Source organism: Pseudomonas quasicaspiana, from assembly GCF_021147825.1.
In the GTDB taxonomy this organism is placed as follows: Bacteria; Pseudomonadota; Gammaproteobacteria; order Pseudomonadales; family Pseudomonadaceae; genus Aquipseudomonas; species Aquipseudomonas quasicaspiana.
Genome location: NZ_JAGTPI010000054.1, coordinates 1 through 41,750, shown reverse-complemented (window position 1 = coordinate 41,750; position 41,750 = coordinate 1). Strand labels below are relative to the sequence as shown.

Annotated in this window: 46 protein-coding genes, 3 tRNA genes and 2 pseudogenes; 32 read left to right on the top strand and 19 right to left on the bottom strand. The window is 56.2% G+C overall.

Annotated features, from left to right (window positions below):
• Nucleotides 1–161: 161 nt before the first annotated feature.
• Nucleotides 162–1,145: an acrylyl-CoA reductase (NADPH) gene (acuI, locus tag KDX30_RS23470; protein WP_231677627.1), complete on the bottom strand. Its 984-nt coding sequence runs from the start codon at nt 1,143–1,145 to the stop codon at nt 162–164.
• A 46-nt stretch (nt 1,146–1,191) separates the two neighbouring features.
• Nucleotides 1,192–1,824, bottom strand: coding sequence for an acrylate utilization transcriptional regulator AcuR (gene acuR / locus KDX30_RS23465; protein ID WP_231677626.1), 633 nt, complete (start codon nt 1,822–1,824; stop codon nt 1,192–1,194).
• 137 nt (nt 1,825–1,961) lie between these two features.
• Between acuR and KDX30_RS23460 the strand changes: the two genes are divergently transcribed.
• The 5 genes from KDX30_RS23460 to KDX30_RS23440 all read left to right on the top strand — a co-directional run bounded on the left by KDX30_RS23460 (nt 1,962) and on the right by KDX30_RS23440 (nt 6,802).
• Complete coding sequence (locus KDX30_RS23460; protein ID WP_231677625.1) at nt 1,962–3,038, top strand: NAD(P)H-dependent flavin oxidoreductase; 1,077 nt, start codon at nt 1,962–1,964, stop codon at nt 3,036–3,038.
• A 164-nt stretch (nt 3,039–3,202) separates the two neighbouring features.
• Nucleotides 3,203–3,907: a molybdate ABC transporter substrate-binding protein gene (gene modA / locus KDX30_RS23455; protein WP_231667487.1), complete on the top strand. Its 705-nt coding sequence runs from the start codon at nt 3,203–3,205 to the stop codon at nt 3,905–3,907.
• 1 nt (nt 3,908) lies between these two features.
• Nucleotides 3,909–4,589 (top strand): molybdate ABC transporter permease subunit, encoded by a 681-nt coding sequence (gene modB / locus KDX30_RS23450; RefSeq protein ID WP_231667467.1) that lies wholly within the window; start codon nt 3,909–3,911, stop codon nt 4,587–4,589.
• A 3-nt stretch (nt 4,590–4,592) separates the two neighbouring features.
• The gene (modC, locus tag KDX30_RS23445) at nt 4,593–5,681 is read left to right on the top strand and encodes a molybdenum ABC transporter ATP-binding protein (protein ID WP_231667469.1); all 1,089 of its coding nucleotides are present in this window, start codon (nt 4,593–4,595) and stop codon (nt 5,679–5,681) included.
• Between the two features lie 68 nt (nt 5,682–5,749).
• Entirely contained in the window at nt 5,750–6,802 is a 1,053-nt protein-coding gene (locus KDX30_RS23440; protein WP_027898562.1) for a DNA topoisomerase IB, read from the top strand.
• A 54-nt stretch (nt 6,803–6,856) separates the two neighbouring features.
• Here KDX30_RS23440 and KDX30_RS23435 read toward each other — a convergent pair whose 3' ends face one another.
• Entirely contained in the window at nt 6,857–7,246 is a 390-nt protein-coding gene (locus tag KDX30_RS23435) for a helix-turn-helix domain-containing protein (protein ID WP_231677624.1), read from the bottom strand.
• Between the two features lie 428 nt (nt 7,247–7,674).
• Here KDX30_RS23435 and KDX30_RS23430 point away from each other — a divergent pair, with 428 nt between their 5' ends.
• From KDX30_RS23430 to KDX30_RS23415, 4 genes are all read left to right on the top strand, one after another.
• On the top strand, nt 7,675–7,872 hold the full coding sequence (locus KDX30_RS23430) for a hypothetical protein (protein WP_027898564.1): 198 nt from the start codon (nt 7,675–7,677) through the stop codon (nt 7,870–7,872).
• 60 nt (nt 7,873–7,932) lie between these two features.
• Nucleotides 7,933–10,488 carry an excinuclease ABC subunit UvrA gene (locus tag KDX30_RS23425; protein WP_231677623.1) on the top strand — a complete coding sequence of 852 codons (2,556 nt, stop codon included), beginning with the start codon at nt 7,933–7,935 and terminating at the stop codon, nt 10,486–10,488.
• 161 nt (nt 10,489–10,649) lie between these two features.
• Nucleotides 10,650–10,735 (top strand) — tRNA-Leu (locus tag KDX30_RS23420).
• A 213-nt stretch (nt 10,736–10,948) separates the two neighbouring features.
• A complete protein-coding gene (locus KDX30_RS23415) occupies nt 10,949–11,707 on the top strand; it encodes a hypothetical protein (RefSeq protein WP_231667473.1) in 759 nt (252 codons plus the stop codon).
• A 280-nt stretch (nt 11,708–11,987) separates the two neighbouring features.
• On the opposite strand, the pseudogene KDX30_RS23410 reads toward KDX30_RS23415, so the two are convergent.
• A pseudogene (locus KDX30_RS23410) lies at nt 11,988–12,528 on the bottom strand (putative metallopeptidase).
• Nucleotides 12,529–12,605: 77 nt separating this feature from the next.
• Here KDX30_RS23410 and KDX30_RS23405 point away from each other — a divergent pair.
• Nucleotides 12,606–13,052 carry a hypothetical protein gene (locus KDX30_RS23405; protein ID WP_231667474.1) on the top strand — a complete coding sequence of 149 codons (447 nt, stop codon included), beginning with the start codon at nt 12,606–12,608 and terminating at the stop codon, nt 13,050–13,052.
• Between the two features lie 281 nt (nt 13,053–13,333).
• Here the strand turns inward: KDX30_RS23405 and KDX30_RS23400 are convergent, their stop codons facing one another.
• Nucleotides 13,334–13,687 (bottom strand): hypothetical protein, encoded by a 354-nt coding sequence (locus KDX30_RS23400; RefSeq protein ID WP_231677622.1) that lies wholly within the window; start codon nt 13,685–13,687, stop codon nt 13,334–13,336.
• 260 nt (nt 13,688–13,947) lie between these two features.
• Nucleotides 13,948–14,055 (bottom strand): annotated as a pseudogene (locus KDX30_RS23395) (tyrosine-type recombinase/integrase); the annotation flags it as partial.
• Nucleotides 14,056–14,070: 15 nt separating this feature from the next.
• Between KDX30_RS23395 and KDX30_RS29910 the strand changes: the two are divergent.
• Together KDX30_RS29910 and KDX30_RS23390 are read left to right on the top strand one after the other, a co-directional pair.
• Nucleotides 14,071–14,541: a PhzF family phenazine biosynthesis protein gene (locus KDX30_RS29910; RefSeq protein WP_406643972.1), complete on the top strand. Its 471-nt coding sequence runs from the start codon at nt 14,071–14,073 to the stop codon at nt 14,539–14,541.
• 500 nt (nt 14,542–15,041) lie between these two features.
• Nucleotides 15,042–15,338: a DUF2388 domain-containing protein gene (locus tag KDX30_RS23390; RefSeq protein WP_122398336.1), complete on the top strand. Its 297-nt coding sequence runs from the start codon at nt 15,042–15,044 to the stop codon at nt 15,336–15,338.
• A gap of 31 nt (nt 15,339–15,369) precedes the next feature.
• On the opposite strand, the gene KDX30_RS23385 is transcribed toward KDX30_RS23390, so the two are convergent.
• Nucleotides 15,370–15,627 (bottom strand): DUF1652 domain-containing protein, encoded by a 258-nt coding sequence (locus tag KDX30_RS23385; RefSeq protein ID WP_231677621.1) that lies wholly within the window; start codon nt 15,625–15,627, stop codon nt 15,370–15,372.
• A 215-nt stretch (nt 15,628–15,842) separates the two neighbouring features.
• Here KDX30_RS23385 and KDX30_RS23380 point away from each other — a divergent pair, with 215 nt between their 5' ends.
• Nucleotides 15,843–16,112 (top strand): superinfection immunity protein, encoded by a 270-nt coding sequence (locus tag KDX30_RS23380; RefSeq protein ID WP_027898576.1) that lies wholly within the window; start codon nt 15,843–15,845, stop codon nt 16,110–16,112.
• A 141-nt stretch (nt 16,113–16,253) separates the two neighbouring features.
• Here KDX30_RS23380 and KDX30_RS23375 read toward each other — a convergent pair whose 3' ends face one another.
• Entirely contained in the window at nt 16,254–16,436 is a 183-nt protein-coding gene (locus KDX30_RS23375; protein ID WP_027898577.1) for a hypothetical protein, read from the bottom strand.
• A gap of 355 nt (nt 16,437–16,791) precedes the next feature.
• Here KDX30_RS23375 and KDX30_RS23370 point away from each other — a divergent pair, with 355 nt between their 5' ends.
• The 4 genes from KDX30_RS23370 to KDX30_RS23355 all read left to right on the top strand — a co-directional run bounded on the left by KDX30_RS23370 (nt 16,792) and on the right by KDX30_RS23355 (nt 19,125).
• On the top strand, nt 16,792–17,055 hold the full coding sequence (locus tag KDX30_RS23370; protein ID WP_099271264.1) for a hypothetical protein: 264 nt from the start codon (nt 16,792–16,794) through the stop codon (nt 17,053–17,055).
• A 351-nt stretch (nt 17,056–17,406) separates the two neighbouring features.
• Nucleotides 17,407–17,649 carry a hypothetical protein gene (locus KDX30_RS23365; RefSeq protein WP_231677620.1) on the top strand — a complete coding sequence of 81 codons (243 nt, stop codon included), beginning with the start codon at nt 17,407–17,409 and terminating at the stop codon, nt 17,647–17,649.
• Nucleotides 17,650–18,077: 428 nt separating this feature from the next.
• Nucleotides 18,078–18,545: a hypothetical protein gene (locus tag KDX30_RS23360; RefSeq protein ID WP_231677619.1), complete on the top strand. Its 468-nt coding sequence runs from the start codon at nt 18,078–18,080 to the stop codon at nt 18,543–18,545.
• Between the two features lie 106 nt (nt 18,546–18,651).
• Nucleotides 18,652–19,125 (top strand): hypothetical protein, encoded by a 474-nt coding sequence (locus KDX30_RS23355; RefSeq protein ID WP_231677618.1) that lies wholly within the window; start codon nt 18,652–18,654, stop codon nt 19,123–19,125.
• Nucleotides 19,126–19,235: 110 nt separating this feature from the next.
• Here the strand turns inward: KDX30_RS23355 and KDX30_RS23350 are convergent, their stop codons facing one another.
• Nucleotides 19,236–20,069, bottom strand: coding sequence for a helix-turn-helix transcriptional regulator (locus KDX30_RS23350; protein ID WP_231677617.1), 834 nt, complete (start codon nt 20,067–20,069; stop codon nt 19,236–19,238).
• Nucleotides 20,070–20,166: 97 nt separating this feature from the next.
• On the opposite strand from KDX30_RS23350, the gene KDX30_RS23345 reads away from it, so the two are divergent.
• Nucleotides 20,167–21,066 carry an SDR family oxidoreductase gene (locus KDX30_RS23345; RefSeq protein ID WP_231677616.1) on the top strand — a complete coding sequence of 300 codons (900 nt, stop codon included), beginning with the start codon at nt 20,167–20,169 and terminating at the stop codon, nt 21,064–21,066.
• A gap of 49 nt (nt 21,067–21,115) precedes the next feature.
• Here KDX30_RS23345 and KDX30_RS23340 read toward each other — a convergent pair whose 3' ends face one another.
• Nucleotides 21,116–21,748: a LysE family translocator gene (locus KDX30_RS23340; protein WP_027898582.1), complete on the bottom strand. Its 633-nt coding sequence runs from the start codon at nt 21,746–21,748 to the stop codon at nt 21,116–21,118.
• Between the two features lie 219 nt (nt 21,749–21,967).
• Between KDX30_RS23340 and KDX30_RS23335 the strand changes: the two genes are divergently transcribed.
• Nucleotides 21,968–22,402 carry an Sbal_3080 family lipoprotein gene (locus KDX30_RS23335; RefSeq protein ID WP_231677615.1) on the top strand — a complete coding sequence of 145 codons (435 nt, stop codon included), beginning with the start codon at nt 21,968–21,970 and terminating at the stop codon, nt 22,400–22,402.
• A 31-nt stretch (nt 22,403–22,433) separates the two neighbouring features.
• Here KDX30_RS23335 and KDX30_RS23330 read toward each other — a convergent pair whose 3' ends face one another.
• Together KDX30_RS23330 and KDX30_RS23325 are read right to left on the bottom strand one after the other, a co-directional pair.
• On the bottom strand, nt 22,434–23,147 hold the full coding sequence (locus KDX30_RS23330) for a hypothetical protein (RefSeq protein ID WP_406643973.1): 714 nt from the start codon (nt 23,145–23,147) through the stop codon (nt 22,434–22,436).
• Nucleotides 23,148–23,513: 366 nt separating this feature from the next.
• Entirely contained in the window at nt 23,514–23,828 is a 315-nt protein-coding gene (locus KDX30_RS23325) for a hypothetical protein (RefSeq protein WP_141562250.1), read from the bottom strand.
• Between the two features lie 131 nt (nt 23,829–23,959).
• Here KDX30_RS23325 and KDX30_RS23320 point away from each other — a divergent pair, with 131 nt between their 5' ends.
• Both KDX30_RS23320 and KDX30_RS23315 read left to right on the top strand, forming a co-directional pair.
• Nucleotides 23,960–24,250 (top strand): hypothetical protein, encoded by a 291-nt coding sequence (locus KDX30_RS23320; RefSeq protein ID WP_099271259.1) that lies wholly within the window; start codon nt 23,960–23,962, stop codon nt 24,248–24,250.
• Between the two features lie 85 nt (nt 24,251–24,335).
• Complete coding sequence (locus tag KDX30_RS23315) at nt 24,336–24,638, top strand: hypothetical protein (RefSeq protein ID WP_164581908.1); 303 nt, start codon at nt 24,336–24,338, stop codon at nt 24,636–24,638.
• Between the two features lie 154 nt (nt 24,639–24,792).
• Here the strand turns inward: KDX30_RS23315 and KDX30_RS23310 are convergent.
• From KDX30_RS23310 to KDX30_RS23285, 6 genes are all read right to left on the bottom strand, one after another.
• Nucleotides 24,793–24,866 (bottom strand) — tRNA-Cys (locus tag KDX30_RS23310).
• Between the two features lie 46 nt (nt 24,867–24,912).
• Nucleotides 24,913–24,988 (bottom strand) — tRNA-Gly (locus tag KDX30_RS23305).
• A gap of 63 nt (nt 24,989–25,051) precedes the next feature.
• The gene (pgsA, locus tag KDX30_RS23300) at nt 25,052–25,612 is read right to left on the bottom strand and encodes a CDP-diacylglycerol--glycerol-3-phosphate 3-phosphatidyltransferase (protein WP_027898587.1); all 561 of its coding nucleotides are present in this window, start codon (nt 25,610–25,612) and stop codon (nt 25,052–25,054) included.
• 32 nt (nt 25,613–25,644) lie between these two features.
• A complete protein-coding gene (uvrC, locus tag KDX30_RS23295) occupies nt 25,645–27,468 on the bottom strand; it encodes an excinuclease ABC subunit UvrC (RefSeq protein ID WP_231667482.1) in 1,824 nt (607 codons plus the stop codon).
• A gap of 1 nt (nt 27,469) precedes the next feature.
• The gene (gene gacA / locus KDX30_RS23290) at nt 27,470–28,114 is read right to left on the bottom strand and encodes a response regulator transcription factor GacA (RefSeq protein ID WP_027898589.1); all 645 of its coding nucleotides are present in this window, start codon (nt 28,112–28,114) and stop codon (nt 27,470–27,472) included.
• A 198-nt stretch (nt 28,115–28,312) separates the two neighbouring features.
• Complete coding sequence (locus tag KDX30_RS23285) at nt 28,313–28,666, bottom strand: helix-turn-helix domain-containing protein (RefSeq protein ID WP_027898590.1); 354 nt, start codon at nt 28,664–28,666, stop codon at nt 28,313–28,315.
• An 81-nt stretch (nt 28,667–28,747) separates the two neighbouring features.
• On the opposite strand from KDX30_RS23285, the gene KDX30_RS23280 reads away from it, so the two are divergent.
• From KDX30_RS23280 to KDX30_RS23230, 11 genes are all read left to right on the top strand, one after another.
• Nucleotides 28,748–28,981 carry a DNA-binding protein gene (locus tag KDX30_RS23280; protein WP_027898591.1) on the top strand — a complete coding sequence of 78 codons (234 nt, stop codon included), beginning with the start codon at nt 28,748–28,750 and terminating at the stop codon, nt 28,979–28,981.
• Between the two features lie 236 nt (nt 28,982–29,217).
• A complete protein-coding gene (locus KDX30_RS23275) occupies nt 29,218–29,361 on the top strand; it encodes a hypothetical protein (RefSeq protein WP_231677614.1) in 144 nt (47 codons plus the stop codon).
• A 318-nt stretch (nt 29,362–29,679) separates the two neighbouring features.
• Nucleotides 29,680–30,762 carry a 3-deoxy-7-phosphoheptulonate synthase gene (locus tag KDX30_RS23270; RefSeq protein WP_231677613.1) on the top strand — a complete coding sequence of 361 codons (1,083 nt, stop codon included), beginning with the start codon at nt 29,680–29,682 and terminating at the stop codon, nt 30,760–30,762.
• 125 nt (nt 30,763–30,887) lie between these two features.
• Nucleotides 30,888–31,169, top strand: coding sequence for a peptidylprolyl isomerase (locus tag KDX30_RS23265; protein WP_027898593.1), 282 nt, complete (start codon nt 30,888–30,890; stop codon nt 31,167–31,169).
• 301 nt (nt 31,170–31,470) lie between these two features.
• Nucleotides 31,471–33,339 carry an extracellular solute-binding protein gene (locus tag KDX30_RS23260; protein ID WP_231677612.1) on the top strand — a complete coding sequence of 623 codons (1,869 nt, stop codon included), beginning with the start codon at nt 31,471–31,473 and terminating at the stop codon, nt 33,337–33,339.
• Complete coding sequence (locus tag KDX30_RS23255; protein WP_099271255.1) at nt 33,340–34,410, top strand: microcin C ABC transporter permease YejB; 1,071 nt, start codon at nt 33,340–33,342, stop codon at nt 34,408–34,410. It begins immediately after the preceding gene.
• A complete protein-coding gene (locus KDX30_RS23250; RefSeq protein ID WP_231677611.1) occupies nt 34,410–35,432 on the top strand; it encodes an ABC transporter permease in 1,023 nt (340 codons plus the stop codon). Before KDX30_RS23255 ends, KDX30_RS23250 begins: the two co-directional genes overlap by 1 nt.
• Before the next feature lies 1 nt (nt 35,433).
• Nucleotides 35,434–37,017 (top strand): ABC transporter ATP-binding protein, encoded by a 1,584-nt coding sequence (locus tag KDX30_RS23245; RefSeq protein ID WP_231677628.1) that lies wholly within the window; start codon nt 35,434–35,436, stop codon nt 37,015–37,017.
• A 53-nt stretch (nt 37,018–37,070) separates the two neighbouring features.
• Complete coding sequence (locus KDX30_RS23240; protein ID WP_231677610.1) at nt 37,071–38,486, top strand: sigma-54 interaction domain-containing protein; 1,416 nt, start codon at nt 37,071–37,073, stop codon at nt 38,484–38,486.
• A 642-nt stretch (nt 38,487–39,128) separates the two neighbouring features.
• Nucleotides 39,129–40,520, top strand: coding sequence for a GntP family permease (locus KDX30_RS23235; RefSeq protein WP_122704763.1), 1,392 nt, complete (start codon nt 39,129–39,131; stop codon nt 40,518–40,520).
• Nucleotides 40,521–40,530: 10 nt separating this feature from the next.
• Nucleotides 40,531–41,301: a 3-hydroxybutyrate dehydrogenase gene (locus KDX30_RS23230; protein WP_122397072.1), complete on the top strand. Its 771-nt coding sequence runs from the start codon at nt 40,531–40,533 to the stop codon at nt 41,299–41,301.
• A 142-nt stretch (nt 41,302–41,443) separates the two neighbouring features.
• Here the strand turns inward: KDX30_RS23230 and KDX30_RS23225 are convergent.
• A partial coding sequence (locus KDX30_RS23225) for a hypothetical protein (RefSeq protein ID WP_231677609.1) occupies nt 41,444–41,750 on the bottom strand: 307 nt, incomplete at its 5' end.

Below are 41,750 nucleotides of genomic sequence, written 5' to 3'. Positions count from 1 at the left end.
CCTCTCTGCCCCCCACCCCCCCGCCCCCGGCGCCTGTGCGCTGGCTGCCTCTCGCGTTACCCCCTTTCAAAAAACCCCGCCTGGCCTGACGCTATCGCGAGCAAGCTCACTCCTACAGGGGATCATATTTGCTGAACGACAGCGCTGTGTCAGCATGCCCCCTACCGATTCACATCCACCACCACCCTGCCCCTGACCTCACCCGCCAGTAACTTCGGCGCAATATTGATCACCTCGCTCAAGCCGATTTCACGACTGATCAGTGGCAGCAACGATAGATCCAGGTCGGTCGCCAGCCTCTCCCACGCGGCGATCCGGTCAGCGCGGGGCCTTGTGACGCTGTCGATGCCCGCAAGGGTAATGCCGCGCAGAATGAATGGCGCCACAGACGCCGGAAAGTCCATGCCTTGGGCCAGCCCGCACGCAGCGACGGTGCCGCGATAGCGCGTGGCGGCGCAGATATTGGCAAGGGTGTGGCTGCCGATCGAATCAATGGCGCCTGCCCAACGCTCCTTGCTCAACGGACGACCCGGCCCGGACAGGGTCTTGCGATCAATCACCTCAGCCGCACCCAATTGTTCAAGGTAAGCGGTTTCGTTCAAACGCCCGGTGGATGCCACCACCCGATATCCCAGTCGGGACAGGATCGCCACCGCAAAGCTGCCCACGCCGCCGTTGGCCCCGGTGACCAGCACATCACCCTTGTCAGGGGTTACGCCGTTACTCTCCAGCGCCATCACTGCGAGCATTGCCGTGTAACCGGCGGTGCCGATGGCCATGGCTTGTGCAGCACTGAACGTGTCGGGCAGTTTGATCAGCCATTTGCCCTGCAAGCGGGCTTTCTGCGCCAGCCCGCCCCAATGCCCTTCACCGACTCCCCAGCCGTTGAGCACCACCTGGTCGCCCACCGCAAAATCAGGGTCACTGCTGGCAGTGACGGTGCCAGCCAGATCGACACCCGGCACCATCGGAAAACTGCGCACAATTGGCCCATCACCGGTAATTGCCAGCCCGTCTTTGTAATTGAGCGTGCTGTAGGCGACGTCCACTGTCACGTCGCCTTCGGGCAGCGAATCCTCGCTCAACTCAGCCAGCCTTGAACGATAGCCGTTGTCGTCTTTTTCGATGAGGATGCCTTTGAACATGGGTGCCTCCAATTTAGACCGATCGTCTTTTAATAGCCAAAAAGGTTCATTGCGGTAGCCCGCGCAGAAACCCCGTGATGAAGGTGTTGAGTGGCGCATCGCTGGCAACCAGACGCGCCCGCAACACCGCACCTTCCCAACCAATCCAGAAGAACGCCGCCAGCTCGTCGCAGTCAGCACCGCGAGCCAGTTCGCCATGGGCTTGAGCAGCCCGGAAACACGCGCTCAAGCGCGCTTGCCAGTCGAGAAAGATGCCTTCCAGGATGTCCCGGAAGCCTTCCGGCAACAGACAGACTTCCTGCCCCAGGTTGCCCACCAGACAGCCGCGGCGATAATCATGACGCGCCATACCGGTCTTGGCGTTTTGCACGAAGCCGACCAGTCGCTCAAGTGGAGTCAAGGTTTCATCCAGCAGCCAGCGATCAAGCCTTTGCGAGAAGTAACCGGCGTAGTTGTTCAGCACCGCATGGCCGAAGGCTTCTTTGCTGGGAAAGTAGTGATAGAACGAGCCCTTGGGCACGCCAACCCGCTTGAGGATGTAGTCGATGCCAGTGGCCGTGAAGCCCTGTTCGGTGAGCACTTCGGTGCCGCAGCGAATCAGCGCTTCACGGGTCTCGAAGTTCTCTCTGTCGACCTTGGGCGGGCGGCCTGGACGGCGTTTCAATTCAGGTGCATTCATGAGGCGCAATATTAGACCGATCGTCTTTTATGTCAATGCGCTTACCCCGGTGGTTGCCAAACGCCCCGCGCCGACGCTCAATAGCGCCTCGAATAGCTATTCAAAAAGCCCTTCAACCACATCGCATGGAGCCGTCTATGATCGCCTGGCCTGATTCCCGTATCCTCGACCTGTTTGGCATTCAACTGCCGATTCTTCTTGGGCCCATGGCGGGTGCTGGCGGTTCGGCACTAGCCATTGCGGTAGGCAACGCGGGCGGCCTGGCCTCCCTTGCCTGTGCGATGCTGGGCCCGCAGCAGATTCGCGATGAAGTGGCCCTCATCCGTCAGCACAGCACTGCCCCGCTGAACCTCAATTTCTTCTGCCACCAGCCACCGCAGGATGACCCGCAAAGCCACGTACGCTGGAAGGAAGCGCTGCAGCCTTACTACCAGGAGCTCGGCGCAGATTATGACGCACCGACACCTGTCTCCAGCCGAGCGCCTTTCGATGGTGTCAGTTGTGAGCTGGTCGAAGCATTGAAACCTGAAGTGGTCAGTTTTCACTTCGGCCTGCCCGAAACCGCCTTGCTTTTGCGGGTCAAGGCCACCGGAGCCAAGGTCATTGCGTGCGCCACCACTGTCGCAGAAGCCGTCTGGCTGGAGACCCAAGGCTGCGACGCAATCATTGCCATGGGCTACGAGGCTGGCGGGCACCGCGGGATGTTCCTCAGCACTGAATTGGACACACAGGTGGGGACCATGGCCCTGGTACCGCAGATCGTCGATGCGGTCAGCGTGCCGGTGATTGCCGCCGGGGGAATCGCTGACGGGCGAGGGATCGCCGCCGCCTTCATGTTGGGCGCATCAGCGGTACAGGTGGGTACTGCCTATCTGTTTTGCGCGGAAGCCAAGGTCAGCAAGCCTCACTATCGGGCGCTGCGGACCGCTGACGAAAGCCAGACCGCGCTGACCAATATTTTTACCGGCCGCCCGGCCCGGGGCATTGTCAATCGGATCATGTCGGAGCTGGGCCCGATGAGCCCTTTGGCACCGGCCTTTCCTCTGGCCGGAGGCGCTCTGATGCCGTTGCGAGCGATTGCTGAACCGCAGGGCAATGGCGATTTCATGAATCTCTGGGCTGGCCAGGCGGTCGGGATCAAGCATGAGCAGAGTGCAGAAGATCTGACCCGCACGATTGCCAATCAGGCGCTGCAAAAACTGACCCGTTTATAAACTTAGCTTCCATGGGGTCTGGCCTCGCTATATACTCCCCTATATAGCGAACGCCCGACATTGAGGTCGTTCGGATACCGACTACGCCATGGAGCTGTTCAATGCGCACGTTTCACAAAAGCCTCGCCTTCAAATCCCTGACGGGTGTCATTGCCGCACTGGCGATGGGCTCCGCCTTCGCTGACGAAGTCCAGGTCGCAGTTGCCGCAAACTTCACCGCGCCGATTCAGGCCATCGCCAAGGATTTCGAGGCTGACACCGGACATAAGCTGGTGGCGTCATTCGGCTCCACCGGCCAGATCTACACCCAGATCAAGAACGGCGCGCCGTTCGAAGTGTTCCTCTCCGCCGACGACAGCACCCCGGCCAAGCTGGAAAACGAGGGCGATATCGTCAAAGGCTCACGCTTCACCTACGCCGTTGGCACCCTTGCCTTGTGGTCCGCGAAGGAAGGCTACGTGGACGCCAAAGGCGACGTCCTCAAGAAAAATCAATACCAGCATCTGTCCATCGCCAACCCGAAAGCCGCGCCTTACGGCCTCGCTGCTACCCAGGTACTGGCCAAGCTGGGCCTGACTGATGCAACCAAACCGAAAATCGTTGAAGGCCAAAGCATCACTCAGGCCTATCAATTCGTTTCCACGGGCAATGCCGAGCTGGGTTTCGTGGCGCTGTCGCAGATCTACAAAGACGGTAAAGTGACCGGCGGTTCCGCGTGGATCGTACCGGCCGAGATGCACGATCCGATCAAACAGGACGCTGTGATCCTCAACAAAGGCAAAGACAACGCCGCTGCCAAGTCGCTGATTGAATACCTCAAAGGTCCTAAAGCGGCTGCCGTGATCAAGTCCTTCGGATACCAACTGTAAAATGCCGCTCGACAGTACCGACTATGCTGCAATCTGGTTGACCCTGAAACTGGCGTCCCTGACCACCTTGATTCTTCTGGTCATCGGCACGCCCATCGCCCTGTGGCTGGCACACACTCGCTCATGGCTCAAAGGCCCTGTCGGCGCCATTGTCGCCCTGCCTCTGGTGTTGCCGCCGACGGTGATCGGGTTTTACCTGCTGTTGCTGCTCGGCCCCAACGGTACTGTCGGTCAGTTGACTCAAAGTCTGGGCCTGGGAACGCTGACGTTCAGCTTTCCTGGTCTGGTCATCGGTTCGGTGCTGTACTCCATGCCCTTCGTTGTGCAGCCGCTGCACAACGCTTTTGCTGCCATCGGCACGCGTCCACTTGAAGTGGCCGCAACCTTGCGAGCCAATCCCTGGGACACCTTCTTCAGCGTGGTATTGCCCTTGGCAAAACCCGGTTTTATTACCGGTGCGATTCTTGGCTTCGCGCATACCGTGGGTGAATTTGGCGTGGTACTGATGATCGGCGGCAATATCCCCGAGAAAACCCGCGTCGTGTCAGTGCAGATTTTCGATCACGTAGAGTCCATGGAGTATCTGCAAGCCCACTGGCTCGCTGGCTCAATGGTGGTGTTCTCATTCCTGGTTCTTCTGGCGCTCTATTCCAGCGGCAAGACCAAAACGGCCTGGGGCTGATTCATGAGTTCAGAGATTCAGGTCCGTCTGCAGGTGAAGTATCCGCAATTCAGCGTGGACGTCGATCTGGTTTTACCTGGCCGCGGCGTGACAGCGCTTTACGGGCACTCGGGTTCCGGCAAGACCACCTGCCTGCGTTGTATCGCAGGCTTGGAAAAACCTGAACAGGGTTTTATCCAGATCAACGACGAGGTCTGGCAGGACACGGCCAAAGGTCTGTTCGTCCCGCCACACAAACGCGCCCTGGGCTATGTCTTTCAGGAAGCCAGCCTGTTCCCGCATTTGTCCGTGCGCGGCAATCTGGAGTTTGGCCTGCGGCGCATTCCCGCCGATCAGCGTCATGTGGATCTGCAGCATGCGACGCAGTTGCTGGGTATCGAGCACTTGCTCGAACGACGCCCCGACAAACTTTCCGGCGGTGAGCGGCAACGGATCGGTATTGCCCGGGCGCTGCTGACCAGCCCGCGCCTGCTGCTGCTCGATGAGCCGTTGGCAGCCTTGGACAGCAAGCGCAAAAGCGAAATCCTGCCTTATCTGGAACGCCTGCACGATGAGCTGGACATTCCCATGCTCTACGTCAGCCATTCTCAGGACGAAGTGGCGCGGCTGGCTGATCATCTGGTGCTGATGAGCGACGGCAAGGCGTTGGCCAGCGGCCCGATTGGTGAAACCCTGGCGCGGCTGGATCTGCCCATGGCCATGGGCGACGACGCGGGCGTAGTGATTGAAGGCACGGTGATTGCCCACAATGCCGAGTATCAATTACTCAGCGTCGCCCTGCCCCACAGCGACCTGCAAATGCGTCTTGCCCATACGCCACTGCCATCAGGTAAAGCGCTGCGCTTCAAGGTTCAAGCCCGGGACATCAGCCTCAGTCTGGAACCCGACCACCAAAGCAGCATTCTCAATCGCTTGCCGGTCACGGTTGTCAGCGAGATTCCCGCAGACAATGCCGCGCATGTGCTGGTCCGTCTCGACGCAGCCGGTACGCCGTTGCTGGCACGTATCACCCGTTATTCCCGCGATCAGTTGCAGCTCGTGCCGGGGCGACAGCTCTGGGCGCAGATCAAATCGGTAGCGGTGCTGGCCTGAGCGTAAATACTGGGCACCCTTTAGAAACAGCGCGGTCAATCCAATTACCTGCCCTGTGGATTGAACCCATGCCTGACTCGACCGTTATCGACCAACTGCCGCCGGACCTGCATTACGTTGAGGATACCCAGGCGGGTTTCAGCCGAAAGATCCTGCGGGGCAAGTTCGTTTACTTCGACAAAGACGGCCAACGGATTCGTGACGAAGCGGAAATCAAACGAATCAACGCACTGGTCATCCCCCCGGCTTATACCGATGTATGGATTTGTCCCGATCCGCGCGGGCACTTGCAGGCCACGGGTCGCGACGCGCGCGGACGCAAGCAATACCGCTATCACGCACGGTGGCGTGAAGTTCGCGATGAGAACAAATACTCACGCATGATCGAATTCGGTCTGGCCTTGCCCAAGGTCCGCAAGAAGATCGAAGCGCAGCTCGCCGAACCCGGGATTGGCCGGGACAAGGTCATGGCCACGGTTGTCTCGTTGCTTGATGCCACGCTGATCCGTATCGGTAACAGCCAGTACGCGCGGGATAACCGTTCCTACGGATTGACCACGCTGCGCAACAAACACGTCGAAGTACACGGCAACGACATCCTGTTCCAGTTTCGAGGCAAAAGCGGCGTCGAGCACCAGATCAATGTGACTGACCGACGCCTGGCCAAAGTCATCAAACGCTGCATGGAATTGCCCGGTCAGAACCTGTTCCAGTACCTGGATGACAATGGCGAGCGCCATACCGTGAGTTCTTCAGATATCAACGCGTACCTGCAAAAGCTCACGGGCTCGGATTTCACGGCGAAGGACTACCGAACCTGGGCAGGCAGCGCGCTGGCACTCGCCACTCTCCGCAAACTGCACTGGGAACCGGAGGCCGACGCAAAAAAACACATTGTCGATATGGTGAAGCAGGTCGCCAGGCAACTGGGCAATACCCCGGCGGTCTGCCGCAAGTGCTATATCCATCCCGCTGTACTGGAAGGCTTTTTGCTGGGAGAGCTTGCGCTGATACCGAAGTCCCGACAACGTAAAGGCTTGCGCCATGAAGAGGTAGCGCTGGCCATTTATCTCCAGAGCCTCGCGGAAAAAGTGCTGGCGGAGTCCTCAGGCAGCGCCTGACCCGTCAGTGCCTGCTGCCTCTCACGCTATTGAATGAACAAACTCAGTAGCGTGCTACTTTTCTTCCTCGACATTCGGGTCGCCGACGCTTCCTTCAGGGCTGATGGCAGCCGGGCTGCTGGATAGCTCCTCTATAGTCGACACAAAGTGCCGCACCGCTTGCTGGATTTCGACCAGCAGCAACTCAGAATTGATGGGCGCGGATTCAACTTTACTGAATGCGCTGTCAATCTGGACACGCGCTGAACGACGGCTGGTGAGCACGAACAAAACGTCTACTCCCGCCGCTGCCAGGGCAGCGAGATAGTCGGCTCTGGGCGCACGCTCTCCGCTTTCATACTTGCCCTGCGCATTGGCGGCGACCCCACCCAGCTCGCCCATTGATTTCTGGGACAGCCCCAGACGCTTGCGCTCCTGCCTTAGTCTTCTACCGATTTCGATCATGGATCTGCTTGCTCCCTGTCAAGCTCGTGAGTGGGTCAGGAAAAAACGGATTAAACAGCCAATCTCAAAACCCACACAATAGGCCTGGAGACCGTAGGACCATTCCTACGTGATTCACCGAAACGCCCTATCAAAAAGAAGGCATTGAATGCACTTTCTGTAGGATCTGCCGAAGGCTGCGAGGCGGACACTCTGAGATACAACCATCCATCGCAGCCTTCGGCAGCTCCTACAGATCAATCGTCTACCTGTTCGTGACATCGCACGACTTAAATGGAGGACCGTGAAAGCGGCCAGCGGGTTTGAACTGATTGATCATCAGCCGACGAAGCGCATGTATCGGCACATGGATGCATTGGATTGAACGATCAGCAGCGCTCCCTGATCGTAATCCTGTGACCTTTAGCCTCAAACTCTGGACGACCCAAATGCCTCAAGACAAACGCGACCTCCCAGGCAACAATCTCAACGACCCCGAGCAGCACCCGGCGGACATTGCTGACCATCAGGAGCGCACTGAAGAAACCCGCGAAGAACAGGCGCAGACCGGTGGTCAGCAGGACGATCAGGGGCATGCGCCAAAGGTCCCTGGCGCAAACGCCCACGCGCCGAAAGACACTGATTAATCAACTCAAGCAACAGGCGTGGGCCGTGCCGTCGCCTTTATTCAATGACAAGGCTGGACGATGACTTCACAGCACACCCCTCCCGACAAAAAGACCCTCTCCGTCGCTGCACCTCAGCAGCACAACGGTTTCGTGCGAGTACGCGGCGCACGCGAACACAACCTGAAAAACGTCGACGTGGATGTGCCCCGTGATGCGCTGGTGGTGTTCACTGGCGTCTCCGGCTCCGGCAAGTCTTCGCTGGCGTTCTCGACGCTGTATGCCGAGGCACAGCGTCGTTACTTCGAATCGGTCGCGCCTTATGCGAGAAGACTGATCGATCAGGTTGGCGTGCCCGATGTGGACTCCATCGAGGGCCTGCCACCGGCGGTAGCCCTGCAACAGCAACGTGGCACGCCAAGCACCCGCTCCTCGGTGGGCAGTGTAACGACGCTGTCGAGCCTGATCCGCATGCTGTACTCCCGCGCGGGGAGTTATCCCGCCGGACAGTCGATGCTCTATGCCGAGGACTTCTCACCCAATATGCCCCAGGGCGCGTGCCCGCAGTGTCATGGTTTGGGTCGGGTCTTTGAGGTGACTGAGCAATCGATGGTCCCCGATGATTCGCTGACCATTCGCCAGCGAGCCGTCGCCTCGTGGCCCACGGCATGGCAGGGCCAGAATCTGCGGGATATTCTCGTCACCCTTGGCTACGACGTGGACATTCCATGGCGCGATCTGCCGAAGAAGCAGCGTGACTGGATTCTGTTCACCGACGAACAGCCCACCGTGCCGGTGTACGGTGGGCTGACACCTGCGGAAACCCGCAAGGCTCTGAAACAGAAACTTGAACCCAGCTATCAAGGCACTTTCACCGGAGCGCGTCGCTACGTGCTGCACACCTTCACCCACTCGCAAAGCGCCCTGATGAAGAAGCGCGTCGCCCAATTCATGATCGGCAGCCCGTGTGCCCTGTGTGACGGCAAGCGGCTGACGCAGGCAGCGCTGTCAGTGAAGTTTGCCGGTTTCGATATCGGTGAACTGGGCCAGATGTCTCTGCTGCAACTGGCTGAGGTGCTACGTCCTGTGGCTGCCTCCGATGCGCCACTTGAAGACGACCTGTCCGTCGAGAAACGCATTGCTGCGCAACGGATCGCTCAGGACCTATTGGCGAGAGTCAGTACCCTGACCGACCTGGGTCTTGGCTATCTGGCGCTGGAACGCAGTACGCCCACCCTGTCGTCCGGGGAACTGCAACGACTGCGCCTGGCTACCCAGCTCGGCTCGCAATTGTTCGGCGTGATCTACGTGCTGGACGAACCCTCTGCCGGGCTGCACCCCGCTGACGGCGAAGCGCTATTCAGCGCCCTGCAACGCCTCAAAGCTGCTGGTAATTCGCTGTTTGTGGTCGAACACGATCTGGAAACCATGCGCCGCGCCGACTGGTTGATCGATGTCGGCCCGGCGGCAGGCGAGCACGGCGGGCGCGTTCTCTACAGCGGTCCGCCCGCCGGGCTCGCCAAAGTCAAAGAGTCGCAAACCCGGTTGCACCTGTTTGCCGAGCACAAAACAGGCAAGCCCAAGCGACGCAAAGCAACCGAATGGCTGAAGCTCGAAGGCGTCACCCGTAATAACCTGAACAGCCTCAACGCTGCATTTCCGCTGGGCTGTTTTACCTCGGTCACGGGTATTTCCGGCTCGGGCAAATCCAGTCTGGTCAGCCATGCGCTGCTGGAACTGGTCGGCTTGCATCTGGGGCATGCTACTGAAAATACCGAAAGCGACGCACCGAGCCTGGAGGATGACGCTCCGCAATCCGCCAGCGGCAAGGTTGCGAGCGGACTGGACGCCATTCGCAGACTCGTCAAGGTCGACCAGAAGCCCATCGGCCGAACCCCACGTTCCAACCTCGCCACTTACACGGGCCTCTTCGATCAGGTGCGCAAGCTGTTCGCGGCTACGCCAGCGTCCCGCAAGAAAGGCTACGACGCAGGTCAGTTTTCATTCAACGTCGCCAAAGGCCGATGCCCGGTCTGTGAAGGCGAAGGTTTTGTCAGTGTTGAATTGCTCTTCATGCCCAGCGTGTACGCGCCCTGCTCCACCTGCCAAGGTGCACGCTACAACCCTGAAACCCTGACCATCACCTGGCAAGGATTGAACATCGCCGAAGTACTTCGCCTCACCGTGGATGACGCAGTAGCGCTGTTCAAAGACGAAACCGCGGTACTAAGGCCTCTGACCGTGCTACGCGATATTGGCCTGGGTTATCTGCGGCTGGGGCAACCCGCGACAGAGCTGTCGGGCGGCGAAGCGCAACGCATCAAGCTCGCCACCGAGCTACAACGCACTCAGCGCGGAGCAACGCTGTACGTTCTGGATGAACCCACCACTGGGCTGCATCCCACCGACGTCGATCGCTTGCTGAAACAACTCAACCTGCTGGTGGATGCCGGCAACAGCGTCGTGGTTGTCGAACACGAAATGCGCGTCGTGGCGCAAAGTGACTGGGTCATCGACATCGGTCCTGGCGCGGGTGATCAGGGCGGCGAGATCGTCGCCGCCGGGACACCAGAGCACGTTGTGAAGGTTGCAGCCAGCAAAACTGCGCCATTCCTGAGGCAGGTCCTGAACGGCTAATTCGATCCGCATATCGTGTGCGAACCAAGGGCCTTGGTCACGAACAGACAAGGCCCGCCTGTTTTTCTGGCCCGAAACGCAAGATCTTGTCTTATTTCAATATCTTGCGGGCTTGCTTCAGATGGGTTGGGTGTATATATTCCCTGCTCTTCAGCGCTACCGCCCCGATGGCGAAATTGGTAGACGCAAGGGACTTAAAATCCCTCGTCCTTTGGACGTGCCGGTTCGACCCCGGCTCGGGGCACCATTTCTGATCAAGGGCTTACGCTGGTTTCTGGCGTAGGCCCTTGTTGTTTAAATTGCCGCAATTCTAGAATCTTGCCGCAATTCTCGATTTTCCAAACCCATCCCGGCGTCCTGCCGACTAAAACCAAACCCCAAAACCTTCTACTCGTCACCCGGGCCTGTCCGGAATCGCGCCGCTCGATTACTGTATATTCAAACAGTATAACGAGCAGTAATGATGCAACCCGTCAAACCCCCAAGCCACACTGAGGAGTGGTATCGATCATGCTGGAACGCCAGCGCCTGGACCAACCCCAGTACCAACTACCGGTACCTGATGAGGTTTGCTGACAACTTATTAAAGATGGGAAGCGTCGACGAAATGGAGCGATTCGAAATGCTTGAGCTGGCAACTGGCGCGTTCTGTCATCACATCGAGGAAGCTCCGCCCGCCTGGAGAAACCCAGCCGCGGACTATGACATCTACGACGAAGCCGGTCTCCAGACCGGCAGCCTCAGCGGGAACCGGGTATTTCTTCACGAACCAGGTATGAAGCCGGGACCTATGGAGTTCTTCGCCCAGATCCACGAAGCAGAGGGAGACAGGCCCGTTATCACCAGAACCTACGCTCAATATGGCGTCTTCACGGATCGCTACATTTTCACCGAGACTGGCCAAAAGCTCACGCTGGTAGAGACAGGGAAGTTGGTTGACGGGAAGATGATCAAGCGCTTGGATGATCCTGACACCTACAGATCAATCATTGATGCCGGGCTGATCGCGCTGGAGGAAGGCGACATGGTCCGTTACGTCGCGCTGTGGGAGCGGGAGCAATTCTCAATTTTTAGGCAGTGTTCGAGTTGCTGCGACCGCTTCGAACTCCGCGAGGATTGCCATTCCTGCAAAGGCATGGGTTTCATAGAGGATCCGCTCTGTCCGAGCGGGCTGCCGCAAAGCAACGCTGCCCACAGAACATCTTTGAAGAAGACGTGACGTACAGGCTTCAACGTCAGCTTGGCCTTCGCCGCCCAGACCGGAGCCCTCGACAGGGTATTCGCGTAGTAATGAGTCGCTCCGCCGCTTGGATCCGGATAAGCGCCATTCATTACTGCCATGGCCACCATCACCGCCTTGGCCATTCCCCCCAACAGGAATCTTCTTAGCTCCAATGAGATATGGATTGTTCGGAGCGTTCTTGTTCCAGCAACTGCACTGATACTACTTCTGGCATACACCCTTATATGGGTCTATTCCGTCAAGGTCCTGTCAAGGATCAGGCCGATCTAAGCAGACAGGTTCCGCAGGCCCTCGATATGTTCAATTTACCCACCTCAGCAGGCTTGTTTGCTGAATCCACGAGAGTCTGAACGTCAGGGCTCGCAATGTAGCGCGAAGCACGCCAACGAACTCTTCAAGGCCATGACCGCGCATCTCAAACTTGGGCTGACCGTCCTGCTTGAACTTGGGTGCGCCGTACTGATCTATGGCCTGGGCGGTGTGATAAAGCTCGTGCTCAACCAGTCACTCACCTGTTGTTTCATCCGGGCTTTCTGCCAGCCCCCGGCGCGGAACATGACCTGCTCAGCTTGCCCGAGGAGAATGCGGCCTTGTTTGACGTAACTGGAAGACGCCCACATCACCTGGATGTCAGAGTCTATTAGATGGGCGTGATTTTCGTTATGGATGCTAGCGGACTCAGCGAGTATCTCGGCTTGCAGCCATTCCCACAATTCGGGCGCTGGCGTCAGACGTATACCGCAATCGGCCAGGTCCGAAAGCTCAAGCAATGATGCTGAAGGCATTGGTCTGTCCACCGCCACACCTTTGAGCTTGAAATAGTGGCTGGTTGCCGGTATTGGTGTCGGCTTTTACCAGTAAGGACGCTCATCCTATGTCACTCATAAAAAACACCTCGCTGACTGCTTGCATTCTCGGCTTGTCATTGCTCAGCGGATGCGCTGTAGGACCGCAACCTACGTGGACCAATTTAGGTCCCGGTGCAATTGCTGCCCAAATTGGCTACATGAGCTGTTATAGCGATGCCAACATAATTGACGGCGAGCGCAAGGTTGGTACTTTGTGCGCCACCCCAACATCCGGATTTATGGGTGATGGCGAGCCTACAGTGATCGGTCAGATGGGCTACGCGCAGAAATACACAATTCCGTTCAGCAAGACATTGGCCGGTTTCGAGTTGCCCTTCGACGACAAGAAGGGAATATTGAAATGCGAACCAATGAAAAATGAATCAACCAAGGCTCTACCGGAAAGCTTCTGCACACTCACAATAAATGGTCAGCACTTGGTTAGCGCCAAAATCATCTTCGAACGAAAGTGATACTCCGCGTGCCGCACTAACCCTGCGGCACACCCCACTTAACAAAGGCTGGAGATCGGAAGTGAGTGATCAGTATCTTCCCATCGGGTTTGCGCTCCAGCGTGGTGTGTTCAGAGCGTCGGTAGCGGCGATATGACAGCTGGATGTTCTGCGAACTATAGTCTCATAGTTTAAAAGTGGCGACTTGTTTAGCATAACTTTTCGCCCCAGGAATTCGTGACTCTTTTAAGTAGTCTTCGAGTTCCTTTTTACTTTTTTCATCTAATAAATATTCTATCGCATTAGCAATGCAGAAACCCCGGGACATACCCCTTGCTCACAACGTTAGAGTCTCTATCCATTGCTTCCGGTTCCTCCCCGCGGGAGTACTCTTGCTCTTCTTGGATTCCGCTCATTAGTTTGTGTTTATTTATAGAGTATGATTTCAGCTCGCCTGCTCTTTCTGAAAACAGGCTTTCAAGCGATGTGACGTCTAAGCCGGACCTATTGACAGCGTCGGTATCCAGGCGATTGACTATATCTTCGTAATCTTCTAACACCTTCAGTTTGAGCTCTTTTTTTAACTCGTCTACTATTTTTTTGTATGGTGATGAAAGAACCAAATCTTTTACTGATTTTGAATTGATGTTCACCATGTATCTACTCCTTTAATGATCCTAGTTAAACCTGATCAAACACGCCTGAGTTGATCGACTGCTTCATACTCCCACGGCATGAGTGATAGTAAGTTAGATCTATTATGTACCCGACCCCGCCATTCCGCTGAGGAATCTGATTATGATGGAGCTCCATAGACACATTTTTTTCAGATATCTCCAACGCCTTACGATTAACTACTTCAACTTTAATTTTAGAAACTTGCCCTCTTGTCATTCGAACCATGTTAGCTCGTGAGTATGCAGTTTTCCAGATACCCCCGCCATCGAGCTGGGTTCTCCCCCGTCCGGAGGTTTCTGGATTTGGCAGCGTCCAGCACGTGTTCTAGCTGCCCACGCACCTCGTCGCAGCGTACCTGTCTGTGAGTCCTGATCAAATAGAGATCGCCACTCATGTCCCACAAGTTGCATCCGTAGGCTTGCCATTCATTATTGTCGAGCTAAAGAGCCAGGAAGCGTTAAGGCAATGCGTCCCGAATCTCGCGGAGTTCAGGCTTACAGTGCCTGTGAGCGGAGCTACCTCGATTTACGCGTATACGAAAGTCTCGGGAGGCTTGGATGACACCGCTGATGTCAATCTGGAGGCTCGGACTTTCACTAATCGTATGACCGAAGATCCTGGAACAGGTAGCGCAACGGCTGCAACCGTTGCGTTGCTCGCGAGCTTGTACTCCAGGAAGAAAATGACAGCTCGTGTAGTGCAAGGAGTAAGTGTAGGACGGCCAAGCGTTATCAATGTGCGATACATCGACGATGGTACGGAAGAGGTCAGAATTTCCGGCGAGTGCGTCACTATCATGCAAGGTAAATTTTCGCTCAAGGGCGATGACTAGCCAAATGATCCTGAGCTTGCGCCGGACATGTCTTGTGCAGTTAGACATACGGCCAAACTTTCAAACCTCAATCGTGAGCTGCGTAGGTCAGGGTGATAGTGCCGAGTATCTCCAAGCGGTCGCAGTCACCTTAATCTCCCAAGCTTAAAGCTCTCCGCAAACCTGCAAATAGCCTCAGCACGTAGTGATCAATTCGAGGTGACACACCTCATAGCCCGGCACCCTCCCCGAATGAGTCGCCCTGACCTTTGAAAGCCGTGTGCTCAGGCAAGTGAAACTGGTCAGCCAGGATGCGCTTGCACGATCATACAACTCACCATGCCATTGCTACACCGCGCTTTCTCGCCGGTTTCATGATCAAGGTGGTCCCTCCAGCGCAATGATACGAGTTGTAAAGTGTGTGTCTGTGGGTCCAGCCAGGCACCAGACTTTTCGTATCTTGTGATTACCACCTCATGCTATTGTGCCATCCCCAAAAAATGCACTGGACGTATTGAAGAATGAACTCATGGAAGGCTGTGGTAATAGCTCTGGCAACCTTGACCGGCGCCCAGGTAGAGGCCGCTGAATACATCCGTTTAAGTACGGTCGGGACGTCTTTGGCGACCTTAATGTCATCCGAAAAAATCGCTGATTTTTTCACGCCTGCCCGTGACGACGCTCTGGCTTTTATTGGCTCAGATGGCGATATCCGTGGTGCGCAGTTTGAACAGGCTGTTCAGCACTACCGCTCGACTGCCAACCAGCCTCTGATGTCTGACCTTCAACTGGCTCAGGCCATTGCTGCAAACTACTGATTGGCCCTCCCGCGGGCTTTTCGTGCCTGCTCTACGCCAGTCGCTTCATGGACAGGTCCATCTTGCCCATAAGGTCTCTTTGCTCTCTCAATGAGAGCACCAACCTGGCGATGGATCTGCTGGTGGAAAGCTCAGCCAAAGGCACCGCCGCAAGATACAACTCGATGTCGCCCGATTGGGGATTGATGAGCTTCAACGAGAAGCAGTCGTTTGCACCGATGACGCATTCGCACCTCGAGGGCAAGAACGCTGTTTCAAAAATTCGCTGGATGTCTGATTTTAGATACATCGTGCGTACTCCACTGGCTCAGTAGTTTGGTCAAGAGTAGACAATCCAACGCCGATTTATTTCCCGTCTTCAAGTAGACCCGCCAAGCACCGGGCTTTTTCATTTAGTCTATCGACCCGATAGATTCTTTTAGAGCCGGGTTATCTGCACCGCACGCCCATAGTGATGTCATAACGCCTCTACCTGTGCGACGATCACTTTATAAGGCGCTTTGGATGCATATCTTCAACTTGGCCCTGCTGATACTTCTACTTACGCTCAGCTACTTGTGTCGAAATGGCGAAGGCCTGGGGGCTACTACCGCAAACCTTTTGTTCATCACCAGCGCTGTCGGGCTGTATTTCTACCCTTACCTCTACGCCATCTCTCACAGGCTTGAAATCAGCAATTCAATCTTCAAGCTGAATCTGCTGTCGGGATGGACCGGAATTGGCTGGCTGGCGGCTTATTATCGTGTTTTGGTTTTCAACATGGAGAGCAGATAAAACAGCAAATTCTTGCGCTGAACCAGTCATTCTTCACAACGTTTTCACATAGAGCCTCGTAATCTAATCGCAGGCTCTATCAGGCCTTGGCCCGCTTTCCCCCATCGCGGGCTTTTCTTTGCCTGGCATTTAGCGTCCTTGTCAGCCGCCCTCCTCTTGATCTTCCTTGTGCAAATCCACAACCAGATTCGCCGCCTCTTCTTCTGACTCCAGATAATGAAGCGATCCGTCGTGACTTTTCACTTCGATCAGGGCCTCTAGATCCGGGCGGCGATGCTCGCTTGGGATTTCCTCGCCTTTGAGCATTTTCAGTGTGACTGCCATGAGCGTTCCTCCCTAAAAGAAAAACTGACAGGGAGAGCCGCCGACAATTCAACCGGCCTGGTGTGATTCTGACAGCCAGAATCGCGCGGGCTGCTGCCCCCTCTCTTCTACCGCCGCCACCGGTCGATCGTCGAACGCGATGTAAATGTAATGCTTTGTGGAGCGCACGAGCACTGCGAGGCAGCGATGGCGGTTAGCCTGATGCACCGCTATCGCGGCCTCGCGTTGCTCGTGCGCTCCTACAGGTCCACCGTTTGGTAACCTTGGCGAGCAACTTGAAGGCCCTATATCCCTGGCCTATGCTCGAAACTGATGATCCATGAGGGATCAGTTTTTCACGCTTAGGGGAAAGATAATGAGCAAATTCATTCTGTCGGCAATAACGGCTGTCTTCCTGGTGGGCACGGCAGTACCGCTCGCCTTCGCTGAGAGCGAACTGGAAAAAGGCATTCGGCATGATAATCGTGAACTGGACAAGGGCGTCGAGCACGATGGAAAGGAACTGGATAAAGGTGTGAAGCACGACGCCGACGAGGTTGATAAAGGCGCCAAACATGATGACAAAGAGCGGCACAAGGCCGACAAGCATATCGACAAAGAGATCAAAAAGGACCTCTGAACCAGAGGCGTAAGCCCGCCATCATGCGGGCTTGTTTATATTTTTCATTATGATTGTCAAACGATTAGACCGGGACTTAGAATGCGTCGCCCTGGACTGCCGATGCGATACTGGCTCAGGGCAGCATTTTAAATCAAGGGCTTACACAGGTTTCTGGCGTAAGCTCTTATTGTTTCCGGGCCTCGACAACCTTGCTGATCCAATAAGATGTCCAGGCTGAACTGCACCGATTCAACCTCAGCCGCGACTCAGCCCTTTTCTCGCTAAATATCGAGCGCCTATTCAAAATACAATTTGGCGCGTCTCCGCCCTCTGAACTATAGAGGTCGACTTTGAAAGGACCAGACAGGCATGACCAGGGATAATCAGGAACTTCGGGATGCACTTATATCGGCAGCGTTTCTGCTCAAGTGGTCTTCCGCGGACCTGCACAAGAAAGCTCGGGATTTAGAGGCTACCGGTAATCAGACGGAAGCTGATGCCATAAGGGAAATCGTCAATAACTATGAAGCTTCCGAAGCGAGCCTTCTCAGCTTTGCAGATGAGGTAAAAGCCGGCCGAATTACTCGGGAACCAGCCGAAGAGCCTCGTTAGTCCCACACGAAGATCATCAGACCATCGCTATTCGCGCGCCCGAAGCCAGTCGCGAATAGCGATCAAGCGCTGGTCTCTCAACAAGCGCCTGGCTGAATACCACCCTTATTGAAATCCTTCAGACGCTCACGCTCTTCCTTGGTGGAATGCGCGGGTGTGTCATCCTTTGGCGGTTCTTTCTTTTCGTCAGTCATTTCACTGTCCTCATGGTGGGTGCTGTTTTGGCAGCTTGAGGGCGCGGCAGTTCAAACTGTCGATAAGCGTCCGGCCGATTCACGTTTGGAACTCCAGCCTCAAGAGCGATTGTGGGCCAGTGCCCCCCACATGGATTGGCAGAGTGCCTCTCTGTTGTGTCAGGCTATGTCGTTTTTATCCTTGGCTTCTGGTTTCGCCAGGGGATTTTTCATGCTCAGGACGAGTCATTCAAGATGTTGATGAAGCTGGCGCCCAAGAAACGGCGCAACGCACGTAACTTGTATCTGGGTATCGCTGCGGTGGTACTGATTGCCGGGATTGGACGCTATTTCGCGTTCAAGGCCGAGCAGGAGAACGAGGCCCAACAGGCGCTGCTGGTCGAGCGGCTGGCCCGGCTGGACGCGACCCTGCCAAAACAGCTGGATGCAATAACCACCCTTGAGTACGTCGGCTTGATGTACAGCGACACTATCATTTACCGCTACAGGATCGACCTGGAAGCAAGCAGCCTCTCGGAGGAACGCAAGGTCAGCATGGAGGCGAAAATACGCCTTGGTCTAGAGCAATTGGCCTGCAAGGAACCGCAGTTGTTGGCGATGATGCGAAGGTTCAAGATTCATCAAGAGCATTACTACCTCGCGAGAAACAGCAAACTCTTCACCATTGATCTTCGCGCTGAACAGTTGAACTGCCCAAATTGATGCCGTTATGCAACGCTGAGATCGATGAGTGGTTTCTTTACAGTCCGATGCACTGCAAGCCGATTCGATGCTTGTGGCTATTCTCCTTCGATTAAAGCTGAACCCCATGAACAAGACCGAATGGCAAACCCTTGTAGTCAGAGTTAAAAAGTTTCTCGCGATTATCGTTTCGCTCTTTCTCGTAGGCTTTTTCATCTATGCATACCTGCACAAACCGGAATTTCCTTCTGAGATAGTCCTCACGCAAGACTTCATTTCGGGGCAGTCGATCTACGTCGTTCAGGATGCCAGAGATCCTGATGAGCCCAAAAACCTGAGTTTCTACGTCAAAGACGGCCGCGGAAGGAGTGAAGAGACAATGAAGGTGCGCCTCGGCAAAACCCCGCCCTTCCTGGTCTCGGACACTGACTTGAAAGACGTGGTCATCCAGCGTGTCTCCAACGGCCTGCACATCAAACTCAAAGGCGCAGTCTCGGATTACCGGAGCGACCTTTACATGGAGGACGGCGACACCTACACCACCTACCGCGTGAGCCTTGAACAAGTCGAAACGCGGCCGCCTTTGCCGAGCGGTCGGTGAGCTTGTTTCAGCCAGGCAACCAATGCGCAGACAGTCAGGGCAATGCCGAGCACTTCTTATACCAGGCCGGCGCCGGTCAACCGGCGATGATCCGGGAAATTGATCTCATGTCAGTTGGCTCCCGAAGCTTGAATAAGTGCACGGATCCGATCGGCATCCGCCGTCGTCATGGGGCTGTAAACAATCATGCCCAGGTCTGGGCGCCCTTCTACAGCAAAGCCGGAATATTCGAGCTCGATCAATCCGAGGGTTTCGTGGCGGAGGCGTTTGACTCCGTCGCCATGGACACGCACATCATTGTCACGCCAGAACGAAGCAAACTCAGGGCTTAGTGCACAGAGCTCCTCTACAAGCCTGGTGACTTCGGAATGGGCACCGGCACGAATCGCGTCTGCCCTGAATGCACCGACCACAAACCTGGCCGTTGCTTCCCAGTCAAGTTGACCCGCGCGGATCTTGGGGCTGCAGAAAATCAGCCGCAGGATATTGCGCTGTTCAACCGGCAATCTCCCGTAGTCGGTGAGTACGGTCGCTGCGGCACGGTTCCAGGCAAGCACATCCCATGTCGCGCTTTTGATAATGGCCGGGCTGGTCTCGAAACTGTCCAGCAGACGTTGCAGCCGTGGTGTAACACCCTCAGATGGCTTGTAAACCACTTCTGGCGGGTGTCCAAAAGCGAGCAGGAAAACGTGCTCGCGTTCGGAGTCGGTTAACAACAGACTCTCGACAATCCGGTTCAACACTTGGGCAGACGGGCTACCGCCCCGCCCTTGCTCAAGCCACGTATACCAGGTTGGGCTGATGTTTGCCCGGGCCGCGACTTCCTCACGACGTAGACCGGGCGTGCGACGTCGGCCTGTCGGTAATCCAAGAGCTGAGGGATCAATACGACCCCGGCAATCTTTCAAGTAAAGTCCAAGCGCGTTATTCGACGGGTCCGGCATATTTATCCCAGTAGTATTTATACCCTGATAATGTCCCTGCTTTTACAGGATGCAGCTTAAGCGCACTGTATCGAATCAGCACATAGAGAATTCGATCATGCGTATTTTTTTAACCGGTTCAACAGGGTTTATTGGCTCCCATGTCGCGGCGGATCTCATTGCATCAGGGCATCAGGTAATAGGGCTGACGCGTTCCGAGTCAGGCAGGCAAGCGCTGACAGCAATAGGTGCGCAGGCTTACAGGGGAGATATCGAAGACCTGCACAGTTTGCAACGTGCCACTGGTGAATGCGATGGCGTAATCCATACCGCCTTCGATCACAACTTTGCGAACTTCGTGGAAAACTGCCAGAAAGATCGACGTGCAATCCTTGCTCTCGGTGCAGCGCTCGAAGGCAGCGACCGCCCGCTGATCATTACATCAAGCACGGCAATGGGCTCGACAGTCCCCGGGCCAAAAGCGCTCGAGCACTGTTTTAATCCTGACCATCTCAACCCAAGGGTGGCCTCGGAACTGGCGGGGCTTGAACTGTATCAGCGCGGGGTTAACGTCTTAGTCATGCGCCTTTCCCAGATTCACGACACCAGAAAGCAGGGCCTGGTAACGGAAGTCATTGAGTTAGCCCGCAAGACTGGAATATCTGCCTATATCGAAGGCGCACTCAATAGCTGGTCCGCAACGCATATCGACGACACGGCGCAGCTATATCGGCTTGCCCTGGAAAGGCAGGAATCAGGTTCGCGCTATCACGCCACCGCTGAAGAGTCTGTTTCGTTCAGAAGTATCGCTGAGATGATCGCCCATAAGTGGCGGCTGCCGTTAGTTGCTGTGCAAGCCGAAAACGCAGCCGCTCATTTTGGCTGGCTAAACCCTTTCGTCAGTAAAGACATGTCCGCTTCCAGCACCCGGACCAGAGAGGTCTTGCAATGGAATCCACAAGGGCCAACGCTTCTGACTGACGTGGAGAATATGCGGGACGACAGCCTGGAAAACTAGCGCTGTCGCCCCTCGATTTAGCCGGGTTATAGGTATATGCGCATATCGCTTACTTGTCGGACACCAGCGCCAATCGACAAGCCAAGCCGATAAACACGGCGCCCAGAAGTTGATTAAGCGCCTTCGCAATCCGGGCATTTGCTGAAAGTTTGCTCCCTAACTTACTCGCCAGGACGATCACGGAACCGTTCACGAACAAACCAATGACGTTCAGGATGGTCGCGAATATCAGCATCTGGGCAATCACCGATCCTTTAGTTGGATCGACGAATTGTGGAAACAGAGCCAGAACGAACAGTGCCATTTTCGGATTAAGCAGATTGGTGAATAATCCTTGACGAAAGATGCGGGCAAGCGGCGTCGACGCGAGGCTTCCGCTGGCCACAAGCGGCGAGGCGGTACTGGTAAAAGCCTTCCATGCGAGAAATGCCAGATAGGCGGCACCTGCGAATCGGACAACATCGTAGGCAGTGGGCACAGCAATCAGTAACTGTGACAGTCCCAAGGCCGCCGCCAGCGCATGACAGTAAGTCCCTGCCTGAATGCCCGCCAGCGAAACAAATCCCGATGCCCTGCCCTGACTCATGCTCCGGGATGCGATCAACAACATGTCCGGGCCGGGTGTCAGGGTGAGCGCAAGGCAAGCGCCTGCAAAAAGTAACGCTACCGAAAAGTCGATCATCAGGTTCCATTCCATGGGGCAAGGTTGGCGGCCTACAAGCAGTGCGCATATTACTGGATTGTCAGGTTCACGTTTACACGAAATGTCTATTTAACCTCGCCGCCCTATTCTACCCAGAGCAGACATGGCACTATGCCGCCCCGCCGCGAACTCATGGGGCGTATTACTTTGAAGCACCCCACCAATAGGGGTTTGCACTCCAGGAAGGAACCGGTTTTGATGAAGGCATTGGCAAGTGGTTTTGTACTCGTAGGACTGGGCGTATTGAGTGGCTGCACGTCGATTGAAGTCGAGCCGCTTACGGTGCGCCCGACGAATATCTGCATTGAGCAGAATCCCAAAGTGCTGGTCACGGATTTTGTCCCAGTGGTGCAACGCGGGCTCTCGGACCGCGGTATCAGCTCCGAAGTCTATACCCAGGTGCCGGCAAGCTGCGCCTACCGGCTGACGTATGTCGCGTATCGCACGTGGGATATCGTGCCGTATCTGTCCAGCGCAGATCTGGAGATATGGGACAGCGAAAAACGTCGATTGGGTGCCGCGCATTACTACCTGCGGGGCAAAGGCGGATTATCAATGATGAAGTGGCAAGGGACGGAAACCAAGATGGCGCCCGTGCTTGATGAGCTATTGAAGAATATGCCTGCAAAGTAAGTATTGCCGGGCCGGATAACAGCCCGGATTACTACTGCACCGGCAGAAAATTCATCAGTAATAAACTTTGCGCGTAATTAAGGCCGATACGCCGGTAACGCTCATCCAGAATCTGCGCCAGCAAATCCAGCCGCGCGACTATCTTGCCAAACTCAACGGCGAAACTCAGATTACTGGTCTGGTCGGATATTTCATTGGAAAACAGCAACAGCACACCATTGGCATCCTGACGCTGACTGAGCAGCCAGGTGGCTTTTTCGATATTGCGCGCGGCGTTGCTGACAAACTGCGGATTGATGGAGTCCGTCACATAGAACTCGGTGCGACCACCGTGAGCGGTGATCAGCATGCTGCCTATCGCGTAGATGAATGCTCCAACACGATCGCCGCGAAACTCCGGACTCAAGGAATAGCTCAGCGCCGCCAAGTCACGGCGATCCCCAAGAGCGGGCAACGGCTGACGCTGTTCGATGGCCTGATGAATCGCCCGCGCAGCACTGACCTCATCGGTATAGCCCGATTGACGCCACTGGGCAGGATTGCGCATGTAAAGCTTGTTCATCAGCAAATACAGACTTTGCAGATTATCGTGCATGCCTAACGTAGCCATACGGTCAACGCTGGTCTGGAAGATCTCGTCAGGTTTGCCTTTGCTGAATTGATTTGCGATATCGCGGCCCTGCTGCTGGCTACAACCGCAGACACCCAGCAGAAAAACCACCGCCAGCACGAGCGGCTGGCGCATCCATTGAGTGAAACATGCGGGTAATGTGCGATCCATCGGCACCAGGTCTGATTCGCTGTCCGCGCGGGAAATCAGCGCGGTCGGGACAGACATAGATCGGGAAAATCAAGAAAAGTGCGATATGAGGGCCAGATTGTTGGAACAACCCCGCGAATCAGGCGTGCGCCTGAAACGATTGAAATGCACTTTCTGCAAAAAATGCATCTGAGAGACGTGACCACCCTACCCAGCGGTAACCAATCCAAAGGCCGCTACGGTGGAGTTATACCTCTCGGACCGCCTCAGCATTCGCACTAGTCCGGCGCACGCCATCAGCGCGTACCAGATGCAGAAATGCTTGTGCGCATCAGAGCCGTTTTTTTAAAATCAGGCCACGCACGCAGTGGCTAAGCGAGGCTCTTTGAGCCTCACTACATTTTCATTGCTTATGTAGCAGTGCCACCTCAAAAATGCCTGCTCCTGGCGTGATTGAGCAATCCGCCACTCGCAGCTGCCAATGCTACTGATCGGCAATGACATCATTTCCGCCGTGGCAAGGTTGAGCTGGGATAATAGGTCCCGGCTGTCTTCAGCAAATTTTCTTTTAAGGACCATTTTTGGTTTTTTCTTAAAAATGAAACAACTGAGACCACAAAAAACGGACTCTGCACTCGAATTTCTTAGATTCAGACGACTGGTCATGGCGCGAGCACATTTCGAGCGATGAGCAGGTTAAAAAACGTCCACCTTTGGACCAGGAGCGGACACTACAGGATCGTCGCTCGCAGCCATGTTATGGTGAGTTACTACAAGGTAACGGACGAAAATCAAACATGGATCTGATTCACCTCACGCCTGCGACCCATCACATTACGGATGGCTACTGGCAGCTTCTTCGCGCGGGAGATGGCTCAATCTATGTCCTCGTCAACTGCGAGGCGTCCTTCTTGAGTTACGAATCCCTGATTAAGCTCAACGACGAGGAATTGCGGGACTACCATGGCCTGGGCTGGCTATCCATTCAGCACCTGGCTAACCGAATCAATTATTTCGTCAGCGAATACAGTGACCGCCGGATCACGGGCCCTCTGTTCGACGCAGCCATTCAGGCCTCCTGGCACTAAACATCGGGACGGAATGCCAGTGGCAGTCATGCAGGTCGAGTAGCAGCTTCTGGCTTCACCCAATCCTTATTGATCGAGGTTACTGATGATTAACCCGAAACAGGCTCTCAACAAAATAGAGGATCTTCTCAGCGCTGCACGCGGGACAGACGACCTGTTTCTGCATGCTGCGGCATTCAGCGCGATATCTATCCTCACGAAAGGACTGGATGAGTATTTTAAGGAACGCGCTCCATACGCTGCCGAAAACATCGAACGGCTGCGCTCTCACGCATCAGCAATGCTCGGATACGACATCACTGTCGGGCACAGTACAGAGCAGCACCACGTGTGGGCGCTATCTGCAATCTCGGGCCTCAACGAAGCGCTCGACAAACTCGAAAGATAAAGACGGCAGAGGCATCGCACTGAACGCGCCCTGGAGTACCACGATCAGGTCGATGAGGGCGAGATAGAGAAACCAGCTCTGGTGGCAGTGATGGCTTCGCCAATTCGAAAGCAATAAAAAACCCGAAGACGTTAATCTTCGGGTTCTTTAATAGTGGAGGCCGAGGTCGGAATCGAACCGGCGTAAGCGGATTTGCAATCCGCGGCATAACCATTTTGCTACTCGGCCTCAAACATCCAGTGCTCAAACAACAAACACTCAATGTGTACAAACTTGGAGCGGGAAACGAGACTCGAACTCGCGACCCCGACCTTGGCAAGGTCGTGCTCTACCAACTGAGCTATTCCCGCATCTTGGTGACGGGCGCTATTCTATACATTCAAACCGCGCCGTCAACCCTTTGTTTTAAAAACTTATTTTTTATCAGCGGTGGTTTTCAGATGCGGCCATGCTGCTCTCAGGTATTGCAGCATCGACCACAAAGTCAGGCCTGCAGCGAGAATCAGCAACACGTAACCCAGCACCACCCAGAATGTGAACGCGGGTGGATTAGCCAGCAGGATGACCAGCGCCAGCATTTGTGCGGCGGTCTTCCATTTGCCCAGGTTCGATACCGCCACCTGCGCCCTGGCGCCCAATTCGGCCATCCATTCGCGCAAAGCGGAAATAACGATCTCACGGCCGATAATCACCGCCGCAGGCAACGTCAGCCATAGATTGGCGTGGGCCTGAACCAGCAACACGAGCGCCACTGCAACCATCAGTTTGTCCGCGACGGGATCGAGAAACGCGCCAAACGGCGTGCTCTGCTCCAGACGGCGAGCCAGATAACCATCGAGCCAGTCGGTCGCCGCGGCAAAAGCGAAGACGCTACTGGCTGCCATGTAGCTCCAGTGGTACGGCAGATAAAACAGCAGAATGAAGATCGGAATCAGGAGGACACGTAGAACGGTGATCAGATTAGGGATATTCATCGGCACAACTTGCTACGAGGTGAGCGGGCATTCTACTCGCTGTGCAGGTTCGCATAAATCGACTCTGCAAGCTTTTTACTTATTCCGGGCGCTTTTGCGATTTCTTCGATGCTGGCGCGGGACAATTCCTGCAAACCACCAAAGTGCTTGAGCAGGTCACGACGCCGTGTCGGCCCTACTCCGGCAACGCCTTCAAGACTCGAAGTGCGCCGTGTCTTGCCGCGTCGTGCCCGGTGTCCAGTAATTGCAAAACGGTGAGCTTCGTCGCGAATCTGTTGAATCAGGTGCAACGCCGGAGAATCCCCCGGCAGGGTAAATTCGTGAGCGGAATCATTCAGGTACAGGGTTTCAAAGCCTGCCTTACGGGTCGTACCTTTGGCAACACCCAACAGGATCAGATCAGGCACTGCCAGCTCATTCAATACATCCCGGGCCATGGACATCTGCCCTTTACCGCCGTCAACCAGCAGAATATCCGGCAACTTGCCCTCGCCTTCTTTCAGCTTGCTGAAACGTCGGGTCAATGCCTGGTGCATGGCAGCATAGTCGTCCCCCGCCGTAACGCCCTCAATGTTGTAGCGGCGATAATCCGATTTGATCGGCCCTTCAGGACCAAATACCACGCAGGAAGCCACTGTAGCTTCACCACTGGAGTGGCTGATGTCATAGCACTCAAGGCGCAGCGGCGGCTCATCGAGTTTCAGAACCTTCTGCAGTGCATCGAATCGAGCTGCTACATGCTGACGATTGGCGAGCCGCGCCGCCAACGCCTGTTCCGCGTTGGTCACTGCCATCTGCTGCCAGCGGGCACGGGTGCCACGAACGCGGTGGCTGATCACCAGTTCGCGACCTCGAGACTCTTCAATGGCATCGATCAAGGTCGGGAAATCGTCATGCAGCACATTGACGATGATTTCAGCTGGCAACTCACGATCAACGCCGCCAAGGAAATACTGCGACAGGAAGGCCGACATGACCTCGCCCACCTCCTCCTCGATACCGACCTGAGGGAAGAAGTTCTTGCTACCCAGCACCCTGCCCCCGCGCACGCTGATCAGATGCACACAAGCGCCGCCGGGGTTGACGAAGGCAGCGACGACGTCGACGTCACCCGTGCCGCCTTCCATGCTCTGTTGATCCTGAACCCGGCGCAGCAACGCAATCTGGTCACGCAACTCGGCAGCCTGTTCAAAATCCAGACTCATGGCGGCTTTTTCCATCAGTGCGTTCAACTCGTCAGTCAGCGTGTTACTGCGACCTTCGAGGAACATCACCGAGTGGCGCACATCTTCCGCGTAAACCTCCGGCTCCACGAGACCGACACACGGCCCCTTGCAGCGCTTGATCTGATATTGCAGGCACGGTCGGGTGCGGTTCTTGTAGAAGCTGTCTTCACACTGACGAACCAGAAAGGTCTTCTGCATCAAGCTCAGGCTTTCCCGTACCGCTCCGGCACTGGGGTAAGGGCCGAAATAACGACCTTTGGGTTTCTTGGCGCCGCGATGAATACTTAGACGCGGAAAGTCACCATCCGACAGATAGACGTAGGGATAGGACTTATCATCGCGCAGCAGAATATTGTAAGGCGGACGCCATTCTTTGATCAGCGTCTGCTCAAGCAGCAGCGCCTCGGTTTCGTTGGCGGTGATCGTGGTTTCAATCTGGGCGATCCGCGAGACCAATGCACTGGTCTTTGGCGCGTGGCCGGTCTTGCGAAAGTAACTCGCCAGGCGGTTTTTCAGATTCTTGGCTTTGCCGACGTACAGTAGCCGCGCCTCGGTATCGAACATGCGATACACGCCAGGACGGCCACTACAGGTTGCAAGAAAGGCACTCGGGTCAAACGATGGGTTCATTTCAGGCGCTGGCATCGACCATGCCGTGACGTACCGCCAGCAAAGCCAGCTCGACATCGCTGCCAATCGACAGCTTCTCAAAGATACGGTAACGGTAGGTATTTACGGTTTTCGGGGACAGACACAGCTTATCGGAGATGGTCTGCACTTTCTGGCAGCCAACGATCATCAGGGCAATCTGGATCTCACGCTCCGAAAGCAGATCGAAGGGCGAGTTGTTGACTTGCGGCTGGAACGACTTGAGGGCCAGTTGCTGGGCTATCTGCGGACTGATGTAACGCTGTCCGGCAAAGACCAGACGGATGGCCTGCACCATTTCCGCCAAGCCAGCACCTTTGGTCATGTAACCCGCCGCACCGGCCTGCAACAGCCGCGTTGGAAAAGGATCTTCCTCGCAGACCGTAACTGCCACAACCTTGATTTCGGGATGGCTGCGCAACATTTTGCGAGTCGCTTCGAGGCCGCCGATGCCGGGCATCTTTACGTCCATGAGCACCACATCAGGCTTCAGCTCGCGCGCTTTCTTGAGCGATTCTTCACCAGAGTCTGCCTGGCCGACCACCTGAAGACCGTCTATATCAGCCAACATGCGGGTAATGCCTGTCCGGACAAGATCATGGTCATCAACAACTAGCACCTTAATCAAGCAGACACCTCGCAAAACGGTCATAACGAATACGGATCACCATAGCAAAAACAAAGGGCCAGACCTAGCGTCAAGCAAGGTCTGGCCCACAATGATTTTGATATGGCGCTGAGGACACGCTATCACCGATGCCCTCAAATGATGAAATTATTTGCGCCGCTAATCGTTAACGCAGTGGAGTTTCAGCCTTCCCTGCGATTAACGCGCCTTGCTCTGGATGGCATATGAAGCTGACAGCTCAGCCATGGTGATGGTCAATCGCCTGATGGCATCCTGATCTTCCTTGGTGAGGGTACGGTAGCTACCCAGAACTTTCTCCTCAGCATTGCTTAGATTTTCGACAAGGATAGGCGTAGCGCTTCCGGTCAGAACAAACAATACATCCACGCCCTTTGCGGCGATGGCTGCGAGGTAATCGGCCTTGGGGGCACGATCGCCACTTTCATATTTGCCCTGAGCGTTGGCCTCCACGCCTCCGATTTCTCCAAAAGCACGCTGAGATAAACCCAAGCGTTCTCTTTCTTTTCTCAGTCGGGAACCTATTCCACTCATTTGAATGCGTAATCCTGTTGACCCCATCCTTACGAATGGTAGAATCGAGTTAAATTAAACTGATTTGAACGGTTTTGAACTATGCCCGGAATACGTACCGCCGCACAAGCCAAAGCATGGCTTGAACATCAAGGTAAATCTGTTCAAGAGTTTGCCCGCGAGCACAGCATTGATCCGGCAACCACTTATCAGGTTTTGGCTGGCCGCAAGAAAGGTCGGCGCGGAGAGGCCCATAAAGTGGCGGTTTTACTGGGCATGAAGGACGGCATCATTCCCGCCGAGCCACAACGTCAAGTTGAAGCAGCAGCTGATTGAGATTCTTCCAGGTGAGAAATTGCGGATGGAATACACGGGATTAATGGACACTCGCCTGTAAGAGCTTTCTCCATTTCTCCCTCGCTTTAAACATCTTGTTTCGAACTCGTCGAACGAAAAAAGCGCGAGCCCTCTCGACTGATTTTGCTGAAGCCGCCTATGGCTGCCATTGATATTTCTGATTGAAATGCTCAGCACGGCTGAAGTAAGCTCGCTGCACTTAACGGAGACGTATCATGTTGCCATCCACTTCACAGCCACTGTTGCAGACCAGCGTTGATCGCCTGGAAGCGCGCGCGGCCGTGTGTGGTCAGTCGGCAGACGTTGCTCCGCAAAACACTTCTTATTTTGGGTATTGGTTTAGCCACTGGCGCGCCTGATACCCATCCGGCGCCCACATCAAGGGGACGCCAACCAGAGAATTCTCTACCCCCGGTCGGCTACCCGACCGGGGGGTTTTTTTTTAGCGCCCCCTGAAAATTTAATTGAATCGAGGATTACGACATGACCTACAGCACTTATTACCGCACCGACATTTGCACTGCCTGGCGATTTAGCAGCCTCCGTTCGGGACAGCAAGCCGCCTCCGTTCGGTCACTGACAGGTGGCAACCCGTTACAAAACGCCAACCCGGCAAATTGTCGAACACCCCAGTAGGGCTCGAGCGGGCCGCACCCGCCAGCCCAGGAAGCAGAACCATGAATTCGTCTATCGCCGTAAAACCGTCTGACCTGTCGTCCCGCAACCTGACCGTGCTCGACAGCATTCCCGCCCCGCAACGCCTGCCAAGTACCCTGCAACTGAAATCGCAGTTGCCGCTGGATCTTGCCCTCACTGAACAGGTTGCCGCACAACGCCGCGCCGTTCGCGCCATCCTCAATGGCCAGGACTCTCGCCTGCTGGTGGTGGTAGGCCCCTGCTCCATCCATGATCCACAATCAGCCATTGAATACGCCGAACGCCTGGCGGCCCTTGCCGGTGAAGTCAGCGATCAGATGCTGCTGGTGATGCGCGCCTACGTAGAGAAGCCCCGCACCACGGTTGGCTGGAAGGGCCTGGCTTATGATCCGCAACTCGACGGCAGTGATGACATGGCCGCAGGCCTCACGCTCTCACGTCATCTGATGCGCGAGATGCTGCGCCTGGGTCTGCCTGTTGCGACAGAGATCCTGCAACCCATGGCAGCCGGTTATTTTGACGACCTGCTCAGTTGGGTCGCCATTGGTGCTCGCACCACTGAATCGCAGATCCACCGGGAGGTGGCCAGCGGTCTGCCTATGCCAGTGGGCTTCAAGAACGGGACTGACGGGGGCGTCGCCATTGCCTGTGACGCCATGCGTTCGGCTGCTCATGGGCATCGTCACTTCGGCATGGATCGCCAAGGGCATCCGGCGATCATCGAAACCCAGGGCAACCCCGACACTCACATCGTACTTCGCGGTGGACACCAAGGGCCTAACTACGATCGTAGTAGCGTGGCGCAAGTACGTGAGAGCCTCGCGAAACAGCAAATTGCCGAACGCATCATGGTCGACTGCAGTCACGCGAACAGTGGCAAAGACCCGTTGCGCCAGCCGGAAGTATTCAACGATGTGCTCGCGCAGCGCTTGCAGGGTGACTCATCACTGGTTGGCATGATGATCGAAAGTCATCTGTTTGAAGGCTGCCAGCCGATCAGCGGCTCGATGCGTTACGGTGTCTCGGTGACTGATGGCTGCCTGGGCTGGGACGCCACAGAGCATCTGCTGCGCGAAGCCGTCAGCAAACTGCGTTACAGGTAACAAGCGAAAAAGAGCGGCGGACAACGCCGCTCAACTCGCTTGATGGTTAATGCTCTGAACTTTATCGAGAAATGCCTTCCTTAATCCGGTAGGCTCTTTCTTTTTTTTCACAGGAGTAATTCCACATGGCTAAAGCCACTGCCCGCCACATCCTTGTATCCAGCGAAGAGAAATGCAACGAGCTCAAAGCGCAGATCGAAGGCGGTGCTGATTTTGCGGAAGTCGCCAAATCCAACTCCAGCTGCCCATCCAGCCGCCAGGGCGGTGATCTGGGTTCTTTCGGCCCAGGCCAGATGGTCAAGGAATTCGACACTGTCGTGTTCAGCGCGCCCGTTAACGTCGTGCAAGGCCCGGTGAAGACCCAGTTCGGTTATCACCTGCTGGAAGTGACCAGCCGCCAGGATTGATTCCTCGCGACTGATGCTCACAAACGGCTCGCCTCAAGGCGGGCCGTTTTTGTTTGTGGCGCTAGAGAAACCGCCATGCCCCCCTGTAGGAGCGCACGAGCCCCGCAATGCTGGGGTTTAGCGCATAACCCCTACTTGCACCGCGCATCATCCAGTTACAAACCAGCCCGGGTTCCGGTACCTTGTTGAAGCCTGCATTGAACGGTCAAGAACGTTGCCTGACCGTGCCTGTCGTATGACTTTAATCATCGCCACCCTTAACCCTGATGTTCGCCCGCCGACGTCAGTCAGGATCCCAGTAATGCGTTTTGTTTCTTCATCGCTGATCGTGGCACTGCTGGCCCTGCTCTCTGGCCCTCAATTATTGTCCGCTGCGCCGCAACACGCTCTGACGGTTTATGGCGAAGCGCCCCGTTACTCTGCGGATTTCAAGCATTTCGACTACGTAAACCCGGACGCGCCAAAAGGCGGCAGCATGCGTCGCTCGGCTCAGGAAATTGGCCAGTTCGACCACCTGATGCCCTATCTGGACAAAGGGACCGGCGTGTCGCAAATCAATGGCATGCTCTATTCACCTCTCGCTGTACGATCGCTGGACGAGCCTTACACCGTTTATGGTCTGGTGGCTGAGCGCATCGAGCGCAGCGATGATGGCCTGTCGTTGCGCTTCTATATCAATCCGAAAGCCCGCTTCGCAGACGGCGTGCCTATTACCGCAGAAGACGTGCGCTACACCTACGACCTGCTGATGACGCAGGGCAGCCTGTCATACCGGACACAATTTCAGGACGTCAAAGGCGTTGAGGTTGAATCCCCAACCCGGATCCGCTTTGACTTCAAGTCCAGTGAAAGTCGAACGTTGCCGCTGGACCTCACTTCCCTTCCGGTCTTTCCGGAACACTGGTGGAAGAGTCGCGACTTCGCTGGCGGTGGCGGCTTTGAGATTCCGGTGGGCAGCGGCCCCTACAAAGTCGCCAAGGTGGACCCAGGACGCAGCATCACCTTCGCCCGTGACCCGGACTGGTGGGCCAGGGATCTGCCGGTAAACCGCGGTTCCTATAACTTCGACACCTTCAGCGTCGAGTACTTCGGCGACATTGACGTGGCCCGGCAAGTCCTCAAGGGCGGCGCTTACGACTACAACCGCGAGTACTCCGCCACGGCCTATTCGATTCTCTACGACAGCCCGGCGCTGACCGACGGCCGCCTGCAAAAGGCCCATCTGGCCAAAGGCGCCGTGCAGAGTTCTCAAGGTTTTGTCTTCAACCTGGATCGCCCCATTTTTCAGGATCGCCGGGTGCGTCAGGCGTTATCGATGCTCTGGGACTTCGAATGGACCAACCGGCAGATGATGCGCAACATGTACATCCGCCAGAACAGCTACTTTTCCAACTCGTCCCTGGCCGCCACTGAGCTGCCGACTCCAGCCGAACTGAAAATTCTTGAGCCTTTGCGTGCCAACGTGCCGCCGGAAGTGTTCAACAAGGTATTCCACACCCCGAAAACAGATGGCACGGGATACATCCGGGACAAGCAGCTTGAGGCACTGAAGCTGATGGAAGACGCTGGCTGGACGCCCAAAGGCGATCATCTGGTCAACGCCCAAGGCGAGCCGTTTACCTTTACCTTTCTCAACGGCCAGGCCGGGTTTGAAAAAATATTGCTGCCGTACAAGCGCACGCTGGCGCAGATCGGTATCGACTTCGAGATACGCCGCATTGACTCGGCGCAGTTTCTGAACCGGGTAATGGCCCGTGATTACGACATGATCGTGACCGGTTACCCGGTTTCAACCTCGCCTGGTATGGAGCTGTATAACAGTTTCGGCTCCAAAGGCGCCCGCGACCCCGGCTCCAGTAACTACATGGTGCTGCAGGACCCAGCAGTGGACAGCCTGATCGCCGGACTGGTCAGCGCCGATCAGAAATCCACCATGGTGGATTACGCCCGTTGCCTGGATCGTGTGCTGCAATGGGGCTATTACTGGATTCCCAACTATTACCCGCCGGGTGCATCTACGCTGTGGTGGAATCGTTTCGGCATTCCGAAAGTACAGGCCAGTAATGGGGAGGCGATTGAAACCTGGTGGGAGGTCAGCCCTGTTCCGCTGACCAACGAGCAGTTCGCTGAAAAACGCGGCGCTTCCGCCGTCGCCTCGGAGATGAAGTGAATGCTCGGCTATTTATTGCGACGTCTGTTGCTGATCATTCCTACGCTGTTGTGCATTTTGCTGGTCAACTTCTTTATTGTTCAGGCGGCGCCCGGTGGCCCGGTTGAGCAGGCCATTGCCCGCTTGCAAGGTATCGGCGGTGCCAGTTCCAGTGCTGGCAGCGCAGCGAGCGAGTCAATCAATGCCAACCCGTCACGCGCGTCTCGCGGCCTCGATCCCAAACTGATCAAAGACATCGAACACCAATATGGTTTCGACAAGCCCCTCCACGAGCGCCTGTGGCTGATGCTGAAAAGCTATGCGCGGCTGGATTTCGGTAACAGCTTCTTCCGGGGCGCGACGGTCACGGACCTGATTCTGCAAAAGATGCCGGTGTCCATTTCGCTGGGGCTCTGGGCAACGCTGATCACGTATCTGGTTTCGATCCCTCTGGGCATTCGCAAGGCAGTCAGACATGGCAGTCAGTTCGATATCTGGAGCAGCACCGCCATCATCATTGGCTACGCAATGCCAGCGTTTCTGTTTGCTATGCTGCTGGTAGTGCTATTTGCCGGGGGGACGTCACTCAACTGGTTCCCGGTACGCGGGCTGGTGTCCGAAGACTTCGAGCAGATGAGCACTGTGGGCAAGATTGCGGACTACTTCTGGCATCTGGTGCTGCCGGTTTCGTCACTGGTCATTGGTGGTTTCGCGACGCTGACGATTCTGACCAAGAACTCGTTTCTGAATGAAATCACCCGCCAGTACGTAGTGACGGCCAGGGCCAAAGGCTTGAGCGAGCGCCGCGTGCTGTACGGCCATGTGTTTCGCAACGCCATGCTGCTGGTGGTAGCGGGTATTCCGCAGGCATTCATCAGCGTGTTTTTTGCAGGTTCGCTGCTCATCGAAGTCATTTTCTCCCTCGATGGTCTGGGCCGCATGAGCTATGAAGCTGCGGTTTCACGGGACTATCCCGTGGTATTCGGCTCGCTGTTCATCTTCACCCTGTTTGGCTTGCTGATAAAACTGGTCGGAGATATCTGCTACACCCTGGTCGATCCACGAATCGACTTCAGCGCGAGGAATGCCTGATGAGCAGACTTTCTCCGCTGGCCCAACGACGGCTTGACCGCTTTCGCAAGAACCGCCGAGGCTGGTGGTCACTGTGGCTGTTCTGCGGTCTGTTCCTGCTGACGCTGGGTGGCGAGTTGATCGCCAATGACAAGCCACTGGTCCTCAGTTATCAGAACTCGCTGTATTTCCCGGCACTCAAGCGTTACACCGAGCAAGAGTTCGGCGGCCAATTGCCGTTTCAGCCGGACTATCGCAGTGATTACGTTCGGGATCTGATCAAAAAAGGTGATGGCTGGATGCTGTTCCCGCCCATTCCGTTCAGCGACAACACCCCCAATTACGACCTCAATCGCCCTGCCCCCAGCCCGCCGACAGCGCAAAACTGGCTGGGCACTGACGATCAGGCGCGAGATGTGCTCGCCCGAGTGATATTCGGTGCCCGAGTATCGATTCTCTTCGCCCTGGTATTGACGACTATCAGTGCCCTGATTGGTATCGCAGCGGGTGCGCTGCAAGGCTATTACGGCGGCTGGGTCGACCTGATCGGTCAGCGCTTGCTGGAAGTCTGGTCAGGGTTGCCGGTGCTTTATCTGCTGATCATTTTGTCCGGCTTCGTCGAACCCAATTTCTGGTGGTTGCTGGGCATCATGGCGCTGTTTTCATGGCTCGCGCTGGTGGATGTGGTGCGCGCCGAGTTTCTTCGCGGCCGCAACCTTGAGTACGTCAAGGCGGCTCGCGCATTAGGCATCAGCGACAGCAAGATCATCACTCGGCATATCCTGCCGAACGCGATGAACGCGACCCTGAGTTACCTGCCATTTATCCTCACCGGCGCGATTTCTACCCTGACAGCGCTGGATTTTCTGGGCTTCGGCATGCCCGCTGGCAGCGCGTCGCTGGGGGAATTGATCGCCCAGGGCAAACAGAACCTGCAAGCACCCTGGCTGGGACTGACCGCTTTCTTCACCCTGGCGCTGATCCTGTCACTGCTGGTGTTCATTGGCGAGGCGCTGCGTGATGCCTTCGACCCGAGGTCTTGATATGTCGGACAACCTGATTGAAATCCGTGACCTCAGTGTCGCCTTCAGCGGGCAAACGGTGGTCAAGAACCTGAGCCTGGATATCCGCGCCGGTGAATGCCTGGCGCTGGTGGGTGAATCCGGTTCCGGCAAGTCAGTTACCGCCCATTCGATCCTGCAATTGCTACCCACCAAAGGCACAGTCAGCACCGGCAGCATTCTCTATCGGGACCAGCAGTTGCTTGGCGCAGACAGCCGCACTTTACGGCGCTTGCGGGGTCATCAGATCGGGATGATTTTCCAGGAGCCGATGACCTCGCTGAACCCGCTGCACACGGTCTCCAAACAAATCGGTGAGACCCTTCTGCTGCACAAGGGCCTGACAGGCCGGGCCGCACAAAAACGCATTGTTGAACTGCTCGAACTGGTGGGTATCCAGCAACCGGATAAACGTCTCAAAGCCTATCCGCACGAGCTATCAGGTGGTCAGCGCCAGCGAGTGATGATTGCCATGGCGCTGGCCTGCGAGCCGGAATTGCTGATCGCCGACGAGCCGACCACGGCCCTGGATGTGACGGTGCAGCGCAAGATCCTGCTGCTGCTCAAAGAACTGCAACAGCGCTTGAACATGTCGCTGCTACTGATCAGCCATGACCTGAATCTGGTGCACAGCATTGCCCAGCGAGTCTGCGTGATGCGCGCCGGGGAAATCGTCGAGCAATCCAATTGCCACTCATTGTTCAAACAGCCACAGCACCCTTACAGCAAACTGCTGCTCGACGCCGAACCCGCTGGGGAACCGCTGCCCCGGGACAGTCGGGAGAAAGTGCTGGAGGTGGACAATTTGCGTGTCTGGTTCTCACTAGGCGGCGGGATTTTCCGTCAGCACAAGGAATACCTCAAGGCGGTGGATGACATCAGCCTGAGCATCGAGCGCGGTAAAACCCTCGGCATCGTAGGGGAGTCAGGCTCGGGAAAATCGACACTTGGTCAGGCAATCCTGCGCCTGCTTGAATCGCGTGGCAGTATCCGTTTTCAGGGTCAGCGTCTGGACGACCTGAACCAAAAGCAAATGCGCCCGTGGCGCAAGCAGATGCAGGTGGTTTTTCAGGACCCTTATGGCAGCCTCAGCCCGCGTATGTCGGTGGCGCAAATCATCAGTGAAGGGCTTGAAGTCCATAGCGAGATGGACGCGACGCAATGTGAGGTCGAAGTCATTCGCGTGCTGGAAGAAGTCGGTATCGACCCGCAAAGCAGACATCGATACCCCCATGAGTTTTCCGGCGGCCAGCGCCAAAGGATTGCCATCGCAAGGGCTCTGGTCCTCAGACCGGCATTGATCCTGCTGGATGAACCGACCTCGGCGCTTGACCGAACGGTGCAGAAACAAGTCGTGGCCTTGCTGCGTCAGTTGCAGGAGAAGCACGGACTCACGTATTTGTTCATCAGTCACGATCTGGCCGTAGTCAAAGCACTGGCCCACGACCTGATCGTGCTCAAAGACGGCAAGGTTGTCGAACGTGGCGCCAGTCACGATCTGTTCGACGCCCCCCAGCATCCTTACACCAAGGAATTGCTGGCGGCGGCACACCCTGGATTCAGTTGAAAAAAAGGGCATTCTGTACGGCCAGACGCCGGTGACACACAACGGAACACCCCATGAAAGAGAGCCATAGCCTCAACGATTATCGCAGGGTTCGCCAACTGGCGATTCGCTCGCTGTTCGAAATCATCGAGCAGTCGAGCGAGGGCACCGTGATTGTCGATAAAGACGCAAAGATTGTCTGGATCAACGAACGTTATGCCCGCCGCTTCGGGCTGCAGGACTCCAGTTCGGCGCTGGGCCAACCCTGTGAAAAGGTCATCCCCGGAAGTCTGCTGCGCCAGGTTGCCACTAATGGACGGCCGATTCTGTTGGACATGATGGATACCGCCAAGGACCCGCTGGTGGTCATGCGCTTGCCGATTCACGATGACACCGGTGATTTGATCGGGGCCATTGGTTTCGCTCTGTTTGATGAGCTTCAGGCGCTTTCGCCGCTACTCAAGCGTTACCTGAGCATGCAGGAGGAACTGGCCTCTACCCGTTCCTTGTTACGTGCCCGTCAGGCCAAATACAGTTTTGCGCATTTCATTGGCACCAGCGCGGCCAGCCTGGAAGTCAAACGCCGGGCGCGACGCAGCGCCAGTGCTGAATCCCCCGTTCTGCTGCTGGGTGAAACGGGCACCGGCAAGGAACTGCTGGCCCACGCGATTCACAACGCGTCACCACGGGCACACAAAGCATTTGTCAGCATCAACAGCGCGGCCATTCCGGAAACATTGCTGGAAGCGGAGTTTTTCGGCACTGCGCCGGGTGCCTTCACCGGCGCTGACCGCAAAGGGCGACCGGGCAAACTGCAGATCGCCCAGGGGGGCACGTTGTTTCTCGATGAAATCGGCGATATGCCACTGCCCTTGCAAAGCAAACTGCTGCGCGTCCTGCAGGAAAAAGAGTACGAGCCTGTCGGTTCCAATCAAGTGCACAAGAGCGATATCCGCCTGATTGCTGCAACTTCCACTGACCTTGAAGCAGCCATCAAACGCGGCCAGTTTCGCGCGGACCTTTATTACCGCTTGAGCGTTTTGCCCATTCAGGTGCCGCCGTTGCGCGATCGGCTGGATGACCTGCCTGCTCTCAGCGAATCGATCCTCGAAGAGCTGCGCAGCCAGCACGAACTCGAACCGGGCGCACAGGCGCTGCTCGCCCAGCATGCGTGGCCGGGCAATATTCGCGAGCTGCGCAACGTTCTGGAGCGTGCAGCCTTGCTCAGTGATGACCTCGTGCTCAATGCTAAAGAGATCAGAGCCTCGATTGGCAGTCTGGTCCCGGTCAATAGCTTGGCCAGTGAATCGTCTGATCCTGCCTGCTTCGAAACCTTCAGCCAGGCCCGACAACGCTTTGATCGGCAGTTGATTGAGCAGGCACTGGTGCAATGCGCAGGGAATGTCGTGGAAGCCGCGAGTCAACTGGGACTCGGCCGCTCGACGCTCTACAAGAAAATGGCCGCGCTGGGGATTGCCGAGTCTCAATAGAGAGACTTGTGTCTCTGAAAGGAGATGGCCTGGTTGCCTGCAATCTCCATGGGCACTTTAGCTCTCTTGTGGGAGCGGTGCTTGCCCGCGATCGAAGCGCCGCAGTCCATTAGACACACCGAGGTGCCTGAATCGCGGGCAAGCACCGCTCCCTCATGGGTTCTGTATTTCACGCCCAACATCGGCGACGCTGTCCAACGATATTCAACCCTCTGATTTGGAGTGCTTTTTTAGCTGTAGGAGCGCGCTTGCCCGCGATCCGGTCTATCAGTGAAAAATTTATCGGCTGTGCTGACGCTATCGCGGGCAAGCGCGCTCCTACAGATTTTTTCACCAAGGCTTTTGTAGGAGCTGCCGAAGGCTGCGATTGCGGCCTTCGGCAGCTACTACATAGATCGAATGTTGCCAGAAGAAAATAAAAAATCTCGATTCGGAGACGGAACCTAATCCTCGCCTCAACTGATTCACATAAAGATCATAAAAATCAATGCATTGAAGAGCTGGCACGATTCCCGCTAAAGCACTCAAGCGGCACTCCCGCAGCCGAAAACAATAACAATATGCCGACAGGATCCACCGAGCCATGCAGAGCGCTATCGGCAGCCTCTGAGTTCGCCGGATTCCTAGGCCAGGAGACACTCAATGAGTGTAATCATCGCCCTGGCAGCCCTCGGGCTGTTGATGCTTGCTGCCTATCGCGGTTACAGCGTTATCCTCTTTGCCCCCATAGCCGCCCTTGGCGCAGTACTTCTGACAGATCCGTCCGCCGTCGCCCCGGCCTTTACCGGGGTGTTCATGGACAAGATGGTCGGCTTTATCAAGCTGTACTTTCCGGTGTTTCTGCTGGGTGCCGTGTTTGGCAAGCTGATCGAGTTGTCCGGATTTTCCCGGGCTATCGTCGCGGCAGCCATCGGCGTGCTGGGTACCCGCCAAGCCATGCTGGTCATCGTACTGGTCTGCGCCCTGCTCACTTACGGCGGCGTTTCGCTGTTCGTCGTGGTATTCGCAGTCTATCCATTTGCCGCTGAGATGTTCCGCCAGAGCGACATCCCCAAGCGTTTGATACCGGCAACCATCGCACTCGGTGCGTTTTCGTTCACCATGGACGCCCTGCCCGGCACCCCGCAGATCCAGAACATCATCCCCACCACGTTCTTCAATACAACGGCTTGGGCCGCGCCGTGGCTGGGTGTGATCGGCACTATTTTCGTGTTCTGTGCTGGCATGCTTTACCTGCAACGCCAGCGCAATAGAGCCCAGCGCGCCGGTGAAGGTTACGGCACTGAGCTGCGCAACGAACCGGATACGCCGGAAGACATCAAGCTGCCGAATCCGTGGATCGCGATTTCGCCCTTGCTGCTGGTTGGCGTGATGAACCTGCTGTTCACCTGGTGGATCCCTCAGTGGTACGGCAAGACGCATACCCTCGCCCTGCCGGGCATGGCGACACCGGTCCAGACCGAGATTGCCAAGCTCACCGCCATCTGGGCAGTCGAGGCCGCTTTGCTGATCGGGATCCTGATGGTGCTCGCGTTCGGCTTCACAGCCATTCGCAGCCGTCTTGCCGAAGGCAGCAAAAGCGCGGTGAACGGCGCGTTACTGGCCGCAATGAATACCGCTTCGGAATATGGCTTTGGCGCAGTCATCGCCTCCCTGCCAGGCTTTCTGGTGCTGGCTGACTGGCTCAAAGGCATTCCAGATCCGCTGGTCAACGAAGCCATCACCGTGACGTTGCTGGCCGGGATCACCGGTTCGGCGTCAGGCGGCATGAGCATCGCACTGGCGGCCATGTCGGAAACTTTCATCAATGCAGCTCATGCCGCCAATATCCCGTTGGAGGTGCTGCATCGGGTCGCGGCCATGGCCAGCGGCGGCATGGACACGCTGCCGCATAACGGCGCGGTGATTACCTTGCTGGCGGTCACCGGGTTGACCCATCGCGAGGCTTACAAAGACATTTTCGGTATCACCATCATCAAGACACTGGCAGTGTTTGTGGTGATCGGCACTTTTTACGCTACTGGCATTGTGTGAGGCGCAACGTATGAGTCTTAAAGGTAAAACGGCACTGGTCACCGGTTCCACCAGCGGTATCGGGCTGGGCATCGCTCTGTCGCTTGCCAGAGCTGGCGCTGACTTGATCCTCAACGGTTTCGGCGATGCTTCGGCAGTCATTGCCGAAGTTGCGAAGTTCGGCGGCAAGGTGGGTCATCATCCCGCCGATGTCAGCAAACCCGAGCAGATCGCGGAGATGATCGATTACGCCGAGCGCGAGTTTGGTGGGGTCGACATTCTGGTCAACAACGCAGGCATTCAGCACGTTGACGCCGTCGAGGACTTCCCCGTTGAGCGTTGGGATTCGATCATTGCAATCAACCTGTCCTCGGTCTTCCACAGCACGCGCCTATGCCTCCCGGGCATGCGCAGTAAAAACTGGGGGCGAATCATTAACATTGCTTCGGTGCATGGTCTGGTGGGGTCCACCGGTAAAGCGGCCTACGTGGCGGCCAAGCACGGGGTGATTGGCCTGACCAAAGTCGTCGGCCTGGAAACCGCCACGACGAATGTCACCTGCAATGCGATTTGCCCCGGCTGGGTGCTGACGCCGCTGGTGCAACAGCAGATTGATGACCGGGCAGCGGCCAGTGGCGATGCGGATCAGGCCAAACATGACCTGCTGGCCGAGAAACAGCCGTCGCTTGAGTTCGTGACCCCGTCACAGCTGGGCGAACTGGTGTTGTTCCTGTCCAGCGAGGCTGGCAGCCAGGTGCGTGGCGCGGCGTGGAATGTGGATGGTGGGTGGCTGGCGCGGTGAGGTAATCAGACCACTCGAAATTTGAAATACAGTCCTGTGGGAGCGGTGCTTGCCGGCGATAAAGGCAACTCGGTTCCACTGCAAAATCGCGGCGTCTACATGGCGGGCAAGCCCGGCTCCCACAGGAGAAAGCACTAGCCTGTCAAAGCAACGCTAGCCCGGGACGGCTTACTTCAGAGAAGCTATCGCGCTGCCAGCACATAACCCTGTGGGAGCTGGGCTTGCCCGCGATAAAGGCAACTCGGTTCCACTGCAAAATCGCGGCGTCTGCATCGCGGGCGAGCCCGGCGCCCACAGGAGAAAGCGCTCGCCTGTCAAAGCAACGCTGGCCGCGACAGCTGACTTCAGACAAGCTATCGCGCTGCCAGCACATAACCCTGTGGGAGCTGGGCTTGCCCGCGATAAAGGCAACTCGGTTCCACTGCAAAATCGCGGCGTCTGCATCGCGG

Coding starts and splice junctions, on each gene's coding strand:
- acuI (WP_231677627.1), bottom strand. CDS start 1,145: ATGTTCAAAGGCATCCTCATCGAAAAAGACGACAACGGCTATCGTTCA.
- acuR (WP_231677626.1), bottom strand. CDS start 1,824: ATGAATGCACCTGAATTGAAACGCCGTCCAGGCCGCCCGCCCAAGGTC.
- KDX30_RS23460 (WP_231677625.1), top strand. CDS start 1,962: ATGATCGCCTGGCCTGATTCCCGTATCCTCGACCTGTTTGGCATTCAA.
- modA (WP_231667487.1), top strand. CDS start 3,203: ATGGGCTCCGCCTTCGCTGACGAAGTCCAGGTCGCAGTTGCCGCAAAC.
- modB (WP_231667467.1), top strand. CDS start 3,909: ATGCCGCTCGACAGTACCGACTATGCTGCAATCTGGTTGACCCTGAAA.
- modC (WP_231667469.1), top strand. CDS start 4,593: ATGAGTTCAGAGATTCAGGTCCGTCTGCAGGTGAAGTATCCGCAATTC.
- KDX30_RS23440 (WP_027898562.1), top strand. CDS start 5,750: ATGCCTGACTCGACCGTTATCGACCAACTGCCGCCGGACCTGCATTAC.
- KDX30_RS23435 (WP_231677624.1), bottom strand. CDS start 7,246: ATGATCGAAATCGGTAGAAGACTAAGGCAGGAGCGCAAGCGTCTGGGG.
- KDX30_RS23430 (WP_027898564.1), top strand. CDS start 7,675: ATGCCTCAAGACAAACGCGACCTCCCAGGCAACAATCTCAACGACCCC.
- KDX30_RS23425 (WP_231677623.1), top strand. CDS start 7,933: ATGACTTCACAGCACACCCCTCCCGACAAAAAGACCCTCTCCGTCGCT.
- KDX30_RS23415 (WP_231667473.1), top strand. CDS start 10,949: ATGATGCAACCCGTCAAACCCCCAAGCCACACTGAGGAGTGGTATCGA.
- KDX30_RS23405 (WP_231667474.1), top strand. CDS start 12,606: ATGTCACTCATAAAAAACACCTCGCTGACTGCTTGCATTCTCGGCTTG.
- KDX30_RS23400 (WP_231677622.1), bottom strand. CDS start 13,687: ATGGTGAACATCAATTCAAAATCAGTAAAAGATTTGGTTCTTTCATCA.
- KDX30_RS23390 (WP_122398336.1), top strand. CDS start 15,042: ATGAACTCATGGAAGGCTGTGGTAATAGCTCTGGCAACCTTGACCGGC.
- KDX30_RS23385 (WP_231677621.1), bottom strand. CDS start 15,627: ATGTATCTAAAATCAGACATCCAGCGAATTTTTGAAACAGCGTTCTTG.
- KDX30_RS23380 (WP_027898576.1), top strand. CDS start 15,843: ATGCATATCTTCAACTTGGCCCTGCTGATACTTCTACTTACGCTCAGC.
- KDX30_RS23375 (WP_027898577.1), bottom strand. CDS start 16,436: ATGGCAGTCACACTGAAAATGCTCAAAGGCGAGGAAATCCCAAGCGAG.
- KDX30_RS23370 (WP_099271264.1), top strand. CDS start 16,792: ATGAGCAAATTCATTCTGTCGGCAATAACGGCTGTCTTCCTGGTGGGC.
- KDX30_RS23365 (WP_231677620.1), top strand. CDS start 17,407: ATGACCAGGGATAATCAGGAACTTCGGGATGCACTTATATCGGCAGCG.
- KDX30_RS23360 (WP_231677619.1), top strand. CDS start 18,078: ATGTTGATGAAGCTGGCGCCCAAGAAACGGCGCAACGCACGTAACTTG.
- KDX30_RS23355 (WP_231677618.1), top strand. CDS start 18,652: ATGAACAAGACCGAATGGCAAACCCTTGTAGTCAGAGTTAAAAAGTTT.
- KDX30_RS23350 (WP_231677617.1), bottom strand. CDS start 20,069: ATGCCGGACCCGTCGAATAACGCGCTTGGACTTTACTTGAAAGATTGC.
- KDX30_RS23345 (WP_231677616.1), top strand. CDS start 20,167: ATGCGTATTTTTTTAACCGGTTCAACAGGGTTTATTGGCTCCCATGTC.
- KDX30_RS23340 (WP_027898582.1), bottom strand. CDS start 21,748: ATGATCGACTTTTCGGTAGCGTTACTTTTTGCAGGCGCTTGCCTTGCG.
- KDX30_RS23335 (WP_231677615.1), top strand. CDS start 21,968: ATGAAGGCATTGGCAAGTGGTTTTGTACTCGTAGGACTGGGCGTATTG.
- KDX30_RS23330 (WP_406643973.1), bottom strand. CDS start 23,147: ATGCGCCAGCCGCTCGTGCTGGCGGTGGTTTTTCTGCTGGGTGTCTGC.
- KDX30_RS23325 (WP_141562250.1), bottom strand. CDS start 23,828: ATGACCAGTCGTCTGAATCTAAGAAATTCGAGTGCAGAGTCCGTTTTT.
- KDX30_RS23320 (WP_099271259.1), top strand. CDS start 23,960: ATGGATCTGATTCACCTCACGCCTGCGACCCATCACATTACGGATGGC.
- KDX30_RS23315 (WP_164581908.1), top strand. CDS start 24,336: ATGATTAACCCGAAACAGGCTCTCAACAAAATAGAGGATCTTCTCAGC.
- pgsA (WP_027898587.1), bottom strand. CDS start 25,612: ATGAATATCCCTAATCTGATCACCGTTCTACGTGTCCTCCTGATTCCG.
- uvrC (WP_231667482.1), bottom strand. CDS start 27,468: ATGAACCCATCGTTTGACCCGAGTGCCTTTCTTGCAACCTGTAGTGGC.
- KDX30_RS23285 (WP_027898590.1), bottom strand. CDS start 28,666: ATGAGTGGAATAGGTTCCCGACTGAGAAAAGAAAGAGAACGCTTGGGT.
- KDX30_RS23280 (WP_027898591.1), top strand. CDS start 28,748: ATGCCCGGAATACGTACCGCCGCACAAGCCAAAGCATGGCTTGAACAT.
- KDX30_RS23275 (WP_231677614.1), top strand. CDS start 29,218: ATGTTGCCATCCACTTCACAGCCACTGTTGCAGACCAGCGTTGATCGC.
- KDX30_RS23270 (WP_231677613.1), top strand. CDS start 29,680: ATGAATTCGTCTATCGCCGTAAAACCGTCTGACCTGTCGTCCCGCAAC.
- KDX30_RS23265 (WP_027898593.1), top strand. CDS start 30,888: ATGGCTAAAGCCACTGCCCGCCACATCCTTGTATCCAGCGAAGAGAAA.
- KDX30_RS23260 (WP_231677612.1), top strand. CDS start 31,471: ATGCGTTTTGTTTCTTCATCGCTGATCGTGGCACTGCTGGCCCTGCTC.
- KDX30_RS23255 (WP_099271255.1), top strand. CDS start 33,340: ATGCTCGGCTATTTATTGCGACGTCTGTTGCTGATCATTCCTACGCTG.
- KDX30_RS23250 (WP_231677611.1), top strand. CDS start 34,410: ATGAGCAGACTTTCTCCGCTGGCCCAACGACGGCTTGACCGCTTTCGC.
- KDX30_RS23245 (WP_231677628.1), top strand. CDS start 35,434: ATGTCGGACAACCTGATTGAAATCCGTGACCTCAGTGTCGCCTTCAGC.
- KDX30_RS23240 (WP_231677610.1), top strand. CDS start 37,071: ATGAAAGAGAGCCATAGCCTCAACGATTATCGCAGGGTTCGCCAACTG.
- KDX30_RS23235 (WP_122704763.1), top strand. CDS start 39,129: ATGAGTGTAATCATCGCCCTGGCAGCCCTCGGGCTGTTGATGCTTGCT.
- KDX30_RS23230 (WP_122397072.1), top strand. CDS start 40,531: ATGAGTCTTAAAGGTAAAACGGCACTGGTCACCGGTTCCACCAGCGGT.